Origin of the sequence: Actinotalea solisilvae, from assembly GCF_016464425.1 — a bacterium.
In the GTDB taxonomy this organism is placed as follows: domain Bacteria; phylum Actinomycetota; class Actinomycetes; order Actinomycetales; family Cellulomonadaceae; genus Actinotalea; species Actinotalea solisilvae.
On the sequence record NZ_JADDKQ010000001.1, the window covers coordinates 1 to 56961 of the forward strand.

Annotated in this window: 54 protein-coding genes and 1 pseudogene (1 of these 55 only partly in view); 24 read left to right on the plus strand and 31 right to left on the minus strand. The window is 75.7% G+C overall.

Annotation, left to right across the window (positions count from 1 at the left end):
* Both JIG38_RS00005 and JIG38_RS00010 read right to left on the minus strand, forming a co-directional pair.
* A pseudogene (locus tag JIG38_RS00005) lies at positions 1–1423 on the minus strand (hypothetical protein); the annotation flags it as partial.
* Positions 1424–2261: 838 nt separating this feature from the next.
* Positions 2262–3407, minus strand: coding sequence for a DUF3866 family protein (locus JIG38_RS00010; RefSeq protein ID WP_199421463.1), 1146 nt, complete (start codon positions 3405–3407; stop codon positions 2262–2264).
* An 85-nt stretch (positions 3408–3492) separates the two neighbouring features.
* On the opposite strand from JIG38_RS00010, the gene JIG38_RS00015 reads away from it, so the two are divergent.
* From JIG38_RS00015 to lnt, 10 genes are all read left to right on the plus strand, one after another.
* Positions 3493–4014: a GNAT family N-acetyltransferase gene (locus tag JIG38_RS00015; protein ID WP_199421464.1), complete on the plus strand. Its 522-nt coding sequence runs from the start codon at positions 3493–3495 to the stop codon at positions 4012–4014.
* Between the two features lie 116 nt (positions 4015–4130).
* Positions 4131–5192, plus strand: coding sequence for a helix-turn-helix transcriptional regulator (locus JIG38_RS00020; protein ID WP_199421465.1), 1062 nt, complete (start codon positions 4131–4133; stop codon positions 5190–5192).
* Entirely contained in the window at positions 5185–6162 is a 978-nt protein-coding gene (locus tag JIG38_RS20815; RefSeq protein ID WP_199421466.1) for a helix-turn-helix transcriptional regulator, read from the plus strand. The genes JIG38_RS00020 and JIG38_RS20815 overlap by 8 nt, the downstream gene beginning before the upstream one ends.
* A 9-nt stretch (positions 6163–6171) precedes the next feature.
* Positions 6172–6486 carry a hypothetical protein gene (locus tag JIG38_RS00030; protein ID WP_199421467.1) on the plus strand — a complete coding sequence of 105 codons (315 nt, stop codon included), beginning with the start codon at positions 6172–6174 and terminating at the stop codon, positions 6484–6486.
* A 44-nt stretch (positions 6487–6530) separates the two neighbouring features.
* Positions 6531–6803, plus strand: coding sequence for a Sec-independent protein translocase subunit TatA (gene tatA / locus JIG38_RS00035; protein WP_199421468.1), 273 nt, complete (start codon positions 6531–6533; stop codon positions 6801–6803).
* A gap of 46 nt (positions 6804–6849) precedes the next feature.
* Positions 6850–7620, plus strand: coding sequence for a twin-arginine translocase subunit TatC (tatC, locus tag JIG38_RS00040; RefSeq protein WP_199421469.1), 771 nt, complete (start codon positions 6850–6852; stop codon positions 7618–7620).
* Positions 7617–8534, plus strand: coding sequence for a diacylglycerol/lipid kinase family protein (locus JIG38_RS00045; protein WP_307844368.1), 918 nt, complete (start codon positions 7617–7619; stop codon positions 8532–8534). Before tatC ends, JIG38_RS00045 begins: the two co-directional genes overlap by 4 nt.
* Before the next feature lie 83 nt (positions 8535–8617).
* Positions 8618–11539: a DEAD/DEAH box helicase gene (locus JIG38_RS00050; protein ID WP_199421470.1), complete on the plus strand. Its 2922-nt coding sequence runs from the start codon at positions 8618–8620 to the stop codon at positions 11537–11539.
* Positions 11540–11582: 43 nt separating this feature from the next.
* The gene (locus JIG38_RS00055; protein WP_199421471.1) at positions 11583–13241 is read left to right on the plus strand and encodes an amidohydrolase; all 1659 of its coding nucleotides are present in this window, start codon (positions 11583–11585) and stop codon (positions 13239–13241) included.
* A gap of 373 nt (positions 13242–13614) precedes the next feature.
* The gene (lnt, locus tag JIG38_RS00060) at positions 13615–15201 is read left to right on the plus strand and encodes an apolipoprotein N-acyltransferase (protein ID WP_307844370.1); all 1587 of its coding nucleotides are present in this window, start codon (positions 13615–13617) and stop codon (positions 15199–15201) included.
* A 206-nt stretch (positions 15202–15407) separates the two neighbouring features.
* On the opposite strand, the gene JIG38_RS00065 is transcribed toward lnt, so the two are convergent.
* From JIG38_RS00065 to JIG38_RS00085, 5 genes are all read right to left on the minus strand, one after another.
* Entirely contained in the window at positions 15408–15752 is a 345-nt protein-coding gene (locus JIG38_RS00065; protein WP_199421472.1) for an RNA polymerase-binding protein RbpA, read from the minus strand.
* A gap of 301 nt (positions 15753–16053) precedes the next feature.
* Positions 16054–18165: an ABC transporter ATP-binding protein gene (locus JIG38_RS00070; RefSeq protein WP_233404101.1), complete on the minus strand. Its 2112-nt coding sequence runs from the start codon at positions 18163–18165 to the stop codon at positions 16054–16056.
* Positions 18165–18698, minus strand: a complete 534-nt coding sequence (locus JIG38_RS00075; RefSeq protein WP_199421473.1) for a heme-degrading domain-containing protein — start codon at positions 18696–18698, stop codon at positions 18165–18167. Before JIG38_RS00075 ends, JIG38_RS00070 begins: the two co-directional genes overlap by 1 nt.
* A 181-nt stretch (positions 18699–18879) precedes the next feature.
* Positions 18880–19233, minus strand: coding sequence for a hypothetical protein (locus JIG38_RS00080; protein ID WP_199421474.1), 354 nt, complete (start codon positions 19231–19233; stop codon positions 18880–18882).
* Positions 19234–19528: 295 nt separating this feature from the next.
* Positions 19529–19879, minus strand: coding sequence for an iron chaperone (locus JIG38_RS00085; protein ID WP_199421475.1), 351 nt, complete (start codon positions 19877–19879; stop codon positions 19529–19531).
* A 35-nt stretch (positions 19880–19914) separates the two neighbouring features.
* On the opposite strand from JIG38_RS00085, the gene JIG38_RS00090 reads away from it, so the two are divergent.
* From JIG38_RS00090 to JIG38_RS00105, 4 genes are all read left to right on the plus strand, one after another.
* Positions 19915–20484, plus strand: coding sequence for an MOSC domain-containing protein (locus JIG38_RS00090; RefSeq protein WP_199421476.1), 570 nt, complete (start codon positions 19915–19917; stop codon positions 20482–20484).
* A 78-nt stretch (positions 20485–20562) separates the two neighbouring features.
* The gene (locus tag JIG38_RS00095) at positions 20563–21027 is read left to right on the plus strand and encodes a helix-turn-helix transcriptional regulator (RefSeq protein ID WP_199421477.1); all 465 of its coding nucleotides are present in this window, start codon (positions 20563–20565) and stop codon (positions 21025–21027) included.
* Between the two features lie 5 nt (positions 21028–21032).
* Positions 21033–21440, plus strand: coding sequence for a VOC family protein (locus tag JIG38_RS00100; protein WP_199421478.1), 408 nt, complete (start codon positions 21033–21035; stop codon positions 21438–21440).
* Between the two features lie 60 nt (positions 21441–21500).
* On the plus strand, positions 21501–23894 hold the full coding sequence (locus JIG38_RS00105) for an ATP-binding cassette domain-containing protein (protein ID WP_199421479.1): 2394 nt from the start codon (positions 21501–21503) through the stop codon (positions 23892–23894).
* 9 nt (positions 23895–23903) lie between these two features.
* Here JIG38_RS00105 and JIG38_RS00110 read toward each other — a convergent pair whose 3' ends face one another.
* Together JIG38_RS00110 and JIG38_RS00115 are read right to left on the minus strand one after the other, a co-directional pair.
* Complete coding sequence (locus tag JIG38_RS00110; protein ID WP_307844373.1) at positions 23904–25049, minus strand: RNA polymerase sigma factor; 1146 nt, start codon at positions 25047–25049, stop codon at positions 23904–23906.
* Positions 25046–25456, minus strand: a complete 411-nt coding sequence (locus JIG38_RS00115) for a YciI family protein (protein ID WP_199421481.1) — start codon at positions 25454–25456, stop codon at positions 25046–25048. Before JIG38_RS00115 ends, JIG38_RS00110 begins: the two co-directional genes overlap by 4 nt.
* Positions 25457–25751: 295 nt before the next feature.
* On the opposite strand from JIG38_RS00115, the gene JIG38_RS00120 reads away from it, so the two are divergent.
* A complete protein-coding gene (locus JIG38_RS00120; RefSeq protein ID WP_199421482.1) occupies positions 25752–26384 on the plus strand; it encodes a GrpB family protein in 633 nt (210 codons plus the stop codon).
* A gap of 151 nt (positions 26385–26535) precedes the next feature.
* The gene (lgt, locus tag JIG38_RS00125) at positions 26536–27423 is read left to right on the plus strand and encodes a prolipoprotein diacylglyceryl transferase (protein ID WP_199421483.1); all 888 of its coding nucleotides are present in this window, start codon (positions 26536–26538) and stop codon (positions 27421–27423) included.
* 23 nt (positions 27424–27446) lie between these two features.
* Here the strand turns inward: lgt and JIG38_RS00130 are convergent, their stop codons facing one another.
* Both JIG38_RS00130 and JIG38_RS00135 read right to left on the minus strand, forming a co-directional pair.
* On the minus strand, positions 27447–27911 hold the full coding sequence (locus tag JIG38_RS00130) for a GNAT family N-acetyltransferase (RefSeq protein WP_307844375.1): 465 nt from the start codon (positions 27909–27911) through the stop codon (positions 27447–27449).
* A gap of 69 nt (positions 27912–27980) precedes the next feature.
* Positions 27981–28469, minus strand: coding sequence for a GNAT family N-acetyltransferase (locus tag JIG38_RS00135; protein ID WP_199421484.1), 489 nt, complete (start codon positions 28467–28469; stop codon positions 27981–27983).
* A 78-nt stretch (positions 28470–28547) separates the two neighbouring features.
* Here JIG38_RS00135 and JIG38_RS00140 point away from each other — a divergent pair, with 78 nt between their 5' ends.
* Complete coding sequence (locus JIG38_RS00140) at positions 28548–28823, plus strand: hypothetical protein (protein WP_199421485.1); 276 nt, start codon at positions 28548–28550, stop codon at positions 28821–28823.
* A gap of 38 nt (positions 28824–28861) precedes the next feature.
* Here JIG38_RS00140 and JIG38_RS00145 read toward each other — a convergent pair whose 3' ends face one another.
* From JIG38_RS00145 to JIG38_RS00200, 12 genes are all read right to left on the minus strand, one after another.
* Positions 28862–29455 carry a hypothetical protein gene (locus JIG38_RS00145; RefSeq protein WP_199421486.1) on the minus strand — a complete coding sequence of 198 codons (594 nt, stop codon included), beginning with the start codon at positions 29453–29455 and terminating at the stop codon, positions 28862–28864.
* A gap of 85 nt (positions 29456–29540) precedes the next feature.
* Positions 29541–29711, minus strand: coding sequence for a hypothetical protein (locus tag JIG38_RS00150; RefSeq protein WP_199421487.1), 171 nt, complete (start codon positions 29709–29711; stop codon positions 29541–29543).
* A 98-nt stretch (positions 29712–29809) separates the two neighbouring features.
* Positions 29810–33208 carry a pyruvate carboxylase gene (locus JIG38_RS00155; RefSeq protein ID WP_199421488.1) on the minus strand — a complete coding sequence of 1133 codons (3399 nt, stop codon included), beginning with the start codon at positions 33206–33208 and terminating at the stop codon, positions 29810–29812.
* A 134-nt stretch (positions 33209–33342) separates the two neighbouring features.
* On the minus strand, positions 33343–33924 hold the full coding sequence (locus tag JIG38_RS00160; protein ID WP_199421489.1) for a MerR family transcriptional regulator: 582 nt from the start codon (positions 33922–33924) through the stop codon (positions 33343–33345).
* A 204-nt stretch (positions 33925–34128) separates the two neighbouring features.
* On the minus strand, positions 34129–34701 hold the full coding sequence (locus tag JIG38_RS00165) for a bifunctional nuclease family protein (RefSeq protein ID WP_199421490.1): 573 nt from the start codon (positions 34699–34701) through the stop codon (positions 34129–34131).
* Between the two features lie 79 nt (positions 34702–34780).
* On the minus strand, positions 34781–35563 hold the full coding sequence (ftsR, locus tag JIG38_RS00170; protein ID WP_307844376.1) for a transcriptional regulator FtsR: 783 nt from the start codon (positions 35561–35563) through the stop codon (positions 34781–34783).
* Complete coding sequence (locus JIG38_RS00175) at positions 35560–36042, minus strand: FHA domain-containing protein (protein ID WP_199421491.1); 483 nt, start codon at positions 36040–36042, stop codon at positions 35560–35562. The genes ftsR and JIG38_RS00175 overlap by 4 nt, the downstream gene beginning before the upstream one ends.
* A 147-nt stretch (positions 36043–36189) precedes the next feature.
* Complete coding sequence (locus JIG38_RS20820) at positions 36190–37317, minus strand: DUF881 domain-containing protein (RefSeq protein WP_199421492.1); 1128 nt, start codon at positions 37315–37317, stop codon at positions 36190–36192.
* 1 nt (position 37318) lies between these two features.
* The gene (locus tag JIG38_RS00185) at positions 37319–37651 is read right to left on the minus strand and encodes a small basic family protein (protein ID WP_199421493.1); all 333 of its coding nucleotides are present in this window, start codon (positions 37649–37651) and stop codon (positions 37319–37321) included.
* Positions 37648–38577 (minus strand): DUF881 domain-containing protein, encoded by a 930-nt coding sequence (locus JIG38_RS00190; RefSeq protein ID WP_199421494.1) that lies wholly within the window; start codon positions 38575–38577, stop codon positions 37648–37650. The genes JIG38_RS00185 and JIG38_RS00190 overlap by 4 nt, the downstream gene beginning before the upstream one ends.
* A complete protein-coding gene (locus JIG38_RS00195) occupies positions 38574–39194 on the minus strand; it encodes a CDP-alcohol phosphatidyltransferase family protein (protein ID WP_199421495.1) in 621 nt (206 codons plus the stop codon). Before JIG38_RS00195 ends, JIG38_RS00190 begins: the two co-directional genes overlap by 4 nt.
* Before the next feature lie 90 nt (positions 39195–39284).
* Entirely contained in the window at positions 39285–40715 is a 1431-nt protein-coding gene (locus tag JIG38_RS00200) for an RNB domain-containing ribonuclease (RefSeq protein WP_199421496.1), read from the minus strand.
* A gap of 92 nt (positions 40716–40807) precedes the next feature.
* On the opposite strand from JIG38_RS00200, the gene JIG38_RS00205 reads away from it, so the two are divergent.
* Together JIG38_RS00205 and JIG38_RS00210 are read left to right on the plus strand one after the other, a co-directional pair.
* A complete protein-coding gene (locus JIG38_RS00205) occupies positions 40808–41419 on the plus strand; it encodes a DUF4126 domain-containing protein (RefSeq protein WP_199421497.1) in 612 nt (203 codons plus the stop codon).
* On the plus strand, positions 41419–42447 hold the full coding sequence (locus JIG38_RS00210) for an LLM class F420-dependent oxidoreductase (protein WP_199421498.1): 1029 nt from the start codon (positions 41419–41421) through the stop codon (positions 42445–42447). Before JIG38_RS00205 ends, JIG38_RS00210 begins: the two co-directional genes overlap by 1 nt.
* Positions 42448–42475: 28 nt before the next feature.
* Here the strand turns inward: JIG38_RS00210 and JIG38_RS00215 are convergent, their stop codons facing one another.
* Together JIG38_RS00215 and JIG38_RS00220 are read right to left on the minus strand one after the other, a co-directional pair.
* Positions 42476–44155 (minus strand): alpha-amylase family protein, encoded by a 1680-nt coding sequence (locus JIG38_RS00215; protein ID WP_199421499.1) that lies wholly within the window; start codon positions 44153–44155, stop codon positions 42476–42478.
* Complete coding sequence (locus JIG38_RS00220) at positions 44152–45117, minus strand: TIGR03885 family FMN-dependent LLM class oxidoreductase (protein ID WP_199421500.1); 966 nt, start codon at positions 45115–45117, stop codon at positions 44152–44154. Before JIG38_RS00220 ends, JIG38_RS00215 begins: the two co-directional genes overlap by 4 nt.
* A gap of 86 nt (positions 45118–45203) precedes the next feature.
* Between JIG38_RS00220 and JIG38_RS00225 the strand changes: the two genes are divergently transcribed.
* Positions 45204–46268: an App1 family protein phosphatidate phosphatase gene (locus JIG38_RS00225; protein WP_307844379.1), complete on the plus strand. Its 1065-nt coding sequence runs from the start codon at positions 45204–45206 to the stop codon at positions 46266–46268.
* 6 nt (positions 46269–46274) lie between these two features.
* On the opposite strand, the gene JIG38_RS00230 is transcribed toward JIG38_RS00225, so the two are convergent.
* Together JIG38_RS00230 and JIG38_RS00235 are read right to left on the minus strand one after the other, a co-directional pair.
* Positions 46275–47333 carry a threonine aldolase family protein gene (locus tag JIG38_RS00230; RefSeq protein ID WP_307844380.1) on the minus strand — a complete coding sequence of 353 codons (1059 nt, stop codon included), beginning with the start codon at positions 47331–47333 and terminating at the stop codon, positions 46275–46277.
* 64 nt (positions 47334–47397) lie between these two features.
* Positions 47398–48774 (minus strand): DUF6421 family protein, encoded by a 1377-nt coding sequence (locus tag JIG38_RS00235; protein ID WP_372419695.1) that lies wholly within the window; start codon positions 48772–48774, stop codon positions 47398–47400.
* A 627-nt stretch (positions 48775–49401) separates the two neighbouring features.
* Here JIG38_RS00235 and JIG38_RS00240 point away from each other — a divergent pair.
* Positions 49402–50943 (plus strand): SDR family NAD(P)-dependent oxidoreductase, encoded by a 1542-nt coding sequence (locus JIG38_RS00240; protein WP_372419696.1) that lies wholly within the window; start codon positions 49402–49404, stop codon positions 50941–50943.
* Between the two features lie 272 nt (positions 50944–51215).
* Positions 51216–53024 (plus strand): DEAD/DEAH box helicase, encoded by a 1809-nt coding sequence (locus JIG38_RS00245; protein ID WP_199421503.1) that lies wholly within the window; start codon positions 51216–51218, stop codon positions 53022–53024.
* 25 nt (positions 53025–53049) lie between these two features.
* Here the strand turns inward: JIG38_RS00245 and JIG38_RS00250 are convergent, their stop codons facing one another.
* From JIG38_RS00250 to JIG38_RS00265, 4 genes are all read right to left on the minus strand, one after another.
* Entirely contained in the window at positions 53050–53781 is a 732-nt protein-coding gene (locus JIG38_RS00250) for a DUF305 domain-containing protein (RefSeq protein WP_307844381.1), read from the minus strand.
* Positions 53778–54410: a thioredoxin-like domain-containing protein gene (locus JIG38_RS00255; protein WP_199421504.1), complete on the minus strand. Its 633-nt coding sequence runs from the start codon at positions 54408–54410 to the stop codon at positions 53778–53780. Before JIG38_RS00255 ends, JIG38_RS00250 begins: the two co-directional genes overlap by 4 nt.
* An 87-nt stretch (positions 54411–54497) precedes the next feature.
* Positions 54498–55124: a flagellar brake protein gene (locus tag JIG38_RS20825; protein ID WP_199421505.1), complete on the minus strand. Its 627-nt coding sequence runs from the start codon at positions 55122–55124 to the stop codon at positions 54498–54500.
* Between the two features lie 142 nt (positions 55125–55266).
* Entirely contained in the window at positions 55267–55815 is a 549-nt protein-coding gene (locus tag JIG38_RS00265; RefSeq protein WP_199421506.1) for a cob(I)yrinic acid a,c-diamide adenosyltransferase, read from the minus strand.
* A 272-nt stretch (positions 55816–56087) separates the two neighbouring features.
* Between JIG38_RS00265 and JIG38_RS00270 the strand changes: the two genes are divergently transcribed.
* Together JIG38_RS00270 and JIG38_RS00275 are read left to right on the plus strand one after the other, a co-directional pair.
* Positions 56088–56825, plus strand: coding sequence for an SCO2322-related protein (locus JIG38_RS00270; RefSeq protein WP_199421507.1), 738 nt, complete (start codon positions 56088–56090; stop codon positions 56823–56825).
* Positions 56826–56837: 12 nt separating this feature from the next.
* A protein-coding gene (locus tag JIG38_RS00275; RefSeq protein ID WP_199421508.1) for a CbiQ family ECF transporter T component crosses the window boundary here: on the plus strand, positions 56838–56961 show its 5' portion. The gene runs 938 nt beyond the window's last position; only the first 124 of its 1062 coding nucleotides appear in the window; the start codon lies at positions 56838–56840; its stop codon lies beyond the right edge, outside the window.

Consider the following 56961-nt stretch of genomic DNA (forward strand, 5'->3'; position numbering starts at 1 on the left):
GGGCCTTGACCCGGACGTAGCCGCGGATGTCCATGCCGTCGATGACGGTGCCGGCGGTGGTGATGGTGAGGTCGCCCTCGTGCACGCGCAGCGCGGTGCCCGCGGGGACGCCCGTGTTGGTCGGGCCCGGGACGGTCGGCGCCGGGGCGGCGACGGTCACGGACGTGCAGCCCAGGGCCTTGTCGGCGCCGAAGCCGACGTTGACGAGCGTCGTGCAGACCTGGTGGGTGCCGGGCGCGGCCGCGACGACGCCGGTCCAGCCGAGCCGGCCGTCGGCGCGGGCCGTGCCGGCCGTGAGCGTGGCCGCCGTCGTGCCCACGGTGACGCGCACCGCGACGGGCGCCGTGGTGTCGGGGTCGTCGGCCCAGCCGGAGACCTGGACGCCCGTGCTCGTCGGCGTCGACGCGTCGGCCGCGCCGACGGGGGAGTGGTCGAGCGCGGTGCCGTCGACGCAGCCGAGCGCCCGGTCGGCGCCCGCACCGACGTTGAGCGCCGTCCCGCAGACCTCGTAGGCGCCGGGCGCCAGGGCCAGGACGGTGGTGAAGCCGCGCGTGCCGTCGCTGCGCGCCGTGCCCGCGGCGACGTCGGCCGTCGTGGTCGTGCCCGTCACGGCGAGGCGCACGGTGACGGGGGACGTCGTGTCGATGTCGCCGGCCCAGCCGCTGACCCGCAGGCCCGTGCCGGCGTCGGTCGCCGGGTCCAGGGCACCGGTCGGGCTGTGGTCACGCACCGTGACGCTGCGGCAGCCGAGCGCGGTGTCCGTGCCGTGCGCGACGTTCACCGCGGTCGCGCACGCCTCGTACGTGCCCGGGGCGGTCGGGACCTCGCCCGCGAAACCCGCGGTGGCCGTGGCGCCCAGCGTGCGCGCCGTCGCGCCGACGGTGACGCGGACGTCGACCGCTCCCGTCGTGTCCGGGTCCGTGGCGCGGCCCGCGACGCGGACGCCGGTGGTCGTCGCCTCGACGAGGTCGAGGGTGCCGACCGGCGAGCGGTCCTGCACCGTGACCGTCCGGCAGCTCCAGACGCGGTCGCTGCCGGCGCCGACGTTCTTCACGACCGGGCAGACCGTCTGGGTCCCGCTCGCGGTGGGCACCGTGATCGACCAGCCGCGGTAGGACCCCGCGGAGGGGTAGACCCTGGCGACGTCGCCGCGCAGCTGGTTGGCGACCGTCGTCACCGTGCCCGCGGAGGACGTGATCTCGACCGTCACGGAGGCGGTCGTGTCCGGGTCCCAGGCCCAGCCCTTGAGCTGGACGCCGCCCGGGACGGCGACGACGACGTCGACGTTGCCGATCGGGCTGCCCGTGGTGGGCGCCGTCGCGGCCTGGGCCGTCGTGGTCGTCAGGCCGACGAGGCCTGCGGCGAGGGCGGTGGCGGTGGCGAGCAGTCGCCTGGCGCGGCGGTGCGGTTGCAGAGCGGACACGGAGGACCCCTTGTCGGTCGGGTGGCACATCGATGCGCGACGCCGTCGTCGGCGCGCGGCCACGGTGCTGATCGACCGAACGGGTGGTGACGCGAGGGATTCACCCGCGGTGTGACCTGTTTCTCATTTCTGTTCGGTCGAATTCCGGCAGAGCGGTCCGAAATGATTCGGGATCTAGGTCCCGCCCCCCAGCGAGAAATGCCTGCGTGCCCCATCCCGCCCCAATTCCGCGCATTTCCGGGAAGGCGCCGTCCTGTCCAGTTCTGCACCGTCCGGCCGGCGAGGGCCGCTGCGAACACCCAGGTCGCCGGGGTAAGCGGCCCCGACGGTCGTCCGCGCGGCCGGACGTGCGGGCCTTGACGGTCCGGCGGCAGCTCTGGTGCCGCGACGTGCCTGCCCGAGCCTCGCGACGTTCCCAGGAGCGCCACGAGGACAATTCCTTGATCGGGGGCGGGCGCCTTTCCCATGATCGTCGGGCGCCAGGAGGCGACGGCTTCCGGGAGAATTCAAGATCACCAGGAATTCATGATCGGCGATGCCTGGAAATCATGATCGGAGGCGGGCGACGCGCGTCGACCCGCGCCGCCCGCGCGACCCCGGATGCGATCCGCGGAGCGCCGTGCCGTCCGCGGAGCGCCGTGCCCCTCCGCGGAGCGGCGTGCCGCGTGCGTGGAGCCGGGTGCCGCGACACGACGGCGCGTCGTGGCACGGGGCTCCGCGGACGGGGTGGCACGGGGCTCCGCGGACGGGGTGGCACGGGGCTCCGCGGACGGGCTGGCACGGGGCTCCGCGGACGGGGTGGCACGGCTCCGCACGCGGTGGTGCGGGACCGGTCGGGTCAGGGCGCGGCGTCGGCGCCGGGCACGAGCGACGCGGCGTGCACCCCGGCGGCCGCGGCCGCGAGGAACGCCTCGGGGTCCGCGTCGAGCCCGCGCCCCATCGTCGACAGCCGCACGGGGGAGGAGACCAGTGCGTCCCGCAGGAGCGCGCCGGCCGGCACCTCCACCAGCCGGTGGCGCCCCGACGGGGCGACGAGGGCGCGCGCCTGCTCGTGCACACGTGCGAGCAGCGTCGCACGCGCGGGGTCCGACCCGTCCTCGGGTGCGGCCACCGGGACGACGACGTCGGCGGGCGCGAGCGCGACCCGGCCGTACGCCGTGAGCGAGTGGTGCGAGACGCCGCGGTGCCGCTCGCGCGGGTCGGCGCCCGAGACGCGCAGCGACGCGACCGCGCGACCGCCGAGCGTCGCCGCGGCGTTGACGGCCTCGCCTGCCGCGACCCCCGAGAACCCCCAGCGGGTGCCCGTTCCCAGGTTGCCGGGGCCCTGCGCGACGACCACGAGGTCGGCGGCGAGCACGTGGCGCGCGGCGAGGAGCCCCGTGTGCACGGTGACGGCCTCGAGGTCGCCGCCGAAGGCCTGGCCCACGGTGACGCAGGCCTCGAGCCAGCCCGCGTCGCGCAGGCCTGCGACGGTGCGGGAGAACCAGGCCGGGAGGGCGCCGCCGTCCGTCATGACGTAGACGACGCGGGGCGCCGGGCGGCCCGCGGCCTCGGCCGCCGAGCGCGCACCCGCGACGACGGCCGGGAGGGCCGAGTGGAGGTCGGCCACGACGACGGGCATGCCCCCGAGGTCGTCCGCGTCCGCGAGGAGCGCGTGGTGCGCGGACTCCTGCTCGTCGACGCCCAGCACCATGGCCTGGAGCGGCGTGTAGCGCGCCTTGACGAGGTGTCCCGGCCCGGACGGCGGGTCGGGCGGCAGGCGGTCGGGCAGGGCGACGACGAGCGCGTAGCCGCCCGTGCCGAGGCCCCGCACCTGCGCCGAGACGTTGAGCAGGACGCGGTCGCCCGGCCGCGGGTCGCCCACGAGCGGGGGGTGCGCGAGGGCGCGGAGCTCGGCGCCGTCGTCGGTCCGCACCTGCAGCTCGACCGCGCCGGGCCACGTCGCCCCGCGGGACACGACCGTCGCCGCACGCCAGGAGATCACCCGTGCACGCTACCGGCACGCCTCCCTCGGGGGGCGTGCGGCGCCCGACGCGGCGGGCCGCGTCCGTCGTGGGTACGGTGCCGGGATGACCGACGTCGACCAGCCCGCCGACCGCACCGACGCGCTCGCCCCGCCCGGGACGACCGCGCCCGTCGAGGTCGTCCGGCTCGCGCCGGCCGACGTCGACGACGCCCTCCTCGCCGGGCTCGGCGCCCTCGTGCGCCAGCTGTCGCGCAGCGCCCCGGAGCCGACGCGCGCCGAGGTCGAGGCGATGACGGCGTCCTCCGCCACGCAGGTGCTCGTCGCGCGCACGGCGGACGGCGCGCTGCTCGGCACGCTCACCCTCGTCGTCTTCCGCATCCCGACCGGCGTCCGGGCGTGGGTCGAGGACGTCGTCGTCGACGAGGCCGCGCGCGGGCGGGGCGTCGCCCAGGCCCTCGTGGTGGACGCTCTCGAGCGGGCGCGGCGCGCGGGTGCGCGGACCGTCGACCTCACGTCCCGCCCGTCGCGGGAGGCCGCGAACCGGCTCTACCGACGGGTCGGCTTCGAGCTCCGCGAGACGAACGTCTACCGCTTCACCCACGAGGCCGGCCCCGCCGGCGCCTGAACCCGCCGGCGCCCGCCGACGCGCCGCCGAGGGGCAGCGGTCCTCGCGGACGCGACGACCGGCCGTACCGGCGTGGTCGGGCGCGTGCGGGCGCGCGTCCCACTAGCGTGGGAGCGATGCCTGACGTCCTGCCTCCCGCCGAGCGGCTGCTCAACCTCGTCATCGCGCTCGTGAACACGAGCCACCGCATGACGAAGGAGCAGATCCGCACGTCCGTCGCGGGCTACGACCAGGCGGCGTCCCAGGACGCCTTCGAGCGCATGTTCGAGCGCGACAAGGAGACGCTGCGCGAGCTCGGCATCCCCGTGCTCACGGTCGCCAACGCCGCGCACGGCGACGACCAGGGCTACCGCGTGGACCCGGACGCGTACGCGCTGCCCCCGATGGAGCTCAGCGCCGCCCAGCTCGGCGTCCTCGCCCTGGCCGCCGAGTTCTGGCAGGGCCAGGCGCTGCGACCCGACGCCGCCCGCGCCCTGACCAAGCTCCGCGTCGTCGGCGCGACGCCCTCGGAGACCGACATCGTCGCCGGCCTGGCGCCGCGCCTGCACCCGGCCGGCCCCGCCCTGCCGCCGCTGCTCGACGCCGCCCACGCACGCCAGGCGGTGACCTTCACCTACCGCACGGCGAGCACCGGCGAGGTGATGCGTCGGCACGTCGAGCCGTGGCGGCTCGTCGCGAGCGGCGGCGGCTGGTACCTCGTCGGCCACGACCGCGACCGCGGCGCCGCGCGCGTCTTCCGGCTCAGCCGGATCGACGGGCCGGTCCGGACCCTCGGCTCGCCCGGGGCGTTCGACGTGCCGGCGTCGGCCGACCCCCGCGCCCTCGTGGCGTCCGCGCAGCGCGGCGAGCGTCGCCTCGCCTGGCTCGCCGTCGCCCCGGAGCGCGCGGGCGCCCTCCGGGCGCGCGCCGAGCAGCACGCCGCCCAGCACGCGGCGCGCCACGGCGAGGGTGCGCTCGCCCGCGAACGGCCCGAGGACCTGCCCGACGCGCCGCCGGGGACCGACGTCGTCGCGGTGCCCTACGCGCGCACCGACGAGCTCGCGGACGAGGTGACGGGCTACACCGACGCCGTCGTCGTGCTCGGCCCCGCGCCGCTGCGCGAGGCCGTCGTGCGCCGGCTGCGCGCGGCCGTCGCGATGGGGGAGCGGCTCGCGCCCGCGGGGGGCGACCGTGGCTGAGCGCACGCCCGAACGGCTCGTGCGGCTGCTGGGCATCGTCGCGTACCTCGACCGGACGCCCGACGTGCCGGTCGAGCAGGTCGCCCAGCACTTCGGCGTGACGCCCGACCAGGTGCTCGCCGACGTCGACACGCTCTGGATGTCCGGCACGCCGGGCTACTGGCCCGACGACCTCATCGACTTCGACGCGGGCTCGCTCGAGTCGGGGGTGCTGCGCCTCACGCAGTCGCGCGGCATGGCGCACGCGCTGCGCCTGGGCACGCGTGAGGCGGTCGCGCTGGTCGCGGCCCTGCGCGCGCTCCAGGAGGCCGTCGGCCCCGCGCTCGCCCCGGAGCAGCAGGAGGTGCTCACGAGCACCCTGGCGACGCTCACGGCGGCGACCGGCGAGGCGGCGGCGACCGTCGACGTGCAGCTGTCGGTCGAGGCGCCGCCGGCGGTGCTCGCGGCCGTCCGGCGCGCCCTGGCCGAGCGCCGGCGCGTGCACCTGCGCTACGTCAACGCGGCCGACGCGACGAGCGAGCGCGACGTCGACCCCTGGCAGCTGCTCACGGGCGACGAGCACTCCTACCTCCAGGGCTGGGACCACAGCGTCGGCGCCGAGCGCCTCTTCCGGCTCGACCGGATCCTCGACGCGCGCGTGCTCGACGTGGCGTCCTCGGAGCCGCCGCGCCGCCTGCCCGAGGCGACGTTCCGCCCGCGGGAGGACCACCCCACGGTCGTGCTCGAGCTCGCGGGCTCGGCGCGGTGGGTCGCCGAGCAGGCGCCCGTCGACGCCATCGAGGACCTGCCCGACGGCGGCGTGCGGGTCACGCTGCGGGTCGGCTCCGCCGCCTGGCTCCAGCGCACGCTCCTGCGGCTCGCGAGCCGCGTGCGCGACGTCGACCCGGTGGACCTCGCGACCGCGACGGCCGACGCCGCCCGGCGCGCCCTCGCGGCCTACGACGACGAGCCGGGCGCGACCGACCGCTAGCCTGGGCCCGTGCTCTGGTTCAGCGTGTGGACGCTCCTCGTGGTGGGCACGCTCGTCGGCGCGTTCTTCCTGTTCCGGCGCCTCTACCGCTCGGGCAAGGCCCTCGTCGTCGAGCTCGGCCGCGCGTCGGACGTGCTCGCCGAGGTCGCCGCGCGCGCCGAGGAGATCGAGGGCCTGACCGTCCCGGCGCCCGTCGACCTGCACGACCTCGACGCGGCCCGTGCGCGGCGCGCCGCCGCACGCGTGGGCACCGAGCGCCGGCGTGCGGCACGCGCCGCGCGCCACGAGGCGGCCTACCGGCGCTGGCGCGCGCTCTCCCGCTGAGGGACGCGCGCCGACGACCTGGCCGGCGCCGCGCCGGGGCTAGCATGAGGCCACTCGACACGGAAGGCGTCAACGTGAACTTGCGGGGCTGGGAGTGGGTCATCCTTCTGGCGATCGTCCTGCTGCTGTTCGGCGCGCGACGGCTGCCGGACCTCGCGCGCAGCGTGGGTCGCTCCATGAAGATCTTCCGGTCCGAGGTCAAGGACCTGAAGCAGGACGACTCGGCGTCGCCCGCGAGCACGCCCGGCGCCACGGGCACGTACGAGCCCGGGCAGCCCAGGACGACCGACGACGACGGTGAGCGTCCGCGGCCCTGAGGCGGCGCGCCGGCGGCGCGGCCCGCGTCGCAGCCCGGACGGTCGGATGCCGCTCCGCGAGCACGTCCGCGAGCTGCGGACGCGCGCGCTCCTGGCGACCGCGGGTCTCCTCGTCGGCGCCGTCGTCGGCTGGATCGCCTACCCGTGGCTCTTCGAGGTGCTCCAGGAGCCCGTCGTCGCGCTCGCGGAGCAGCGCGACGACCTCATCTCCCTGAACTTCGGGGGCGTCGCGACGCCGCTCGACCTGCAGATCAAGGTCGCGCTGTTCGCGGGCGCCATCCTGTCGAGCCCCTGGTGGATCTACCAGCTCTGGGCGTTCGTCACCCCCGGGCTCACCCGGCGCGAGCGCTGGACGACCCTCGGCTTCCTCGGCGCCGGCGTCCCGCTGTTCCTCGCGGGCGGCGCGGTCGCGTGGTGGCTCCTGCCCAAGGCGGTCGGGCTGCTGTCCGGGCTCACGCCCGCGGACACCGCGAACCTCATCGACGCCCAGTCCTACCTCGAGTTCATCATGCGCATGGTGCTCGCGTTCGGCCTCGCGTTCCTGCTCCCGGTCGTCATGGTCGGGCTCAACCTCGCCGGGCTCGTGCGCGGGTCCACGTGGGCCCACGGCTGGCGCTGGGCCGTCCTCCTCTGCTTCGTGTTCGCCGCCGTGGCGACGCCCACGGCGGACGCGATCTCGATGTTCTCGCTGGCCCTGCCGATGTGCCTGCTCTACGGGCTGGCCGTCGGCCTGTGCCTGCTCCACGACCGCCGCGCGGACCGCCGGGACCCCTTCGCGGGGACCCCCGACGACGGCGCGGGCGGCGCCCTCGCGTGACCGGGCTGCGCCTCGGCGTCGTCGTCAACCCGACGGCCGGGAGCGGGCGCGGCTCGGCCGAGGGGCACGCCGTGGTGGACGCGCTGACCCGCCGCGGGCACGACGTCCGCGACCTCACGGCCCACGACCTGCCGTCCGCGACGCAGCACGCGCGCCAGGCCGTCGTCGACGGGCTCGACGCGCTCGTCGTCGTGGGCGGGGACGGCATGGTCAACCTCGGCGCGAACGTCGTCGCGGAGACGGACCTGCCGCTGGGCATCGTCGCCGCGGGCAGCGGCAACGACATCGCCCGCGGCCTGGGCCTGCCCCGGCACGACGTCGACGCGGCGGTCGCGCGGATCGAGGCCGGCCTCGAGCGCGGGCCGCTCGCGATGGACGCCGCGGTCGCCGGGCCACCCGGCTACGGCGTGCGGCAGTGGTACCTCGCCGTGCTCTCGGCGGGCTTCGACGCCGCCGTCAACGCGCGGGCCAACACCCTGCGCCGCCCCCGCGGGACGCTGCGCTACGTGCGCGCGCTCGCCCTCGAGCTGCGGTCCTTCGCCCCCTACGGCTACCGGATCACGCTCGACGACGGCACCTGGGAGTCCCTGGGCACGCTCGTCGCGGTCGCGAACGGCCCCTCGTTCGGCGGGGGCATGCGCATCGCGCCCGACGCCGACACGCACGACGGGCTGCTCGACGTCGTCGTCGCCGGGCCGCTCACGCGTGCCGGCCTCGTCGCGGTGTTCCCGCGCGTCTTCTCGGGCCGCCACGTCGACCACCCGGCGGTCCAGGTCCTGCGGTCGCGCCGCGTGCTGGTCGAGCCGAGCGTGCTCGGCCCGCCGCCGCCCGTCGCGTTCGTCGACGGCGAGCGCCTGGGGCCCGCGCCGTTGCTGATCGAGTCCCGGCCGGGGGCCGTGCGCGTGCTCGCCTGACGCCGGCCGCGCCCGCGCGCAGGACCGCCCGGCCCGCGGGGCGTCGTCGGGTGCCGTCGTGCGTCCGTGCCTAGGGTGGAGCCATGTCCTCCCCGGCCGAGCGGTACGCGGCGTCCCGCCGCCGGGCCGCCTTCGAACGCAGCGAGCTGTCGACCTTCGCCGCGGGCTACGCGTTCGGTCTCGACCCCTTCCAGCTCGAGGCGTGCGCCGCGCTCGAGGGCGGCCGTGGGGTCCTCGTCGCCGCCCCGACCGGCGCCGGCAAGACGGTGGTCGGCGAGTTCGCCGTGCACCTCGCCCTGAGCCAGGGCCGCAAGGCGTTCTACACGACGCCCATCAAGGCGCTGAGCAACCAGAAGTACGGCGACCTCGCGCGCCGCCACGGCGCGGAGAACGTCGGCCTGCTCACGGGGGACACGACGGTCAACGGGGACGCGCCCGTGGTCGTCATGACCACCGAGGTGCTCCGGAACATGCTCTACTCCGGCTCCGCGACGCTCGACGGCCTCGGCTACGTGGTCATGGACGAGGTGCACTACCTCGCCGACCGCTTCCGCGGTCCCGTGTGGGAGGAGGTGATCATCCACCTGCCCGACGACGTCCAGCTGGTCTCGCTGTCGGCCACCGTCTCCAACGCCGAGGAGTTCGGCGACTGGCTGACGATGGTGCGGGGGGACACGGCCGTCGTCGTGAGCGAGACGCGCCCCGTGCCGCTGTGGCAGCACGTGCTGGCGACCGACGCGCTGTTCGACCTCTACGCGGGCCACGTCGACCCGACGGCGCCCGGCGTCGACCCGCCCATCAACCCGGACCTCGCCGTCGCCCTGCGTCGCGGGGACCGCGCCGAGGGCTGGCGCGGCCCGGGGGACCGCGGATACCGCGGCGGGGGTCGCGCCCGCGCCCAGACCCGCGGCGCCGCACGGCTCGGCTCGCGGCGGCCCGCGCCGCGCTTCGCCGTCGTCGACCTGCTCGACCAGGGCGGGCTGCTCCCGGCGATCTTCTTCATCTTCTCCCGCGCGGGGTGCGACGCGGCCGTGCAGCAGTGCCTGCGGGCCGGGCTGCGGCTGACGACGGCCGAGCAGGAGGCGACGATCCGCGCCGTGGTCGAGGAGCGGTGCGCCTCGATCCCGCGTCAGGACCTCGCGGTGCTCGGCTTCTGGGAGTGGAGCCAGGCGCTCGAGCGCGGCATCGCCGCCCACCACGCCGGCCTCCTGCCGCTGTTCAAGGAGACGGTCGAGGAGCTGTTCTCGCGCGGGCTCGTCAAGGTCGTCTTCGCGACGGAGACCCTCGCCCTCGGGATCAACATGCCCGCGCGGTCGGTGGTCCTCGAGAAGCTCACCAAGTGGGACGGCTCGGCCCACGTCGACATCACGCCGGGCGAGTACACCCAGCTCACCGGGCGCGCCGGGCGACGCGGGATCGACGTCGAGGGGCACGCCGTCGTCGTGGACCACGGCGGGCTGGACCCCGTCGCGCTCGCGGGGCTCGCCTCGCGGCGCACCTACCCGCTCCGGTCGAGCTTCCGGCCGACGTACAACATGGCGGTCAACCTCGTCGCCCAGGTGGGGCGCGACCGTGCACGCGAGGTGCTCGAGACGAGCTTCGCGCAGTTCCAGGCGGACCGTGCCGTCGTCGGGCTCGCCCGCCAGGCGCAGTCGCACGCCGAGGCGCTCGAGGGCTACGCGGCGGCGATGCGCTGCCACCTCGGCGACTTCGCCGAGTACGCGGACCTGCGGCGCAAGGTCACCGACCGGGAGCAGGACCTCTCGCGCGAGGCCGCCCGGTCGCGCCGGTCGGAGGCGCTCGCGAGCCTGCGGGACCTGCGGATCGGCGACGTCGTCGAGATCCCGGTGGGCCGGCGCGCGGGCTACGCCGTGGTGCTCGACCCGGGCCGCGACGCGGGCCTCGACGGCCCGCGGCCCACGGTCCTCACGGCCGAGCGCCAGGTCCGCACGCTCAGCGCGGCCGAGCTCTCGGGCGGCGTCCGGCCGGTGACCCGCGTGCGCGTGCCCAAGTCGTTCGCCCCGCGCAACCCGGGCGCGCGCCGCGACCTCGTGTCGGCGATGAACACCGCCCTGTCCGAGCCGGACCGGTCCGGCCGGTCCGCGTCGGCCCGGACCGCCGCGGACGACGGCGACCGCGCGCGCACCCGCCACGACCGCGCCGACGGGCGGGAGCAGCCCGGGCGGGGGCGCGCGGCGGCGGCCGACGACGCGACGCTCGCCGAGCTGCGCCGCCGGATGCGCAACCACCCGTGCCACGGCTGCTCGGAGCGCGAGGACCACGCCCGCTGGGGCGAGCGGTACCACCGCCTGCGCAAGGAGCACGACGCGCTCGTGCGGCGGATCGACGGACGCACGAGCTCGATCGCGCGCGTGTTCGACCGGATCTGCGACGTCCTGACCGAGCGCGGGTACCTCGAGCTCGTGGAGGGCGAGGACCGCACCGACGCCGAGGCCGCGGCGGGTCCGGTGCAGGGCCCCGCGCGCACGCGCGTCACCGCCGCCGGGCAGGTCCTGCGGCGCCTCTACGCCGAGAGCGACCTCCTCGTCGCGGAGTGCCTGCGCACGGGCCTCTGGGACGGTCTCGACGGCCCTGCCCTCGCCGCGGCGGTGTCGGCCGTGGTGTTCGAGGCGCGGCGCGAGGAGCGCGAGGCGGCGCCGCCGCTCCCGGGCGGGCCGCAGGGCCGGCTCGCGCGAGCGCTCGACGAGACGCAGCGCACGTGGTCGCGGCTCGAGGACCTCGAGCTCGCGCACGGGCTCAGCGCGACGCGCCCGCTGGACCTGGGGCTCGTCGAGCCCGTGCACCGCTGGGCCAGCGGCCGCGGGCTCGCGTCGGTGCTCCAGGGCACCGACCTGGCGGCGGGCGACTTCGTCCGGTGGTGCAAGCAGGTGGTGGACCTGCTCGACCAGGTCGCGCAGGTGGCGCCCAACCCCCAGACCCGGGCGGCAGCGCGGCGCGGGGTCGACCAGGTGCGGCGCGGCGTCGTCGCCTACAGCTCGGTCTGACGGCGGGGTCGGGCCGCGGCGCGCGCTGCGCTAGTTTCGGCCCGTGGCCAGCACCCTCTACCGCAACGCCGTCGTCCACTCGTCCGCCGACCCGTTCGCGGAGGCGCTCGTCGTCTCCGACGGGCAGGTCGCCTGGATGGGGAGCGACAGCACGGTCCACACGGTCGCCGACGGCGTGGACGAGGTCGTCGACCTCGACGGCGCGCTCGTCACGCCCGCGTTCGTCGACGCGCACGCCCACGTGCTCCAGACCGGGGCCGCGCTCGAGGGCGTCGACCTCTCGCCCGCCGCCGGCGTGACCAGCCTGCGCGCCGCGCTCGACGCCGTCGCGGCCGCCGCCCGCCGCGCGCGCGACCTGGGCGCCTCGACGCCCCTCGTCGGCCACGGCTGGGACGAGACGGGGTGGCCCGAGGGGCGCCCGCCGACGCGCGAGGAGCTCGACCGCGTCACGGGTGGCGCGCCCGTGCACCTGTCGAGGGCCGACGTGCACTCCGCTGTCGTCTCGTCGTCGTTCGCGCGCGTGACGGGCTGCGACGCGCTCCCCGGCTGGCACGAGGACGGCCGCGTCACGGGCGCCGCGCACCAGCGTGCGCTCGACGTGGTGACCGCCGTGGCCCGCGAGGACCGCGACCGCCTCCACGGGACGGCGCTCCGGGCCGCCGCGGCGCAGGGCATCGCGTCCGTGCACGAGCACAGCCGGCCCGGCGTGGACGACGTCGACGGGCTCGCGGCGCTGCTCGCGGGCACGCGCGACGCCGCGAGCGGGCTCCCGCTCGTGATCGGCTACCGCGCCGCCCTGTGCGCGACCGAGGAGGACGTGCGGGCCCTGCTCGCGGCGGTGCCCGGCCTCACCGGCGTCGGCGGCGACCTCTGCGTCGACGGGTCGCTCGGGTCGCGCACCGCGGCCCTCCGGGCGCCCTACGCCGACGCGCCCGCGGGGTGGGCGCCGGAGGCGGCGCGGGGCGTGCTCGAGCTCACGGCCGAGCAGGTCGCCGCGCACGTCGTCGCGGTCTCGCGCGCGCGCACCCAGGCCGCCTTCCACGTCATCGGCGACCGGGCGACCGACGAGGTCGTCGCCGGCCTGCGGCTCGCGGCGGACCAGGAGGGCGTGGCCGCGGTCGGCGCGGGCCGGCACCGGCTCGAGCACGCCGAGATGATCGACGCGCCCGCCCTCGCGGCGATGGTGCTGCTCGGCCTCGTCGCGAGCGTCCAGCCCGCGTTCGACGCGCGCTGGGGCGGCCCCGACGGCATGTACGCGCAGCGCCTCGGGCCCGGCCGTGCGGCCGCGATGAACCCGCTCGCCGACCTCGCCGCCGCGGGCGTGCCCCTCGCGCTGGGGTCGGACGCGCCCGTCACGCCCTTCGACCCGTGGGGCGCCGTGCTCGCCGCGATGACGCACCACGACGCGGGGCAGCGGATCTCGGCGCGCGCGGCGTTCCGCGCGCACACGCGCGGCGGCTGGCGGGCCGCGGGCCTCGACCACACCGGCGCCGGGGAGATCCGGCTGGGCGCGCCCGCGACGCTCGCGTTCTGGCGGACCGAGAGCCTCGCCGTCCAGGCGCCCGACGGACGGCTCGCGGCGTGGAGCACCGACCCCCGCGCGGGGACCCCGCTGCTGCCCGAGCTCGGACCGGAGCTCCCGCGGCCGGTCTGCCTGCGCACGCTGCGCGACGGGGTCGTGCTCCACGACGCGCTGGGCTGAGGCACCGGCGCGACACGCCGAGCAGACACGCCGCGAATCAGCGCATCACCCGTTCGGATCACGGTCCCGGTGACCTGCGGCTATGGCGCTGACCAGGACTTCCGGCCGCTTGACGGAGCGCGACGAACGAGTAGGTTTCCGATGTTCCTCCCCGCGGTCGACGCGGAGCTGGGCCGCCTCGGCGGCCCCGGCAGCGCCCCCGGGTGAGGGCACCGGCTTGGCCCGCATGTTCAGTAGACAACGGACGACGACGCACCCCCAGGTCGCCGCCGTCCGGTCCGAAGGACATGCGGGCCAGTCGGTCGGTGCCTGCGCTCCAGCGGTGCCCCGACGCCGTTCGGGTGCACGCCGAGCGCGCGACTACCCTGGGTCCGTGCCGTTCACCCCTCCGCGCCGGGCGACGACCCTGCTCCTGGCCGTGGTCGGGGGCCTCCTCGTGGACGCCGGCTTCCCCGGCCTGTCCTGGTGGCCGCTGACGTTCGTCGGCGTCGCGCTGCTCTTCCTGGCCCTCGGCCGCGACAGCGCGCGCTGGAACGCCCTCGTCGGGCTTGTGCACGGCCTCGCCTTCTTCCTGCCGCACCTCACCTGGGTGCAGGGTTCGGTCGGCATGATCCCGTGGGTCGGGCTCTCGGTCGTCGAGGCGGCGTTCGTCGCGGCCGTCGGCGCCGCGTGGGCATGGGCACGGCGCGGCGCCGTCATCTGGTCGGCCGCGCGCTACCAGGTGCCCGTGTTCGCGCTCCTGTGGGTCGCCGCGGAGGAGGCGCGCCAGGTGTTCCCGTTCGGCGGGTTCCCCTGGGGCCGGCTGGCGTTCTCGCAGGCCGACTCGCCGCTGGGCCGGTTCGCCTGGGCCGGCGGTGCGCCCCTGGTCTCGCTGCTCGTCGTCGTCCTCGGCGTGCTGCTGGCGATCGCCCTGCTGTCGCTGCGCCGGGTCGACGTCGGCGCGGCGAGCGGGCACGTCCTGCTGGGCGCGGCCGTGGTCGGCGCCGGGTGGCTCCTGCCGCTCGACACCGCGGCCCAGGAGGGCCACCTGGAGGTGGGCGCGGTCCAGGGCAACGTCCCCGACCGCGGGCTCGACGCGTTCCAGCAGCAGCGCGAGGTGCTCGAGAACCACGTGGCCGGCAGCTACGCCCTGCTCGACCGGGTCGCGCCCGGCGAGCTGGACCTGGTCGTGTGGCCCGAGAACGGCTCGGACATCGACCCGCGGGTCGACCCCGCCGCGGGCGAGGCCGTCCTGGGCGCGGCGCGCGCGCTCGACGCGCCCCTGCTGGTCGGCACCCAGGAGTTCCCCGAGACGGGGGGCCGGCTCAACGTCGCGCAGCTGTGGGACCCCGAGCTCGGCCCGGTCGACTCGTACGCCAAGCAGCACCCGGCGCCCTTCGCCGAGTACGTCCCGTTCCGGGACCTGGCCCGGCGCTTCTCGGACGCCGTGGACCGCGTGAGCACCGACATGCTCCCCGGCGACGAGGTCGGGCTCGTCGAGCTCGAGTCCGGCCGCCTCGGGCGGACGGTCGGGCTGGGCGACGTCATCTGCTTCGAGGTCGCCTACGACGACCTGGTCCGGGACGCGGTGCAGGCCGGGGGAGAGGTGCTGCTCGTCCAGACCAACAACGCGACGTTCGGGCGCTCGGACGAGTCGACGCAGCAGCTCGCGATGAGCCGCCTGCGGGCGATCGAGCACGGCCGGGCCACCGTCCAGATCTCGACCGTGGGCGTGAGCGCCGTCATCACGCCGAGCGGCGTGACGACCCAGCGCACGGGCCTGTTCACGGCCGAGCAGATGGTGGCCTCGCTGCCGCTGCGCTCGGAGCTCACGCCCGCGACCCGCTACGGCGACGCCGTCGCGTGGGTGCTGCGCGTCCTCGGCCCGCTCACCGTCGTGGCTGGCGTCGCCGGCGCGCGACGCACGCCGCGGTCCGCTCGTGTCGCACCCGCCGAGCGCGCCACCGAGCGCGTGCGCTGACCCGCACGCGCGTGCGCTGACTGGCGCTGACCTGGCCCCCGCCGCGCGCTGCCCCGCCGCGTGTGAAGACCGCGACGTCGCGCGCGAAGACCGGGACGACAACGGCCGCCGCCCCGAGGGGCGACGGCCGTGGGTCGTCCGTGCGTCTGGCGTCCCGCCCGAGCTGGTTCCCTGCGGGTCAGGCGGTGCCGGTCAGGCGGTGCCGGTCAGGCGGAGCGCCGCAGCTTGCCGGCGCGGAGCAGCTCGAGCCGCTCGGCGAGCAGCTCCTCGAGCTCGCCCACCGTGCGCCGCTCCAGGAGCATGTCCCAGTGCGTGCGCGGGGCCTTGCCGGCCTTGGGCTCGGGCTTGCTCGCGTCGCGGAGCAGGGCCTCCTCGCCGCAGCGGCACTCCCACACGACGGGGACGTCGGCCTCCGCGGAGAACGGCAGGATGATGGTGTGCCCGTTGGGGCAGTCGTAGAACGCCTGGAACCGCGGGGCGAACTCGACGCCCTCGTCGGACTCCATGCTGTGTGCGCCGATGCGCATGCCGCGCAGTGATCGGTCAGCCATCGCGTGACCTCCTAGGCCGCTGGGCGGGCGGAGGGTCGCTCCCCACCCGTGAACTCGTCTGTGTCGTCCTCTGCGTCAACGTGCCCGACCGGGACGATGTTCCGGCCGGTGGTGAAGGTCCGGTGAACGTGCCGGGCCGACCTCAGCCCGCCGGCACCGCGCGGCCCCTCCCGCTCCGTCCGGGCCGCGTCGGGTGTCCGGACCCACCGTCCCCCGCCCGGGCCACCCCTGCAACTCGACCGCCGCGCGCGACCGTGGCGCCGCACGGGACGCGCCCGAGGCGCCGCGCGGGGCGGTGTGCTCAGGCGTCGCGCCGGCCCGGCTGGGCCAGGACCACCCCGTCGGTGAACATCACGCCGTCGGCGAAGCGGGCCTCGACCCGGCCGCCACCGAACTGCTCGGCGTGCAGGCGAGCGTAGAGACCGCCCCGCTCGAGGAGCTCGTCGTGCGTGCCCTGCTCGACGATCCGTCCCGCGTCGACGACGACGATGACGTCCGCGTGCCGGATGGTCGACAGGCGGTGCGCGATGGCGATCGTCGTGCGGCCCACCATGACGTCGGCGAGCGCCTGCTGGACGAGCCGCTCGGACGACGTGTCCAGCGCCGACGTCGCCTCGTCGAGGATGAGCACGCGCGGGTCCTTGAGGAGCACGCGGGCGATCGCGAGGCGCTGCTTCTCCCCGCCGGAGAGCCGGTAGCCGCGCTCGCCCACCGTGGTGGCGTAGCCGTCCGCGAAGGCCATGATCCGGTCGTGGATGTTCGCGGCCCGCGCGGCCTCGTGCAGCTCCTCGTCGGTCGCGTCGGGCCGCGCGTAGCGCAGGTTCTCCGCGATGCTCGCGTGGAACAGGTAGGGGTCCTGCGTCACCATCCCGACCGCGTCCGCGACGGTCGCGAGGGTGAGGTCGCGCACGTCGTGCCCGTCGAGCAGCACGGCGCCGGCGTCGACCTCGTAGAGCCGGGGCACGAGGTAGCTGAGCGTCGTCTTGCCCGCGCCCGAGGGACCGACGAAGGCGGCGAGCTGCCCGGCCTCGATGCGCAGCGAGACGCCCCGCACGGCCCACGTGCGTCCGCGGGGCAGCCCGGGATGACCCGGCGGGCCCTCGCGCGGGGCCTCGACGACGTCGTGGTCGGCCTCGGGCGGCTCGGTGACGGAGGCCGAGGCCGGGGCGGGGGCGGTGTGGGGGGAGCCGGGCGCGACCGGCGCGCCACCCATCGCCGCGAGGCCGAGCATCGCGCCGCGGCCGCCCCCGAGCCCCATGCCGCCGCCGCGCCCGTGGCCGCCGCCCGGCTCGGGCGCGGGCGCCACGAGCCGTGGGGGAGGCGGGTAGGAGAACCACACGTCGGCGAGCTCGACGCCGCCCCGCACGGCCGCGACGTCGAGGGACCGCGCGCCCGCGCGGTCCCGGATCGCGGGGACGAGGTCGAGGTACTCGAAGATGCGCCGGAAGAGCGCGAGCGAGGTCTGCACGTCGAGCGCGACGCGCATGAGGGAGACCATCGGCATGAGCAGCCGGGCCTGGAGCGTGGAGAAGGCGACCAGCGTGCCTGCCGAGACGTCGGCGCCGCCCGCCAGCATGAAGCCCGCCGCGAGGTAGACGAGGGCCGGCGTGATCGCCATGAACGCCGTGACGACGCCGAAGAACCCCTGGCCTGCCATCGCCTGGCGCACCTGGAGGTCGACCTGGCGCTCGTTCTCCTCGCGGTAGCGGGCGATCTCGGCATCCGCCCGGTTGAAGACCTTGGAGAGCAGCACGCCCGAGACGCTCAGCGCCTCCTCGGTGATCGCCGTCATGTCGGACAACGACTCCTGCGTGCGGCGCGCGAGCACCTGGCGCCGGGCGCCGACCCGGCGCTGGAGCACGAGGAACACGGGCATGAGCGCGACCGAGATCACGGTGAGCTGCCAGGACAGGAGCAGCATCGCGACCAGCGACGCGATGACGGTGACGGAGTTGGACAGGATGCTCGCGGCCGTCGTGGTGAGGACCGAGCGCACCCCGCCGACGTCGTTCGCGAGGCGGGACTGGATGGAGCCCGTCTTCGTGGCGGTGAAGAAGGCGAGCTCCATGCGCTCCAGGTGCTCGAAGAGCCGCCCGCGCAGGTCCGCCATCGCGCGGTTCCCGACGGACGTCGTGAGGTACGTCTGCCCGACGCCGATCGCGGCGCTGAGCAGGGGCACCGCGACCATCGCGGACACCAGCCAGCCGAGCAGGCGCAGGTCCACGGCGCCGTCGCCCGTGCCGTCGACCGGGAACAGCGCCCGGTCGAAGACGGCCTGGGTGAGGAACGGCGTGATGATGCCGAGCCCCGCACCGACGACGATCGTCACCGCGACGAGCACCAGCTGGCCGCGGTAGGGACTGAGCAGGCCGCCGATGCGGCGCAGCAGCGGGCCGGTGGCCGCCTCGACCATCAGCCCCGCGCCTCGCCGGCCGCGGAGGCCGTGCCGTCCAGCCGGGCGCACAGCCAGCCGAGCGCCTCGACCGCGAGGTCGTGGTCGTCCGCCTGGGCGAGGCCCGAGACCGTCACGGTGCCCACCGGGCCGACGTCGCGGACGGTCAGCGGAACGCTGCCGCCGTGCGCGGCGTACTCCTGGACGGACAGCCCCGACTGCTCCGCGAACGTGCGCCCGGCGCGACGCGCGCGCAGGCCGACGAGGAACGACGGCGCCCCGAACCGGTCGACCACGCGCACCTTGCGCTCGACCCAGGTGTCGTTGTCCGGCGAGGTGCCCGGGCGGGAGGCGTGGAAGAGCACGTGCCCGTGGCGCCGCACGTCCACCGTGATCGGGAGATCGCGCTCGCGCGCGAGCTCGACGAGCCGGCAGCCCAGGTCCCAGGCGTCGTCGTTGGTGAACCGCGGCAGGACGAGCCGGCGCTGCTGGTCCACGACCTCGGCGATGCGGCGGTCGAGCTCGGCGGTGTCCTGCGGGGTGGCGTCGGCCATGGGTCCTCCTGGGGGCGGTGCCGCGCCGTCGAGGGGCGGGCACCGTCCATCCTGCCCCGCCGCACCGACACCCGCCGCCACCGGGCCACCCGCGGGCCGGGACGCAGTACGGGCGGTGGCCGACGTCGTCGGCGCACCGCCCGCACGGCGTGCCCGGGCCTCGGCCGGGCAGGCCACCCGCTCAGCTGGGCGGCGTGACGATGCCCGTGTCGGTGCAGACGATGACGTGGCTGAGGTCCTTGCCCGTGCCGTGGTCGTAGGCGACCCCGGCCTCCGGGTCCTCGATCACGACGTTGGCGCCGTCGCCGCTGCCGGCCTTGAGGACGAGCAGCGTGTAGACGGTCCCGGCGGGCAGGGCGTCGAGCGTGATCGAGCCGACGCCGTCGGGGAGCTCGGTCTTCGAGCAGTCCCCGTAGCCGAGGTTCTCCCAGTAGGCGACCTGGTTGGGGCCGACCATCGGCGCGGCGAGGGCGGGGCCGGCGGACCCGGCGAGCAGGGCGGCGGCGAGGCCGGCCGTGGCCAGTGACTTCTTCATCGCTGTTCCTTCGAGAGGAGTGCGGGCTCGTGGCCCAGGAAGGTCGTCCGCGGACCGCCCCCTCTGCGGCCTGCGTGATGCCCGACGTCTCCGCCGGACGTTCCCGGGAGGCCGCGCCGTCGTCGCCGCGGTGTCCCGGATGTCCCGTATGTCCGAAAACGTAACGCCGCGACGCCGCGCCGCGCCATGGGCTGGTCCCCCCGTCCGGGCGCGTTCACCCGCGCGGCGTAGCCGGACGCCGCGGACCGTCGCCCCGTGCGTGCCCGCGGTCGGGGGGCTTGGGCGGGCAGTCGCCTCAGCCGGTGGGCCGGATCTCGGCGAGGCGAGCGCGGACGAGCCGCTCGAGCACGGCGTCGGGCACGGGCCGGTCGGCCGTGAAGCGGACCATGCCCTTCGACACGGACCAGCCGTCGAGGTCGCCGCGCACCGCGTCGACCGCACCGGGGGAGAACGGGATGACCGCGAGGTGGCGCGTCGCGGCCTGCACCCCCACGAGCGGCTTGCCGTCGACCCGGAGCGCGGGGACGCCGTAGCTCACGCCGTCCTCCGCCTCGGGCACGACGCGACGTGCGACGTCGACCACGTGCGCGAGCGCCTCGCGGGCGGGGGAGGGGAGGCCCGCGAGCGCGTCGTCGATCGATCCCATGCGCCCATCGTGCACCCGTGGCCCAGACTGGCGGCATGACGAGGTACGCCTACGACGTCGAGCTGCTCCACCTGCTCGTGTCCCCGCAGCACGCGTACTTCGGCCGCGCGCGCGACGGCGCCGCCGACGTGCCGACCACGGACGCCGACCGCGTCGACGTCGTGGCGGGCAAGGGCATCGTCGGCGACCGCTTCTTCGGCAAGGCGGCGCACATGGACGCGGCGGTCACGCTGCTGGCCGTGGAAGGGCTCGAGGCGATCGCCGCCGAGCTCGGGGCGTCCCCGTTCGACCCGATGCTCGCGCGACGCAACGTCGTGCTGCGGGGTGCGGAGCTCGCGCCCCTGCTCGGTGAGGAGCTGGAGATCGAGTCGCGCGGCGACGTCGTCCGCCTGCGCGCGGGACGTGCCGCGCACCCGTGCGCGTGGATGGACCGCGTGCTCGCCCCGGGCGCCCACCACGCGATGCGCGGCCGCGGCGGGCTGCGGTGCGTCCCGCTCACCGACGGCGTCCTGCACCGAGGGCCTGCCGTGCTCCGCAGCCCGGTGCCGCTCGACCCCGCGCGAGCGGGCGAGGCGGTCGTGCGCCGGGCCTCCCGGCTGCCCTGAGCGCCGGCGTCGAGCGCCTGCCCCGAGCGCGCCCGGCCGTGCTGGGCACGTCGCGCGCGACGTGGCACGATCACGACCGTGGGCACCGCGGCGACCGACCAGCACCTGCGCGACCTCGCCCTGCTGCGGCGGGTGCGGGACCGCATCGACCGCGAGTACGCGCAGCCGCTCGACGTCGAGGCGCTCGCGCGCGGAGTGCACCTCTCGGCGGGGCACCTGAGCCGCGAGTTCCGGCGCGCGTACGGCGAGCCGCCCTACCAGTACCTCATGACGCGGCGGATCGAGCGGGCGATGGCCCTGCTGCGCCGGGGCGACCTCAGCGTCACCGAGGTCTGCTTCGCCGTCGGGTGCTCCTCGCTGGGATCCTTCAGCACGCGCTTCGCCGAGCTCGTCGGTGTGCCGCCGAGCACCTACCGGGAGCGCGCGGCACAGGCGGCCGAGGCGGCCCGGACGCCACCGGAGATGCCGTCGTGCGTCACGCGCCAGGTCACCAGACCGGTCAGGAATCGAGAAGCCCGCGCGGTCGGGGCGCGCCTAGCGTGAGCGCCATGGACATCACCATCCACTACACCTTCCTCCCGCAGACGGACCCCGAGGCCGCGCTCGCGTTCTACCGCGACGCCCTCGGCTTCGAGGTCCGCAACGACGTGGGCTTCGACGGCCAGCGCTGGATCACCGTCGGCCCGCCCGGCAGCCCGACGTCGATCGTGCTGCACCCCCCGGCCGCCGACCCGGGCGTCACCGACGACGAGCGGCGCACGGTGCTCGAGATGATCGCCAAGGGCACGTTCGCGGCGGTCGCGCTGGGGACCGACGACCTCGACGGCCTCTTCGAGAAGCTCGTGGCCAGTGGCGCCGAGGTGGTGCAGGAGCCCACCGACCAGCCGTACGGTGTACGGGACTGCGCGTTCCGAGACCCGACGGGCAACATGGTCCGGATCAACGCCCTCACCTGAGCGCCCGGCGCCGCCGGCCCGCACAGCACCGTCCGTGTCCCGACCTGCAGGGGAGACCAGATGACCACGGTCGCGACGACCGGTACGACGGCGGCCGCGGTGCACCCCGCGGACACCCACGACCTCATCCGGGTGCAGGGGGCGCGCGAGAACAACCTCAAGGACGTCAGCGTCGAGATCCCGAAGCGCCGGCTGACGGTGTTCACCGGCGTCTCGGGGTCCGGCAAGAGCTCGCTCGTGTTCGACACGATCGCCGCGGACTCCCAGCGGCTCATCAACGAGACCTACAGCGCGTTCGTCCAGGGGTTCATGCCGACGCTCGCCCGCCCCGACGTCGACCTGCTCGACGGCCTCACGACCGCGATCATCGTCGACCAGGAGCGCATGGGGGCGAACCCGCGCTCGACGGTCGGCACCGCGACCGATGCGAACGCCATGCTGCGCATCCTGTTCAGCCGGCTCGGCGACCCGCACATCGGGTCGCCGAACGCCTTCTCGTTCAACATGCCCTCCGTGCGCGCGAGCGGCGCGATCACGGTCGAGAAGGGCCCGGGCAAGGCGAAGGCCGAGAAGGTGACGTTCACGCGCCTGGGCGGCATGTGCCCGCGGTGCGAGGGCATGGGCTCGGTCAACGACATCGACCGGCACGCGCTCTACGACGACACCAAGTCGCTCAACGAGGGTGCCATCACGATCCCGGGCTACTCGATGGACGGCTGGTACGGCCGGATCTTCCGCGAGTCGGGATTCTTCGACCCCGACAAGCCGATCCGCGACTTCAGCGCGTCGGAGCTCGACGACCTCCTGCACAAGGAGCCGACGAAGATCAAGGTCAGCGGCATCAACATCACGTACACGGGGCTGGTGCCGGCGATCCAGAAGTCCTTCCTGTCCAAGGACGTCGACGCGATGCAGCCGCACATCCGCGCCTTCGTCGAGCGTGCCGTGACCTTCACGACCTGCCCGGACTGCGACGGGACGCGACTGGGGCCCGAGGCGCGGTCCTCGAAGATCGCGGGCAAGAGCATCGCGGACGTCTGCGCGATGCAGATCAGCGACCTCGCCGCGTGGGTCGCCGAGCTCGACGAGCCGTCGGTCGCCCCGCTGCTCGCGGGCCTGCGGCACCTGCTCGAGTCGTTCGTGGAGATCGGCCTGGGCTACCTGTCGCTCGACCGCCCCGCCGGCACGCTGTCCGGGGGAGAGGCGCAGCGGACCAAGATGATCCGCCACCTCGGCTCGTCCCTCACCGACGTCACCTACGTCTTCGACGAGCCGACGATCGGGCTGCACCCGCACGACATCCAGCGCATGAACGGGCTCCTGCTCCAGCTGCGCGACAAGGGCAACACCGTGCTCGTCGTCGAGCACAAGCCCGAGACGATCGTCATCGCCGACCACGTCGTCGACCTCGGCCCGGGCGCCGGGACCGCGGGCGGCACGGTCTGCTACGAGGGCACGGTGGACGGGCTGCGGGGGAGCGGCACCACGACCGGCCGCCACCTCGACGACCGCGCGTCCCTCAAGCCGTCCGTGCGGACGCCGTCGGGCGCGCTCGAGGTGCGGGGCGCGTCCTCGCACAACCTGCGCGACGTCGACGTCGACATCCCGCTCGGCGTGCTGTGCGTGCTCACGGGCGTGGCCGGGTCCGGCAAGAGCTCGCTGGTCATGGGCTCGGTCGCGGGGCGCGACGGCGTCGTGGTCGTCGACCAGGGTGCGATCCGCGGGTCGCGGCGCAGCAACCCGGCGACCTACACGGGGCTGCTCGAGCCGATCCGCAAGGCGTTCGCCAAAGCCAACGGCGTCAAGCCCGCGCTGTTCAGCGCGAACTCCGAGGGCGCGTGCCCCGTGTGCAACGGCGCGGGCGTGATCTACACCGACCTCGGCATGATGGCCGGCGTATCGACCACGTGCGAGGAGTGCGAGGGCAGGCGCTTCCAGGCGGCCGTCCTCGAGTACCGCCTCGGCGGACGGGACATCAGCCAGGTCCTCGAGATGCCCGTCACGGAGGCCACGGCGTTCTTCGCCGAGGGTGAGGCGAAGCTGCCGGCCGCGCACGCGATCCTCGAGCGCCTCGTCGGCGTCGGCCTCGGCTACCTCAGCCTGGGCCAGCCGCTGACGACGTTGTCGGGGGGCGAGCGCCAGCGCCTCAAGCTCGCGTCGCGCATGGGCGAGAAGGGCGGCGTCTACGTGCTCGACGAGCCGACGACGGGCCTGCACCTGGCCGACGTCGAGCAGCTCCTGGGCCTGCTGGACCGGCTCGTGGACTCGGGGCGCTCGGTCATCGTCATCGAGCACCACCAGGCCGTCATGGCGCACGCCGACTGGATCATCGACCTCGGCCCGGGCGCGGGGCACGACGGCGGCCGCGTCATCTTCGAGGGCACGCCCGCGGACCTCGTCGCGCAGCGGTCGACGCTCACGGGCCAGCACCTCGCCGCCTACGTCGGCGCGTGAGCGGGCAGGTCAGGGCCGCAGCAGCGCGTGGACCCGGGCGGCCTGCCGGGTGAGGTGGTCGCGCTCGGCGACGTCCCGGGCGGCGCGCGCGGCGTCCGCGTAGAGCCGCGCCGCGGCCGCGAGCTCGCCCGCGCGCTCGCGCAGGTGCGCCTCGACGGCGGCGTACCGGGGGAGCGCCGGGTCGAGGTCGGCGAGGGCGGCGAGCCCGGCCCGCGCGCCGTCCGCCTCACCGACGGCCACGGCCCGGTTGAGCCGGACCACGGGGCTGGCGGTGAGCCGCCAGAGCTCGTCGTACCACTCGACGACCTGGACCCAGTCGGTCTCCTCGAACGTCCGGGCGTCGGCGTGCAGGGCGGCGATCGCGGCCTGCGCCTGGTACTCGCCGAGCCGGTCGCGCGCAAGCGCCGCCTGGAGGACCGCGACGCCCTCCGCGATCCTGGTGCGGTCCCACCGGGACCGGTCCTGCTCGGCCAGGGGCACGAGGACGCCGTCGGGCGTGGTGCGGGCCTCGCGCCGCGCCCGGTGCAGCAGGAGGAGGGCGAGCAGGCCGGAGACCTCGGCGTCGTCGGTGAGGTCACGCAGCCGGCGGGTGAGCCGGATCGCCTCGTCCGCCAGGTCGACGTCGCCGCTGTAGCCCTCGTTGAAGATCAGGTAGAGGACGCGCAGGACGGTCGCGAGGTCGCCCGGCTCGCCGAGGCGCACCCCGGCGAGGGTCCGCTTGGCGCGGCTGATGCGCTGGGCCATCGTCGCCTCGGGGACGAGGTACGCCTCGGCGACCTGCCGCGTGGTGAGGCCGCCCACGGCGCGCAGCGTGAGCGCGACCGCCGAGGCGGGGGTCAGCGACGGGTGGGCGCACAGCGCGTAGAGCGCGAGGGTGTCGTCGGACTCCGGCGGGGCGCCCGGCGGCGGCTCGGTCGCGACGCGCAGCTCGCGCGCGCGCCGCGCGCCGTCGGCCTTCATGAGGTCCAGGACCTTGCGCCACGCGGCCGTGACGAGCCAGCCCTTCGGGTCGGCGGGCGGGTCGGCGGGCCAGGTCGCGAGCGCGCGGAGCAGCGCCTCCTGCACGGCGTCCTCGGCCGTCGCGAAGTCGGCCCCGCGACGGACGAGGACACCGGTCACCGCGGGGACGATGTCCCGCAGCAGGGCCTCGTTCACGCCTCGACGGTCGTCGGCGACCCCATGAAGGGCCGCAGCTCGAGCCATTCGTGGATGGGCTCGCCGTCCGGTCCGGGCGCGGCCGAGTAGGCGCCCGCGATCTCGACGGCGCGCTCGTAGGAGTCGACGTCGATGATCATCCACCCGGCGACGAGGTCCTTGGTCTCGGCGAAGGGTCCGTCGGTGACGGGCGGCCTGCCGTCGCCGCCGTACCGCACGAACGCGCCCTCGGGTGAGAGCGCCTGGTGGCTGACGAACTCGCCGGACTCCTCGAGGCGCCGCGCGAAGTCGACCATCCACTGGATGTGGGCGTCCACGGCCGCCGGCGGCCACTGGTCCATGGGCGGCACGTCGACGACGGGCTCGGGGTTGCCGCGGTAGTGCTTGAGGATGAGGTACTTGGCCATGCGTGTCTCCGTCCGGTCCGGCGTGACCAGTATGGCCACGCACGTCTCTGGGACGACGCCGGGCCGCGGTTCTCGACATCGGCGCGGGCACGACGTCGTGGGAGGCGTAGCGGCACCGCCGCTCCGCGGGGTCCCGGCGGCATGGCCATGTCTGGTGTCGCTACGCCGATAAGGGACATTATGTCACTCGGGCTGGATATCGCCCCGTCTGCAGCGGGGCATCCCCTCCCTCGGCCTGCCGGTCGAGGTCGCGCCTGGGGCGTGGGGTCGACTGGGCGTGGGGTTGACTGGGACCGTGCCGTCCACTGCAGAGATCCTGAGCTTCGAGGAGCCGCCCGTGCCGGCGGGCGCGAGCCCGTGGGTCGTCGAGCCCGCCCCGTCGGCGATCGAGATCGTCGCGTACGACCCCCGGTGGCCGGAGCATGCAGACGCACTCCGTCATCGCATCACGGACGCGCTGGGGACGCGTGCGATCCGTGTCGAGCACGTCGGTTCGACGTCCGTGCCAGGTCTTGCGGCGAAGCCGGTCATCGACCTCGACCTGACCGTCGCCGATCCGGCGGACGAGCGGGTCTGGTTGCCGCGCCTGGAGGCGCTGGGCTTCGTCCTCACGGTGCGCGAGCCGTGGTGGCACGAGCACCGGCTCCTCCAAGCCGGGAAGGCCCCGGGGCATCGAAAGGGTGCGTCCCCGGTGTCCGGGGTGGCGGCGAACCTGCACGTCTTCGGTCCGGACAGTCCCGAGCTCGTGAAGCACGTCGTCTTCCGGGACTGGCTCCGGGTGGATGCTGCCGACCGTGAGCGGTACGGGGACATGAAGCGTGAGGCGGCACAGCACCCCGGGCAGCTGGTCATGGACTACAACGCGCGCAAGCAGGCGGTGATCCTCGAGATCTACCAGCGCGCGTTCGAGGCGGCCGGCTTCCGCTGACCACACGGGCCGTGATCCGGGCAGGCACCCCGCGCCTCCGCGCACACCGCGACATGGAGGACGGCGCCGCCGGCGGCACGGGGTGTGCTCGCCTGACCCCGACGCGGGGCGGCGGCTCCGTGCGGCACCCCGGCTGACCTAGGGTGCACGCATGCGCCTCGGCATCCCGAGCCCCGACCTCGCGTGGTCGGCGTTCTCCCTCGGTCCGCTGACGATCCGCACCTATGCCCTGTGCCTCCTGGCGGGCATCGCCGCGGCGACCTGGCTCACGTCGCGCCGCCTGACGGCGCGCGGCGGGCACGAGGGCGCCGTGCTCGACATCGTCATGTGGGCCGTCCCCTTCGGCGTCGTCGGCGCGCGGATCTACCACGTGCTCACGCACTACGGCGACTACTTCGGCGCCGGGCAGGACCCGCTGCGCGTCCTGTACGTCTGGGAGGGCGGCATCGCGATCCTCGGCTCGCTCCTCGGCGGCGCCGTGGGCGCGTGGATCGGCTGCCGGCGCACGGGTATCCGGTTCTGGTCGTTCGCGGACGCCCTCGCGCCCGCGATGCTCCTCGCCCAGGCGATCGGACGCCTCGGCAACTGGTTCAACCACGAGCTGTTCGGCCGCCCCACCACGCTGCCCTGGGGCCTCCAGATCCCCGCCTCCAACCCGGCGTTCCCGGACGACCTGCCGGACGGCACGCTCTTCCACCCGCTGTTCCTCTACGAGATGCTTTGGAACCTCCTGGGCGTCGCCGTGATCCTCGTGCTGGAGCGCCGGTTCAGGCTGCGCTGGGGCACCGCCTTCGGCGCGTACCTCGTCTGGTACGGCGCCGCGCGCGTGTGGCTCGAGCTGCTGCGCATCGACCCGACGAGCGTCACTCCCCTCGGCCTGCCCGCGAACGTGTGGGGCGCGATCGCCGCGATCGCCGTGGGCGCGGCGATCGTCGTCGTCCAGCGGCAACGCCACCCCGAGCCGGAGACGTCCGTCCACTCCCCCGGCCACGAGCCGCAGCCGACGGCTCCGGACGAGGCGCCCGCCGACCACGCGTAGCGGCGCGCCGGCGCAGGGACCGCTCAGAGCCCGCGCGTGAGGAACGTGCTCGCAGGGCTCGGCGCGTAGTCGCCGAACGGGCCGCACTCGACGAAGCCCGCCCGCGCGTAGAGGGTCCGGGCCGCGGCGAACCCGTCCTGCGTGCCGGTCTCGAGGCTGATCCGGCGGAACCCGGCCTTGCGCGCCGCGTCGAGCAGGTGCGCGAGGAGCGTCCGGGCGATGCCCTGGCCACGGGCCTCGGCCGCCGTGTGCATCGACTTGAGCTCGACGTGCTCGGCCGTGAGCCGCTTCAGCGCTCCCACCGCGAGGACGTCGCCCGCCCGTCGCACCACGTAGAACGTCACGGCGGGGTCCGCGAGCCCGTCGACGTCGAGCGCGTGGACGTCCTCGGGTGCGCTCTGCTCGAACATCAGCGCGAGGTGGCGCTCGAGCAGCGGCCGCACCGCGGGCCCGCGCGGGTCGTCGACGGTGATGAGGAGGTCGTCCACGCGCGGGACGCTACCGGCGCGGCAGCTCCCACCGGGAGCCGTGCCCAGGTCGCGGACGACGTCGCCGCGTCAGCGCGCGAGCCCGCGCGCCCAGCGTTCCTCCGTGCGCGACGGGTCGCGCGGGAGCGCCATGGTCTCCCCCGTCGGCGCGAAGCCCGCGGTACGGTAGACCGCGGCGGCGCCGTCGTTGCCGCGCACGAGCCAGAGCGTCAGGCGCGCCCCGCCGTCCGCCGCCGCCCACCGCGCCGCCTCGTCGAGCAGGGCACGCCCGGCGCCGCGCCGACGTGCGTCCGGCCGGACCCAGAACGACACGAGGTGCCGCTCGTCCTCCTGCGCGCCCGGCTCCTGGATGACGCACGCGAGGCCGACGTCGGCGCCGTCCTGCGCCGCGACGAACCACGCGCTCGACCGCAGGCGCATGCGCCAGTGCATCTCGCGGAAGCCCTCCTCGCGCGCGAGGCTCGACCCGAACGCGTCCTGGTCGGTGCGCAGCGCCTCGAGCCTCAGCGGCGCCAGGCGCTCCCAGGCGTCCTCGTCCAGCCGGTCGATCGTCGTCATCGGGCCATGATGGCCGCGGGAGCGCCGCCGGACCGGACGGCACACCGGTGGCTCACGGGCCCGTGGGACCCTGGTGCCATGACGACGCCCGACGACGACCGCACGACGTGGACCGGCCGGCCGGCCCTCGACACCCGGTGGTGGTGGTCCCCCGCCCTCATGGTCGTCGTCGGCGGCGTCGTCATCGCCTACCAGGTGGCCGCGTACACGGGTGGCGGCGGCATCTGGCTCAACGCCGTGATGATCGCGGTCGGCGCGGGCGTCGTCCTCACGGGTCTCGTCTCGCTGCGCCGCGCGTACCGCGCCCACCAGGCCGCGCAGGACCCCGACACGTCTGCTCCGCCGCAGGGCTGACCGCGGCGCAGCCGGCCGGTCCCCTGGGCGCCCCCGGGTCAGGGCGCGAGGAGCTCCAGGACGTCGTCCGGGCCCGGGAGCGCCGGGGCCGACGTCGGGCGCGCCCAGTACGACCACAGCACCCAGCCGCCACCGACGCGCTCCCAGCCGTCGCCGCGCGGGCGCGACAGGATGCCGGTGCGGGCGTGCTCCCACTGCACGTCGGAGCGCTCGACGACGTGGAACAGCGCCCCGTAGCCGACGGAGTGCCAGCCGTGCCGGCCCGCCCGGTCGAGCACGCGCATCTCGTTGACGGCGCTGAGCGGCGCGAGGGTCATGGTGCGCGGCCCGTCCGACGGCGGCACCGGGACGCTCAGCTCGTCCCGACGGCCGTACCGCTGCTGGGCGGCCTGCTTCGTCATGCCGAGCACTCCCCCGACCTGCTCCCACGTGCAGCCGGCGGCGCGCGCGGACGCGACGGCGGCGGCCAGGAGGACGTCCGTCTCCCCGCGGGCGTCCCGCGCCAGGGCGACGAGGTCGAGATGGGCGGCCGGGTCGTCCGCGAGCCGGGCGGCGAGCCCGGGCTCCGCGGCGTCGAGCGCGGCCGCGAGATGGTCGCGGAGCGACGGGCTGGCGCCGATGTCCAAGGGCATGCGTCAACGGTAGCTTGACGCGCGAGTCTCGTCAAGCAGGCCTTGACGTCGCGCCCTGGTGAACCCGTCCCCCAGGGGCGGCGCGCTAGCGCTCGGGCTCGAGCGCGCCGGGAGCGCGCCGCGGCGCCTGGCGCGCGACGTCGGCGATCTCCTCCTCGGGCCGGGGCGGCACCGTCTCGTCCGCCTCGAGGTGTGGGACCTCGACGTCGGGCCCCACGTGGCCGTGCGGGTCGGGTGTGATCGGCTGCTCGAGCACGTGCGCCTCCTCCGGGTCGAGACGCCCAACCTACGCGGCTCCGCCCGCGCGGGCACCCCGCCGGTGCGGTCCGGCGCTGGGACCCGACGCCGCGCGCGTCAGGCGATGACCATCACCAGGTCGCCGCCCTCGAGCTGCTGCACGCCGCCGATGGCGACCCGCTGGACGGTGCCGCCGATCGGCGTCGTGATCGCGGCCTCCATCTTCATGGCCTCGATCGTCGCGACGGACTGGCCGGCCTCGACCTTCTGGCCCTCGTGGACGAGGGGCGTCACGGCGCCGGCGAACGGCGCCGCGACCTGCCCGGGCGTGCCCGGGTCGGCCTTCTCGGCGACCGCCTGGTCGACCTCCACGCCGCGGTCCCGCACCTGCAGGGGGCGCAGCTGACCGTTGAGCGTGAACATCACCGTGCGCATGCCCCGCTCGTCCGGCTCGCCCACGGCCTCCATGCCCACGAGCAGCCGCACGCCGCGGCCCAGCTGGACCTCGACCTCCGTGGCGGGTCGCATGCCGTAGAGGTAGCGCGCCGTGTCGAGCACGCTCACGTCCCCGTAGGTCGTCCGGAACTGCTCGAGGTCCTTCGTCGGCCCGGGGAACAGCAGGTGGTTGAGCCGGTTGCGACGCGTCGCAGAGTCGGCCGCCAGGTCGCGGCGGTCCTGGTCCGTCAGCGGCGTCACGCCCCGGCGCGGGCTGCGGCCCTGGAGCGCCTTGGTGCGGAACGGCTCGGGCCACCCGCCCGGCGGGTCGCCCAGCTCGCCGCCGAGGAACCCGATGACCGAGTCGGGGATGTCGAACTCCTCGGGCGCCTCCGCGAAGTGCGCGGGGTCCGCGCCCCGCGCGACGAGGTGCAGGGCGAGGTCGCCGACCACCTTGCTCGACGGCGTGACCTTGACCAGCCGGCCGAGCAGGCGGTCCGCGGCGGCGTACATCGCCTCGATCTGCTCGAACCGGTCCCCCAGCCCGAGCGCGATCGCCTGCTGACGCAGGTTGGACAGCTGCCCGCCGGGGATCTCGTGGTCGTAGACGCGCCCCGTCGGCCCGGGCAGCCCCGACTCGAACGGCGCGTAGATGCGGCGCACCGCCTCCCAGTACGGCTCGAGGTCGCACACGGCGCGCAGGCTCAGGCCCGTGTCGCGCTCCGTGTGCTCGAGCGCGGCGACGAGTGCCGAGAGCGACGGCTGGCTCGTGGTGCCGGCCATGGCGGCGCTCGCCGCGTCGACCGCGTCGACGCCGGCGTCGACGGCCGCGAGGAGCGTCGCGAGCTGGCCGCCCGCCGTGTCGTGCGTGTGCAGGTGCACAGGCAGGTCGAACCGCTCGCGCAGGGCCGTCACGAGGCGGTGCGCGGCCGCGGGCCGCAGCAGCCCCGCCATGTCCTTGATCGCCAGCACGTGCGCGCCGGCCTCGACGATCCGGTCGGCGAGGTGCAGGTAGTAGTCGAGCGTGTAGAGGTCCTCGCGCGGGTCGAGGAGGTTGCCCGTGTAGCACAGGGCGACCTCGGCGACCGACGTCCCGACCTCGCGCACGGCCTCGATCGCGGGCCGCATCTGCTCGACGTCGTTGAGCGCGTCGAAGATCCGGAAGATGTCGATGCCGGTCGCGGTCGCCTCGCGCACGAACGCCGCGGTGACCTCGGTCGGGTACGGCGTGTAGCCGACCGTGTTGCGGCCGCGCAGCAGCATCTGCAGGGCGACGTTGGGCAGCGTCTCGCGCAGCGCCGCCAGGCGGTCCCACGGGTCCTCCCCGAGGAAGCGCAGCGCGACGTCGTACGTCGCGCCGCCCCAGGCCTCGACGCTCAGCAGCCCGGGCGTCGAGCGCGCGACGTACGGCGCGGCGGTCACCAGGTCGTACGTGCGCACCCGGGTCGCGAGCAGGGACTGGTGCGCGTCGCGGAACGTCGTGTCGGTCACCGCGACCGCCGTCTGCGCGCGGAGCGCGCTCGCGAAGCCCTCGGGGCCGAGCTCGAGCAGCCGCTGCCGGCTGCCCGCGGGCGCCGGCGCGGTGAGGTCGACGGCGGGCAGCTTGCGCTGGGGCTCGAGCACGTGGGCCGGCCGGCCGTGGGGCCGGTTCACCGTGACGTCGCCGAGGTAGGCGAGCAGGCGCGTGCCGCGGTCGGCGCTCTCCTTGGCCACGAGCAGCTCGGGCCGCTCGTCGATGAACGACGTCGACAGGTCCCCCGCGACGAACTCGGGGTCGGCCAGCACGGCCTGGAGGAAGGGGATGTTCGTCCGGATGCCGCGGATCCGGAACTCGGCCAGCGCGCGCCGGGCGCGGCGCACCGCGGTCGGGTAGTCGCGACCGCGGCACGTGAGCTTGACGAGCATCGAGTCGAAGTGCCCGCTGACCTCGGCGCCCGCGGACGCCGTCGCCCCGTCGAGGCGCACGCCCGCGCCGCCCGGCGAGCGGTAGGCGATGATCCGGCCCGTGTCCGGGCGGAACCCGTTGGCGGGGTCCTCCGTCGTGATGCGGGTCTGGATCGCGGCGCCGTTGACGCGGACCGTCTCCTGGCTGATGCCGAGGTCCGCCAGGGTCTCCCCCGCCGCGATGCGCAGCTGCGACTGCACGAGGTCGATGTCCGTGACCTCCTCGGTCACCGTGTGCTCGACCTGGATGCGCGGGTTCATCTCGATGAACACGTGCTGGCCCGCGCGCTCGCCCGCCGTGTCGACGAGGAACTCCACCGTCCCCGCGTTGACGTAGCCGATGCTGCGCGCGAAGGCGACCGCGTCACGGCACAGGGCGTCGCGCAGCGCGGGGTCGAGGTTCGGCGCGGGCGCGATCTCGATGACCTTCTGGTGGCGGCGCTGGAGCGAGCAGTCACGCTCGAAGAGGTGGACCACCTCGCCCGTCGCGTCGGCGAGGATCTGCACCTCGATGTGGCGCGGGCGCAGGACCGCCTGCTCGAGGAACACCGTCGGGTCGCCGAACGCGCTGTCCGCCTCGCGCATCGCCGCGGCCAGGGCCTCGGGCAGCTCCGCGGGCGTGTCGACGCGGCGCATGCCCCGGCCGCCACCGCCCGCCACGGCCTTGACGAAGACGGGGAACCCGATCTCGTCGGCGGCCGCGACGAGCGCCTCGGGGTCGGACGACGGCTCGGAGGACGCGAGCGTCGGGATGCCGGCCGCCTTCGCCGCGCGCAGCGCCGTGACCTTGTTGCCCGCCATCTCGAGCACCTCGGCCGGCGGACCGACGAACGCGATGCCGGCCGCGGCGCAGGCGCGCGCGAGGTCGGGGTTCTCGGACAGGAAGCCGTAGCCCGGGTAGACGGCGTCGGCGCCCGACTCCCGGGCGACGCGGATGATCTCCGCGACGTCGAGGTAGGCGCGCACCGGGTGCCCCGGCGTGCCGATGGGATAGGCCTCGTCGGCCTTGAGGCGGTGCTCGGAGCTGCGGTCCTCGTACGGGAACACCGCGACCGTGCGGGCACCGAGCTCGTAGGCCGCACGGAAGCCGCGGACGGCGATCTCAGCGCGGTTGGCGACGAGGACCTTGGAGAACACGACTCACCTCAGACGTAGCAGGGGGCAGCAGCACCGTAGCGGCAACCGACGCGCGGACGCCCGGCGTCCGGGAGACGGACGCCGGGCAGGGCGGCCCGAGGAGCCGGGCGGCGGGTGGAGGCAGCCGGAGGGCCTCAGCCGGCGTTGCGCGCGCGGCGGCGCTGGGCGAGCTCGTCCTCGCTCGACGTGGGCAGGTCGTCGCCCGCGCGCTCCGTGGGCAGGGAGGCGAGGGTGCCCTCGACCTCGCGCCACACGCGGCCGACGGCGATGCCGAAGACGCCCTGGCCGCCCTGGACCAGGTCGATGACCTCGTCGGCGGACGTGCACTCGTAGACGCTCGCACCGTCGCTCATGAGCGTGATCTGGGCGAGGTCCTCGACCCCGCGCTCACGCAGGTGGCCGACGGCGGTGCGGATCTGCTGGAGCGAGACGCCCGTGTCGAGGAGGCGCTTGACGACCTTGAGCACGAGGATGTCGCGGAAGCTGTAGAGGCGCTGGGTGCCCGACCCGCTCGCGGGACGGATCGTCGGCTCGACGAGGCCCGTGCGGGCCCAGTAGTCGAGCTGGCGGTACGTGATGCCGGCCGCGCGGCAGGCCGTCGGCCCGCGGTAGCCCGTCGTCGTGTCCAGGTCGGGCAGCTCGTCGCCGAAGAGGAGGCCCTGCGCTCGTTGGGGGACGCCGACGGCCTCCTCGGCCGTGTCTCCGGTGCCGCTCACGGGTCGCTCCCTCCGTCATCCTGCTGGTCCGTCCCAGCGCCCCAGGGCGGCGCTCCACAGGATGTCCACACGTCACGCTAGGCCCGGGGGGTGGGCCCGTCAACGACGCGGGCCGCGACGCGCCGCGGCGTGTCCCTCACGCGTGTCTCACCTTCGACCTCAGGTTGAGACAGGCCCCCCGACGTGCGGTTCCGCCGCGTCCGCTCACGCCCGTCGCCCGGCGTCGTCGTCCTCCCCCGCGTCCTCCGGACCCTCGTCCGGGACGCCCGGACCGCCGCCCGCCTGGGCCGCCTCGGGGCCGGTCACGAAGTCGTCGGCGCTGACCGTGTCGAGGAACGCGCGGAACTCCTCGACCTCGTCCTCGGCCGTGTGCTCCTCGACCTCGAGGCCCGACTCGTCGAGGATCTCGGGAGCGCACAGCACGGGGCAGCCGACGCGGACGGCCACGGCGATCGCGTCGGACGCGCGCGAGTCCACCCGGCTCTCGTCGGCCAGCACGAGCTCGGCGTGGAACACGCCGTCGAGCAGCGCGACGATCTCCACCCGGTCCAGGCCCGCCGAGCACTCCTGGATGACCGAGGCGAGCAGGTCGTGCGTCATGGGCCGGGGCGGCACGACCCCCTGCTGCGCCGTGGCGATCGCCGAGCCCTCGGTCACCCCGACGACGATCGGCAGCAGACGCCGGCCGCGCAGGTCGAGCAGCAGGACGACCACCTGGTCCAACGGGGCCTGCCGCCGCACCCCGAGGACCTCCACGGGCACCAGGTCCTCTCGCATGGAGCCACGCTACGTCGCGCGGCCGCCCCCTGGCACCTGGTCGGGCAGCGGGTCGAGCACCCGGCGCGCGAGCCGACCGTCAGGGCGTGAGGCCCGAGACGCCCGAGCGCACGAGCGTCGTGTGCAGGCGACCGCAGAGCTCGCCCACCTCGGCCGCGACGGACGCGGCGTGCGCCTGCGCGGCGACCGCGCGCTGGCCCCGCAGGGGCGCGACGATCTGCTCGACGACCGACACCTGGCGGTCGGCCGCGAGCCGGAACGCGCGCAGGTGCCGCGGCTCGACGCCGTGCTCCGCGAGGGCGGCCGCGAGCTGGACCACCTCGCGCGCGTACGCGTCGAGCCGGCCGGACGCGCTCACGGTCAGCACCCCCGCCTCGACGAGCTGCTCGACGAGCGAGGGGTCGACGCCGGTCTCCGCGGCCAGCGAGGCCGTCGTGGCGCGGCCCGCGCCGCCGGTGGCCGTGCGCTCGCCGCCCGAGGCGGCGAGGCGGGGGGTGAGCGGCTCGTCGTCCTGCCCGGCGTCGAGGGCCGCGAGCTGCTCGCCGATGACCTTGAGCGGCAGGTAGCGGTCGCGCTGCTGGCGCAGCACGTACCGGACGCGCTCGACGTCGGCCGGGCTGTACTGCCGGTAGCCGCCCGCGGTGCGGCGCGGCTCCACGAGGCCCTGCTCCTCGAGGAAGCGCAGCTTGGACGGCGTGAGCGTCGGGAAGTCCCCGCCCAGGTCGGCCAGGACGTCGGAGATCCGCATCGTCGGCTCGGTCGACACGCCGTGCGGCCAGCGCTCGACGAGGTGCGGGCGCGACGTCGGGGGCGCCTGCTCGGCGCGCTCGCGCTCCTCGGTGCGGCGAGGAGCGGGTGTCACTGCGCCGGGCCCGGCGAGCCCGCGTGGCCGGCGCGCGCCGGGCTCGGGTGGAACGTCATGCGGAACTTGCCGATCTGGACCTCGTCACCCGCGCGGAGCAGCGCCTGCTCGATCCGCGTCCGGTTGACGTACGTCCCGTTGAGCGAGCCGACGTCGCGCACGACGAAGCCGTCCCGCTCCCGCACGAACTCGACGTGCTTGCGCGAGACCGTGACGTCGTCGAGGAAGATGTCCGCGTTCGGGCTGCGCCCGGCGACCGTCCGGTCCGCGTCGAGCAGGAAGCGCGCGCCGGCGCTGGGGCCGCGCTGCATGATGAGGAGGGCCGACGTCGGCGGCAGCGCGGCGACCGCGGTGTGCTCCTCGGCCGTGAGCCCCGTGCTCGGCGCGTCCACGTCGACGGAGCCGATGACGCCCTCGCCGAAGCTCATCGTGGTGTCGGCCGACGCCCACTGCGGCTCCGACGCGTCGCGTTCGGTCATCGTCACTCCTTCGCCCCGGCGGTCACGGCCCCGTCCTCGTCGAGGACACCCTATGCACAGGCGGCGTCCCTCCGCAGTCCCTCGTCCGGCCCACGGCCGCCGCGCGGGCGGCCCGCGGCCGGCGGACGGCAGTCGTCGGCCCAGACCTCACCCGGCGTCCGTCGCCGGCGCGGGCGTCGCGAACCGCGGGGGCTCGACGTCCCGGACCGCCGTGACCTCGACCAGGTCGCGCGCCTCGACCTCGCTCGAGCCGTCGGAGCCGCGGACGACGGCGAGCGCTCCGCCGGGCATGTTGAGCGCGGGGATGATGACGTCCGGGTCGCCGATCGCGACCCACCGGTAGGGCGGCTCGAGGAGCGTGCCGTCCACCGACACCCCGTCGGCGGTGTCCACGACGTAGGTCGAGGCGGTGACGCGCAGGTCGTTGACCTGCACGGCCTCGGCGCCCGCGTTCCGGAGCTCCTCGAGCACGTTGTAGAGCACGAGCGCGGGGACCCGGCGGTCCGGGTCCCGCACGGTGAGCACGACGCCCGGACCCTGCGCGGGCAGCCGACCCGCGAGGATCCCCTGCTGCGCGGCGCGCTCGGTGGCGGCCTCGCGCGCCGCGCGCCGGGTGTCGGAGCCCGTCGCGAGCTCGGCCCGCTGCGCGCGGAGCTCGGCGGCCTGGTCCTCGAGCTCCTCGGTGCGCTGCGTGACCTCGTCGAGGATCCGCACGAGCTCGTCCTGGCGCAGCGAGGACAGGCCGTCGCTGCGGTTCTGCTGGACCTGGACCACGAACGCGAAGCCGAGGAGCGCGCACAGGAGGCCGGCGAGGACCTGGGCGCGCGTCGCGCGCGGCGCGAGGGCCCGCGCGATGGTCCGCCACGACCGGGACACCGACGACGTCCCCGGGGCGACCGGGACCGGCGGCGTCACGGGCGCGGCTGCGTCGTCGCCGGGCGGGGCGGCGGCGCGCGCGCTCTCCTGCGGCGCGGCCACGGTGGGCGCGTCGGTGGGCCCAGGGTCCACGGCCTCGGCCTCGGCCGGCGCAGCCTCCGTGGGCGCCTCCTCCGTGGGCGCAGCCTCAGTGGGCGCCTCCTCGGTCGGCGCAGTCTCGGCGGGCGCCTCCTCGGCACGGTCAGTGGCGCTCGGCTCGACGTCCGCGGGCTCGTCGCGGGCGGGGTCGACGTGGTCCGCAGCGACCTCAGCCGGCTCGTCCACGTGGGGCTCGCGCGGGCCGACGCCCCCGGCCTGCGGGTCCGCGGGGTCGTCCGGGGCGCGGTGCTCGGCCGTCACGTCACGCCTTGAACAGGTGGCGGCGGATCGCCGCGGCGTTCGAGAAGATCCGGATGCCGAGCACGACGACGACGGCGGTCGAGAGCTGCGTGCCGACGCCGAGCTGGTCGCCCAGGAACACGATGAGCGCGGCGACCACGACGTTCGACAGGAAGGAGACGAGGAACACCCGGTCGTTGAAGTTGCCGTCGAGCAGCGCGCGCAGGCCGCCGAACAGGGCGTCCAGCGCGGCGACCACCGCGATCGGCAGGTACGGCTGGAGCACCGTCGGCACGGTCGGCTCGAGGACGAGGCCCACGACCGCCCCGATGATGAGGCCGATCACCGCGATCACGGCGTCCCTCCCTCGCTGGTCGTCGTCTCGTCCGCCGACCCGGAGCCCGACCCGGCTCCGGTCGCCCCAGACTGTGCCACATCGGCACCCGGCACCGTCGCATGGCGCAGCGGCGCCGGCGTCCCGCCCGGGAGCTCGACCTCGGTGGCGCGCAGCGACATCCCGATCTCGAACGTGCCGGTCAGCGTCGTGAGGTGGTTGGCGGCCGTGGTCCGGGCGAACGCCGTCTGCACCGCCTGCGCGTCGCCGACGACCTCGACCCGGTAGGGCGAGACGAGGGGCACGAGGTCGACCAGGACGGCAGGCCCGACGCTGCGGATCGCGCTCTGCCCGGTGAGGCGCTGGCCGTTGATCGCGATGCCCTCGGCGCCGGCGGCCCACAGCCCGTTGGTGACGATCTGGAGGTCGATGTCCTGCACGCGGCGCCGGGGGTCGATGTCGTCGGGGTCCTCGACCGGGGCGTCGCTCAGCTCGAGCACGAGCCCGTCCCCGCGCAGCGGCGTCGTCCCGCTGAGCACCTCGAGCTCGGCCAGCTCGGCGAAGAGCTCGGGGTCCGCGGACGCGAGCGCCTCGCTCTGGCGCTGCGCCACCTCGGCCGCGAGCTCGGCGTTGGCCTCCGCGAGCGCGTCGGCCTCCGCGGTGCGTGCCGCGATCTGCTCCTGCAGGAGCGCGCGCGCGCCCGTCCCGCCCGGCTCGGGCGTGCGCAGCTGCACGACGGCGACCGCCGTCACGAGGCCCAGCGCGAGCGCGACCGCGAGGTGGACGACCGAGCGCCCGGCGCTCCGGCCGGGCGTCGTCGGCGCCGCGGGCCGCGCCGCGGCCTCGGCGTAGCCCGCGTCGACGGGCCGGTACATGACGTCGTTGAGCAGGCTCATCGACGCGTCGGGACGCTGCGCGACGCGCGGCTTGCGTCGGGTCCCGCTCACGGCGTCACCACGCCCCGGTCCCGTCGCAGCTCCTGCCACGCCTGGCGCAGGTAGACGCCCGCGGCGAGCCAGTACAGGCCCATGCCCCACCAGGCGAACGCCCAGCCGGCGACGCCGGCCACGACCCCGACGGCGCCGTGGGTCTGCGCGAGGAGCAGCAGCGGGAAGGCGTAGAGGAGCGCGAACGTCCCCGCCTTGCCGACGAAGTGGACGGGCAGCGGGCCGATCCCCCGCACGACGAGCACGAGCAGGACGACGGCGAGCAGCACGTCGCGCCCGATCACCGCCGCCACGAGCCAGCCGGGGACGACGTCGCGCGCCGCGAGGGCGACGAGGGTCACGAGGATGAAGAGCCGGTCGGCGGCCGGGTCGAGGAGCTCCCCCAGGCGCGAGTACTGGTCCAGGGCGCGTGCGAGCACGCCGTCGAGCCAGTCGCTCGCACCCGCGACGGCGAGCACGACGAGGGCCCAGCCGTCGTGCCCCTGCGCGAGCAGCACGGCGAAGACCGGGACCAGGAGCAGGCGCGCGCCGCTGATGACGTTGGGCAGCGTGACGACGCCGTGGCGGCCCGACCCGGGCCACCGCCGCCCCGCCGGTGCGCGACCGAGGTCAGTCACTTCCCGACCGCCCCCTGCCTGCCCGCCGACGTCACCGCTGGCGATCCTACGGGGCGCGTGCGCCCGCGCGGGGCAGGCGCCACCGGCCGGTCAGGTGACGCGCTCGAGCACGACCGACCGGGTCGCGACGTCGGCCCGGACGACCCGCACGCGCACGTGCTCGCCGGCCGGCAGCTCGCCCTCCGCTGTCCGGGCGACGACCGCCGGGTCCGCCAGCGCGACGGTGCGCGCGTCGAGCGCGACACCCTCGTGCTCGGTCCCGACGAGGGGGGCGAGCAGGGCGGCCTCGACGAGGTCGGTGCAGGCGCGGTCGACCGCGTTGGCGCGCGCGCTGCCCGCGGCCATCTCCTCGCCGAGGCGGGGCAGGGCCTCGAGCACCCAGTCCGGCACGGGGCGCCCGGCGCGCACCGCGAGGCTCACCTCGAGCCCGTAGCGGTCGACCAGCCGGCGCAGCGGCGCCGTCACGTGCGCGTACGGGGCCCCGACCGCGCCGTGCGCGGGCGCCTCGGGCGGAGCGCCCTGGAACGGGGTCCAGGCCGCGCCACGGAAGAGGCCGGTCGCGGCGTCGAGGAACGCGGCCGACGCGGGCAGCTCGCGGTCCAGGCCCGCCAGCACGTCGCCGTAGGACGCGCCGTCCGGCCACGGCACCCCGAGCGCGCGCGCCGTGCGCCGCAGCGCCGCGACGGCGTCGTCGCCGGCCGGGGGCATGGTGCGCAGCACGCCGACGCCCGCGTCGAGCATGAGGGCCGCCGCGGCCATGCCCGTCATGAGGGAGATCTGGGCGTTGTGGTCCTCGATCGGCAGCGGTGCGCGCCGGACGAGCTCCCAGCCCTGCTCGCCCCGACGGACCTCCTGCTCGGGCAGGCCGAGCTGGACGCCGCCCCGCGCGCGCTCGAGGGACGCGCGGCGCTCGCCCACCTCGACGAGCAGCGCGAGCGGGTCGTCGCGGTCGACGCCGGCCTCGAGGCGTGCCTGCTCCGACGCGTAGTCGAGCTGGACCCGGCTGCGCACGGTCGCGCGCTCGACGTCGACCGCGGTGACGTCGCCGTCGGCGGCGAGGTCGAGCGTCCACACGACCGCGGGACGGTCCTGCTCGGGGAGGAGCGACGCGGCTCCCTCGCTGAGCACCGGCGGGTGCAGCGGGACGCGCGTGTCGGGGCAGTAGACGGTCTGCACGCGCTCGTGGGCCGCGCGGTCGAGGGCGCCGCCCGGCACCACGAACGCCGCGACGTCCGCGATCGCGTAGCGCACGCGGTACCCGTCGCCCCGGCGCTCGAGGTGCATGGCCTGGTCGAGGTCGGTCGAGCCCGCGGGGTCGAGCGTGCGGAACGGGACGTCGCGCAGGTCCCGCCGCTCCCCCTCGACGGCTCGCCCGGCGCCCGCCGGCGCCTGGGCCGCGGCCTGCGCCTCGGCCGTCGCGGCGGGGTCGAACTCGACGGGCACCTCGAGCTCACGCCGGACGGCCGCGAAGCCGTCCGCCAGTCCGTCGGGGGTCGCGAGACGTCGTCGAGGTCGGGGCACGCGACCACCCTACGGAAACGCGCGCGAGGCGCACGGGCACGCGGGGCACGGTCGGCGGGCCGGGACGCGTGCCGCGATGCCATGCTGCTCCCATGCTCGAGCTGCTCACCGGCGCCGGCCTGGCCACCGCCTCGGGGCTCAACGCCGCCCTGCCGCTGCTGGTCCTCGGCGCCCTGGACCGCTGGACGACGCTCGTGACGCTCCCCGCGAGCTGGGCCTGGCTGTCGGACGGGTGGGTCCTGCTCATCCTCGGCCTGCTGCTCGTGCTCGAGGTCGTCGCGGACAAGATCCCGGGCGTCGACAGCGTCAACGACGTCGTCCAGACCGTGATCCGTCCGACCGCGGGCGGGCTCGCCTTCGGTGCCGGATCGGGCTCGGAGACGGTGGCCGTGACGGACCCGGCGTCCTTCTTCACGTCGGGGTCCTGGGTCCCGGTCGCGGTCGGCGTCGTGCTCGCGCTCACCGTGCACACCGGCAAGGCGCTCGGCCGGCCGGTCGTCAACGCGACGACCGTCGGCGCCGGCGGGCCCGTGGTGAGCGCGGCGGAGGACGTCACGAGCCTCGCGCTCACCGCGGCCGCGCTGCTCGTGCCCGTGCTCGTCCTCGTCGGCCTCGCGCTGCTGGTCTGGGCCGGCGTGCGCGTGGTCCGGCGCCGCGCCGCGCGCCGCCGCCGGCGTGCCGTCACACCCCTGGAGGGAACCTGATGCGCTTCGGCTACCACGTCGGCTACTGGGCGGCCGGACCGCCACCGGGTGCGCTCGAGGCCGTCGTGGCCGCCGACCGGCTCGGGTTCGACTCCGTGTGGACCGCCGAGGCCTACGGCTCGGACGCGCTGACCCCGCTCGCGTGGTGGGGCAGCCGGACCGAACGGATCCGCCTCGGCACCGCGATCGCCCAGATCTCCGCGCGCACGCCGACCGCGGCGGCGATGGCCGCCCTCACCCTCGACCACCTCAGCGGCGGCAGGTTCGTGCTGGGCCTCGGCGCGTCCGGCCCCCAGGTCGTCGAGGGCTGGTACGGCGCCCCCTACCCGCGCCCCCTCGCCCGCACGCGCGAGTACGTCGGCGTCGTGCGCCAGGTGCTGCGCCGGGAGGAGCCCGTGGTGGCCGACGGCGAGTTCTACCAGCTCCCGCACCGTGGCGGCACGGGCCTCGGGCGGCCCCTGCGCTCGACCGTGCACCCGCTGCGGGCGCACCTGCCGGTGCACCTCGCCGCGGAGGGCCCCAAGAACGTCGCCCTCGCCGCCGAGGTCGCCGACGGCTGGCTGCCGCTCTTCTACGCCCCGAGCGTCGACGCGTTCTACCGGGAGGCCCTCGCCGAGGGCTTCGCGCGGCGCTCCCCCGACCTGCCCGCGCCGGACGCGTTCGAGGTGAGCGCGACCGTGCCCGTCGTCGTGGACGACGACGTCGAGCGCGCCGCCGACGTCGTCCGCCCCTTCGTCGCGCTCTACGTGGGCGGGATGGGCGCGTCGAGCGCGAACTTCCACCGCGACATGGTGGAGCGGCTCGGCTACGTGCGGGAGTGCGAGACCGTCGCCTCGCTCTTCGCCGAGGGCCGGCGGGCCGAGGCCGCGGCCGCGGTCCCGACCGCGCTCGTCCAGGACATCGCGCTGGTCGGGCCCCCGGCCGCGATCCGCGACCGGCTCGCGGCGTGGGACGACACGGTCGTGACGTCGATCCTGGTGCAGGGCGACGCGGCGGCACTGCGCGCCGTCGCGGACCTGCTCTCCTGACGGCGTCGCCGCCGCCGCGGCCGTCGGCTCAGGCGAGCTGCCGGCTGCCCGGGCCCAGCAGGCGGTACCAGCGGTACCCGTAGCCCTCGAGCGGCACCTCCGTGCGCGCACGCTCGTCGAGCTCGTGCTCGCCGTCCTGCAGCAGCTCGACGAGGCGGTGCCCCGCCCGCTCACGGTCGAGCCGGACGGGCACGGTCACGGGGTCGGCCGAGAGGTTGTGCAGCGTCAGGACGGCGCCGACGTCACCCTCGCTGAGGAGGGCGACGACGGTCGTGTGCGGCTGGTCGAGGACCCGCACCGGCGCCCAGCCGAGCTCGGGGCACTCGCGGTAGCGCCGGACGAGCAGGGAGATGAAGCTCAGGAGCGAGTCGGGGTCGCGGCGCTGGGCCCGCACGTTGACGTGCGCCGGGCCGTACCCGTCGCCGGTCACCGCTGCGGGCAGACGTGACGCGCGGGCGGGCGAGAAGCCGCCGTTGACGTCGTCGGACCACTGCATGGGGGTCCGCACCGCGAGCCGTCCGGGGACCTCGAGGTTCTCCCCCATCCCGATCTCCTCGCCGTAGAACAGGGTCGGGGTCCCGGGCAGGGAGAACAGCAGCGAGTACACGAGCCGGACCCGCCGGGGGTCCCCGTCGACCATCGGGGGCAGCCTCCGGCGCAGGCCGCGCCCGTAGAGCTGCATGTCGGGGTCGGGACCGAACGCCGCGAACACCTCCTGACGCTCGTCCTCGGACAGCTTGTCGAGCGTCAGCTCGTCGTGGTTGCGCACGAACGTCGCCCACTGGCAGTCCGCCGGGATCTCGGGGCGGTCCAGCAGCGCCTGGACCAGCGGCCCGGCGTCCTGGCGGGCGAGCGACAGGTACATCGTCTGCATCGCGATGAAGTCGAACATCATCGTCAGCTCGTCCCCGTCGCCCTCGCCGAAGAACAGGCGCTGCTGCTCGTGCGGCAGGTTGACCTCGCCGAGCAGGATGCCGCTGCCGTTGCGCCGGCCGAGGAAGGACCGGAGCGAGCGCAGGTAGTCGTGCGGGTCGCCGAGCGCCTCGACCTGCTCGTCCCCCGCCCCGATCGTCTCGAGGAAGAACGGCACGGCGTCGACCCGGAACCCGTCGAGCCCCAGCTCGAGCCAGTAGCCCATGACCTTGGCGATCTCGTCGCGCACCTTCGGGTTGGCGACGTTGAGGTCGGGCTGGTGCTTGTAGAAGCGGTGCAGGTAGTACTCGCCCGTCTTCTCGTCGAGCTCCCAGATGCTCTGCTCCTGGTCCGGGAAGACGACCTCCTTCGACGTGTCGGGCGGCGGGTCGCTGCGCCAGACGTAGAAGTCGCGGTACGGGCTGTCGGTGCTCGACCGTGCGGAGCGGAACCACGGGTGCTGGTCGGAGGTGTGGTTGACCACGATGTCGGCGATGACGCGCATGCCGCGGTCCTTGGCGGTGCGGATCAGCTCGACCAGGTCGCCGGGCGTGCCCAGCCGCGGGTCGACGCCGTAGAGGTCGGTGACGTCGTAGCCGTCGTCACGGTCGGTGGTCGGGTAGAACGGCATGAGCCACAGGCACGTCACGCCCAGCTCCGCCAGGTGGTCGATGCGCTGGGCGAGCCCCTGGAAGTCGCCGGTCCCGTCGCCGTCCCAGTCGAGGTACGTCTCGACGTCGAGGCAGTAGATGACCGCGTTCTTCCACCACAGGTCGCTCGTGTCGGTGATCCTCATCGCGCGGCCCTGAGCTGCGGCAGCACGCGCTCGCCGAAGGCGTCGACGAACGCCTCCTGCTCGGTGCCGACGTGGTGGAGGTAGACCTCGTCGAACCCGATCGCGGCGAGCTCGGCGATCCACGCGGTCTGCTGGCCGAGGTCGGACGAGACGAGCACGGCCCGGTGGACGTCCTCGGGACGCACGTGAGACGAGGCGACGTCGAAGTGCTCGGGCGTCGCGAGGTCCCAGCACACGGGCGGCGGGAAGACGTTGGAGCGCCACTGGTCGAACGCGATGCGCTCGGCCTCCGCCTGGTCCGGCGCCCAGGAGACGTGGACCTGCAGCGCGAGCGGGCCGCGCCCGCCCTCGGACCGGTAGGCGTCGACGATCTCGCGCAGCACGTCGTGGGGCTGGTTGATGGTGATGAGCCCGTCCGCCCAGGTGGCGGCGCGCCGCGCGGTCCCGACCGTCACGGCCGGGCCGATGAGGGCCGGCGGCTCCTCGGGCAGGGTCCAGATGCGCGCGCGGTCCACCGTGACGAGGCCGTGGTGGGTGACCTCCTCGCCCGCGAGCAGGCGCCGGATGACGCCCACGGTCTCGACGAGCCTGTCGTCGCGGACCTCCTTGACGGGCCACGGGTCCCCGGTGATGTGCTCGTTCGCGTTCTCCCCCGAGCCGAGCGCCGCCCAGAACCGTCCCGGGAACATCGCGGCGAGCGTGGCGGCCGCCTGCGCGACGATCGCGGGGTGGTAGCGCTGGCCGGGCGCGTTGACGACGCCGAACCGGAGGGACGTCGTCGCCAGCGCGGCGCCCAGCCAGGACCACGCGAAGCCCGAGTGGCCCTGCCGGGCGCTCCACGGCGCGAAGTGGTCCGAGCACATCGCGGCGTCGAACCCCGCCTGCTCGGCCTGCTGGACGGCGCGCAGCAGCGCGGCAGGGTGCACCTGCTCGTGGGACGCGTGGAATCCGATCGTGGTCACGCGTCGTGTCTACCGTCCCGCGCGCGGCCCCGCGCGTCGGCGGCCCGGACTGCGGGCCGTGCGGCCCGGTGCCAGACTCTCCAGGCGTGAGCACCCCGACGCAGAACGCGAGCAGCAGCCGCCCCCACCGCGCAGCGCGCCTCGAGGACCGCTTCAACCGGTTCCTCACGGCCCGCCTGTCCGACCGCGGCTGGGTCCCGCGCGTCGAGCCGTACACCGGCTACGGCGCCCCGGGATGGGTCCGCGTCATGGCCCGCACCCTGCTCGCACCGCCCGGGACGACGGAGGGCGAGGCCACCGAGCGCGACGCCGAGTCCCGCCAGCGGACCGTGCGGGGCTGGCGCTCGTTCGTCACCGCCCAGGTGCCGGACGCGCAGGTCGAGGTGCGCGCGGGGAGCCGGACGCACACCCTGCGGTCGGACCGCGGCGGCTACGTCGACGCGGTCGTCGAGTCCGACCTGCCGCCCGGCTGGCACCAGATCGAGGTGCGCATCGCCGACCGGTCGATCACGGCGCCGGTCCTCGTCGTCGGTCCCGAGCAGACCACCGCGATGGTGAGCGACATCGACGACACCGTCATGGTCACCGCGCTCCCGCGGCCGCTGCTCGCGGCGTACAACGCGATGGTGCTGCACGAGAACGCGCGCCGCGTGGTGCCGGGCATGGCCGCGCTCTACCGCCGCTGGGGAGCGGCGAACCCGGGCGCGCCGACGTTCTACCTCTCCACGGGGGCGTGGAACGTGGCGCCCGCGCTCCGCCGCTTCCTCGCGCGCCACGGCTACCCGGCCGGCCCGCTCCTGCTCACGGACTGGGGCCCGACCAACACCGGCTGGTTCCGCAGCGGGCAGCAGCACAAGCGCGACACCCTGCGGCGGCTGCTCACCGAGCTCCCCCAGATCCACTGGGTGCTCGTCGGCGACGACGGCCAGCACGACCCGCAGATCTACGGCGACCTCGCCGCCGAGCACCCGGACCGCGTCTCGCTCGTCGCGATCCGCCAGCTGACGCCCGCCGAGCAGGTGCTCGCGCACGGCACCCCGGCGCCCGCCGAGGACGACGCCGGTGCGCAGCGCGCGGTGTCGCCCCTCGTGGTGCACGGCGGGGACGGCAACGAGCTCGCCCTGCGCCTCATCGACGCGGGCGTGCTCTGAGCCCTCTCAGCGGTTGAGCTCCTCGGCGAGGGCCGCGGCGAACGCGTCGACGGCGGCCTCGGTCGTGTCGAACGCGCACATCCAGCGCACCTCGCCCGCGGCGGCGTCCCAGTCGTAGAAACGGAAGCGCGCGCGCAGCCGGTCGGCGACGCCGGCCGGGAGCGCCGCGAACACCGCGTTGGCCTGGACCTCCTGGACGACGCGCACCCCGGGCAGGGGCGCGACGGCGTCGCGCAGGCGCAGCGCCATGGCGTTCGCGTGCCGCGCCGAGCGCAGCCACAGGTCCCCCTCGAGCAGGGCGAGGAGCTGCACCGACAGGAAGCGCATCTTCGACCCGAGCTGCATGTTCATCTTGCGCAGGTAGGGCAGGCCCTCGGACGCGCCGGGGTCGAGCACGATAACGGCCTCCGCCCCGAGCAGGCCGTTCTTCGTCCCCCCGAACGAGAGCACGTCGACGCCCGCGTCGGACGTGAAGGCGCGCAGCGGGACGTCCAGCGTCGCGGCCGCGTTCGCGAGGCGCGCGCCGTCCATGTGCAGCCGCATGCCGCGTGCGTGCGCGTGGTCGGCGAGGGCCCGGACCTCGTCGGGCGTGTAGCAGGTGCCGAGCTCGGTGGTCTGGGTGATCGACACGACGAGCGGCTGCGCGCGGTGCTCGTCGCCCCAGCCCCACGCCTGGTGGTCGACGAGGTCGGGCGTGAGCTTGGCGTCGGGGGTCGGCACGGTGAGGAGCTTGATCCCCGCGACGCGCTCGGGCGCGCCGTTCTCGTCGGTGTGGATGTGGGCGTTCTCGGTGCACACGACGGCGCCCCACGGCGGGAGCATCGACTGCAGCGAGAGCACGTTGGCGCCCGTGCCGTTGAACACGGGGAACACCGCGACCTCGCGGCCGAACTGCTCGGCGAGCACCTCGTGCAGGCGGGCGGTGTAGACGTCCTCGCCGTAGGAGACCTGGTGCCCCCCGTTCGCGGCCGCGAGGGCCTCGAGGACCTCGGGGTGGACGCCCGCGTAGTTGTCGGACGCGAAGCTGGTGCGGGCAGGGTCGTGCAGGCGGTACGGGCTGGTCACGCGGAGGATCCTCTCATCGCGGCGCGCGGGTCGACGGGCGGCGGTGGCGGCGGGGCGGGGTGGCTCAGGTCTGGGTGGGCGTGCGGCCCGTGATGCCGGCCGTCGAGGCGACGACGTCGCCGATCCGCCGCGTCAGGGCCTCGTAGAACATCGACAGCGGGAACTCGTCCGGCAGCACCGCGTCCGTCAGCCCCTTGAGCGGGCCGTCGAGCGGCAGCGCGTCCGGGCCCTTCGCCCAGGTCGACGCCGGGTGGGGCGTGAGCGTGCCCGAGACGAGCGCGTACGCCGCGAGCCAGTGCGCGATCTTCGGCCGGTCGATGGAGCGCCAGTAGAGGTCCTCGATCTGCCGCCCGAGCGCGAGCACCGCCTCGGGGAGGGCCTCCCAGTCGATCGTCAGCCGGTTGTCCGTCCAGTGGAGGACGTGGTGCTGGTGCAGCCACGCGAACAGCAGCTGGCCGCCGAGCCCGTCGTAGTTGCGCACCCGGCTGCCCGTGATCGCGAACCGGAAGACGCGGTCGAAGACGACGGCGTACTGGACGAGCCGCGCGTGCGGCACCGTGTCCTCGAGCGCGACGGCCTCGCGGAACGCCACGAGGTCGCAGCGCAGCTCCTCGAGCGCGTAGAGGAAGTACGGCATGCGCTGCTTGATCATGAACGGGTCGAACGGCAGGTCGCCGCGCATGTGCGTCCGGTCGTGGATGAGGTCCCACATGACGAACGTCTCCTCGGCGAGCCGCTGGTCGTCGAGCAGGCGCGCGGCGTCCGGCGGGAGGGCGAGCCGTGTGGTGCCGGCCGCCGCCCGCACCACACGCCGGAAGCGCGCCGCCTCGCGGTCCGCGAAGATGGCGCCCCACGTGAACGTGGGCAGCGCGCGCATCGCGACCGTCTCGGGGAAGAGCACCGCCGAGTTGGTGTCGTACCCCGCCGTGAAGTCCACGAACCGGATGGGGACGAACATCGCGTTCGAGTACGCGCCGGCCTGGAGCTCGGCGACGAAGTCGGGCCACACGACCTCGACGAGCACCGCCTCGAGGTGCCGGTCCGGGCTGCCGTTCTGCGTGTACATCGGGAAGACGACGAGGTGCTGGAGCCCGTCGACCCGGTCGCGCTGCGGCTGGAACGCCACGAGGGAGTCGAGGAAGTCGGGCACGCCGAGGCCGCCGTCGGCCCAGCGCGCCAGGTCCGTGTCGAGCGCCGCGAGGTACGCGTCGTCGTGGGGGAACAGGGGGCGCAGCTCGGCCACCGCCGCGCGCACGTCGGCGACCGCGTCCCGCGCCGGCGCGCGGTCCGCCTCTTCCGGGACCGAGCCGTCGGCCGCCTGGAGCGGCTGGAGGCGCCCGACGGCGTCCTTGAGCCGCGACCAGGCCGGGTGGCCGACCGCGTCGCCGGCGGGGCCGGCGGACGCCGCGTCGGGGGCGACCGCGGGCGTGCACCACGCCACGAGGTTGCGGCGCAGCTCGGACGCGGCCCGGCCGGGCGTGAGGTCGACGGCCACCACCGCGACGCGGCCCGCGGTACCCGCGCCGAGCGCCCCGACCACCGCGCCCGACGCCGTCCGGACCAGCGGGGCCGCACCGTCGCGGACGTCCAGCCGGGCGCCGGCGGTGCCCTCGAGGTCGCTGACGCGCGCGCCCAGGTCCTCGTCGGTGAGGGCCGCGGGGCCGGACGGGTCGACCGCGAGCGGGCCCGGCTCCGTCTCGGCGGGGACGACGTCGATGCCGCGCGTGCGCAGGAGCTCCGTCACACCGGTGTCCCACGGCCCGGCCCCGAGGACCACCAGACCCGTGCCCGGGCGGAGCGCGGCCAGCCGCTCCGCGGCTCCCGCCTCCCCCGGCACCAGCACGACCACGCCCGGGTCCTCGCCCACCGGCGGCGGCACGGGGACGGTGCTGACCTGGGCGGACGGGCTCGACATGGGGCTCCTTCACCGTGGGACGGAAGTTACTGCACGGTACGGTTCGCCCTCGGACCCGGTCAACGACCCGGCGCGGTGCGTACAGTTCTCCGGGCGCAGCGCGCGCCCCCTGCCGACCGAGGACCGCCTGTGCCCCCCACCCTGCCCACGCCCGTGCCCCGCGACGTCGCGCCGGACGTCCCCGAGGGCGAGCCCACCGCCGTCCCCGGGGACGCGGCCGCGTCCGACGTCGCCGGCGCCCGCATCGACCCGGACGCGCTCGCCGCGTGCCTCGACGTGCTCGCGCAGGCCGAGCGCCTGCCCGAGGACCACCCCGACGCGCTCACGCTGCGCCGCGCGACCGCGAGGCTCTTCAAGGCCGTGAAGAAGCAGCGGCGGCTCGACCGGCGCGCCACGGTGAGCGCGGCCGACGCGGCCGTCGTCGCCGCGACGGCCACCGGGAGCCCGCGGCGCATCGACGACGAGACCGCGGGCCTCCCGCTCGTCTCGACCGTGCGCGGCGCGAGCGCGGGTGACCTGCTGCGTCCCCGCGCGTGCTACATCTGCAAGGACCTGTACACCCGGGTCGACGCCTTCTACCACCAGCTGTGCCCCGCGTGCGCCGAGCTCAACCACGCCAAGCGGGACGCCCGCACGGACCTCACCGGCCGGCGCGCGCTCCTCACCGGGGGCCGCGCGAAGATCGGCATGTACATCGCGCTGCGCCTGCTGCGCGACGGCGCGCACACGACCGTGACGACGCGCTTCCCGCGCGACGCCGTGCGCCGCTTCACGTCGATGCCGGACTCGGCCGACTGGCTCGACCGCCTCACGGTCGTGGGCATCGACCTGCGCGACCCGGCGCAGGTCGTCGCGCTCGCCGACGAGGTCGCCGCGGCGGGCCCCCTCGACGTGCTCATCAACAACGCGGCCCAGACGGTCCGCCGCTCGCCGGGTGCCTACGCCCCGCTCGCCGAGGCCGAGAGCGCCCCGCTGCCCGACGGCCCGCTCCCCCACCTCGTGACGTTCGAGCACGCGAGCGACGCCCACCCCGCCGCGCTGGTCAGCTCGGTCGGCACGACGGCGGTCGCCCACCACGACGACGACGTCGCGGGCGTCCTCTCCGCCGCCGGCCGCCTCACCGCCGAGGCGCTGCGCGGCGGCTCGACCTCGCTCGCGCGGCTCGCGCGGGGGGACGCCATCGACGCGGGCGGCCTGCTCCCCGACCTCCACGAGACCAACAGCTGGGTCGCGACCGTGGACCAGGTCGACCCGCTCGAGATGCTCGAGGTCCAGCTCTGCAACGAGACCGCGCCCTTCATCCTCATCAGCCGCCTGCGCGCGTCGCTCGCGGCGTCCCCCGCGCGGCGGACCTACGTGGTCAACGTCTCCGCCATGGAGGGCGTCTTCTCGCGCGGGTACAAGGGGCCCGGCCACCCGCACACCAACATGGCCAAGGCCGCCGTCAACATGCTCACCCGGACCAGCTCGGCCGAGCTGCTGCGCGACGGCATCCTCATGACCAGCGTCGACACGGGGTGGATCACGGACGAGCGGCCCCACCCCACCAAGGTGCGGCTCGCCGAGGAGGGCTTCCACGCGCCGCTGGACCTGGTCGACGGCGCCGCGCGCGTGTACGACCCGATCGTCCGGGGCGAGGCGGGCGAGGACGTCCACGGCGTGTTCCTCAAGGACTACAAGCCCGCGGGCTGGTGACCGAGCGCACCAGTCGCAGACCTTGTCCCGCCTCGGGTCCCGGGGGTGGCGAGCGTCACGCCCGCCTCCCGGGACGCGTCCGGCGGGCGCCCGGTAGGCTGGAGGGCATTCCCCAGGAGCACGTCGCCCTTCCCTGTGTGTGACCGCCGGACGCCGGCGGCTGTGTGCAGCCGGTCTCGCAGGCCGGCCGATCGAGAGTTCGGGACAGCGACGCACGGCAGCACCGACCCCGGTCCTGCCCCGCCTGGCCCACCTCGACCGATGCGGACACCGTGACCACGACTGCCTCCTCCCTGCCCTCTGCCCCCACCTCGACCGAGCGCGAGCTCGACCTCGTCGACCTGGGGCTCCCCGAGCCGATCCTTCGCGCCGTGCTCGACCTCGGCTTCACGCGCCCGACGCCGATCCAGCAGGCCGCCATCCCGGCGCTGCTGGGCGGCCGCGACATCACGGGTGTCGCCCAGACGGGCACCGGCAAGACGGCCGCCTTCGGCCTCCCGCTGCTCGCCGCCGTCGACCCGGGCCTCGGCCAGGTCCAGGCGGTCGTCCTCACCCCGACGCGCGAGCTCGCGATGCAGGTGGCCGAGGCGCTCGAGTCGTTCGCCCGGCACCTGGCGGGAGTGAGCGTCGTCGCGGTCTACGGCGGCTCGCCCTTCCTGCCGCAGCAGCGCGCGCTGGCACGCGGCGCGCAGATCGTCGTCGGCACGCCCGGCCGCGTCATCGACCACCTCGAGCGGCGCACCCTGCGCCTCGACGCCGTGCGGTTCCTCGTCCTCGACGAGGCGGACGAGATGCTCCGCATGGGCTTCGCCGAGGACGTCGAGAAGATCTTCTCCTTCGCCCCCGCGCAGCGTCAGGTCGCCCTGTTCTCCGCGACCATGCCGCCGCCGATCGTGCGCGTCGCGAACGAGCACCTCAAGGACCCCGTGCAGATCGCGACGTCGCGCCAGGCGTCGACGGTCGCGAACGTGCGGCAGACCTTCGCCGTCGTGCCCTTCCGGCACAAGATCGGTGCGCTCGCGCGGGTCCTCGCGACGTCCGACGCCGACGCCGCGATCGTCTTCACGCGCACGCGCGGCGCCGCCGAGGAGGTCGGGGTCGCGCTCGCCGAGCGCGGGATCTCCGCCGCGACCATCTCGGGCGACGTCGCGCAGAAGGACCGCGAGAAGCTCGTCGAGCGCCTGCGCGCGGGGACGCTCGACGTGCTCGTCGCGACCGACGTCGCGGCGCGCGGCCTCGACGTCGAGCGGATCGGCCTCGTCGTCAACTTCGACGTGCCCACCGAGCCCGAGGCCTACGTCCACCGCATCGGCCGGACGGGCCGCGCGGGCCGCACCGGCACCGCGCTCACCTTCGTCACGCCCAACGAGCAGGGCCGCCTGCGGGCGATCGAGCGCACGACGCGCCAGCGCCTCGAGGAGATCACCGTCCCCTCGCCGGCTGACGTGTCGGCGCACCGCGTCACGGCGCTGCTCGCGCGCACGGACCTCCGCCGCGAGGCGGGTCGCCTCGACATGTACCGCGCGGCGGTCGCCGAGTTCCTCGCGACGTCCCCGATGGACGCCGCCGAGCTCGCGGCCGTGCTCGCGTCGCTCGCCGTGGGCGACGAGGGCCCGCAGCCGAGCGACGAGGTCGAGGTGACGCCGCTGCAGCGCGCCCGCGGTGCCGCGTCGGACGACGACGGCCGCATCTCCTTCACCAGCGAGGAGCGCGCCCGCACGGCGGCGCGGCGTCCGACGCGCGGCACCCGCTACCGCGTCGCCGTCGGCCACACGCACGGCGCGCGCCCGGAGGCCATCGTCGGCGCCCTCACGGGCGAGGGCGGGCTGAGCGGGAAGGACCTCGGCAAGATCGACATCTTCGCGAGCTTCAGCCTCGTCGAGATCGACGCCGAGCTCTCGCCCGAGGCGTTCCGCCGGATCGGTGGCGCCCGCGTCGCGGGCCGTCCCCTGCGCATCAGCGTCGACGAGGGCCCGCGCGGGCACTCGGCGGCACGGGCGACGGCGCACCCCGGCACGCGCCACCCCGCCCCCAAGCGCGACGGCGCGCGCCGCCCGGCAGCCCGGGCGCCGCGCCCCTGACGGGTCGGCGTCGGCCGCGTCGGCCTCAGAGGCCGGCGGGGGCTCCTCCGCGCTCGGCGAGCATCTGCTCGAGGAGCTGGATCTCGGCCTGCTGCGACGCGACGACCGCCTCGGCGAGCCGGCGCACCTGCGGCTGGTCGGCGTCGCCCACAGCGAGCTCAGCCATCTCCACGCCGCCCTCGTGGTGCGGGATCATGAGTGCGAGGTAGAGCCGGTCGGCCTCCTCGCCCTCGGCGGTCGCCAGGCGCTGCATCTGCGCCTCGGTCGCGAGGCCCGGCATCGTGTGCGGGTGCTCCTCGTCGGTCGCCGCCGCGCCGGCGTCTCCGTGCCCGTGCTCGGCCCACGCCATGGGCTCGGCCGACGACGTCGGGGTCAGTCCCCACGTGGCGAGCCAGCCGAACATCTGGCCGGCCTGGTGCTGCTGGGTGAGCAGGATGTCGAGCGCGAGCTGGCGCACGGCCGGGTCCTCGCTGCGGTCGCGCACGAGCACCGACATCTCGACCGCCTGCCCGTGGTGCACGGCCATGTCGCGCGCGAAGCCGGCGTCGACGGAGCCCTCCGCCGCGACCGCCGGGCGCAGCACGGTGCCGCCCGCGATGAGGCCGAGCGCGGCCCCGGCGGCCAGGGCCACGACGGCGACCGCGACGAGCACGGCGCGCGGTGCGGCGCGGCCGCGGAGCGGGGGCTCCGTGTCGGGCGGCGCCGCGACCGTGGTGCGCTCGCCGTCCTCGGCGAGGCCCGGCGCGCCGGTGCTCACGCGCCGATGCCGCCCGAGCAGGGCGCGCCCGGCTCGAGGGTCTGCGGACCCTGGAGGTACTTGAGCAGGAAGACGTCGAGCCGCTCGTCGTCGGCGGAGTCGAGCTCGAGCTGCACGCCCCACGCCGAGAGCGTCAGGGGCGCCGAGAGGTCGTCCCGGGGGCTCACCAGGAGGTAGCCCTCGCGCTCGGCGAGCTCCTGGAGCCGCGCGACGTCGGCCTCGGGAAGGTCGGGGCCGTAGGTCGCCCAGACCGCGCCGTGCTCGAGCGAGTGCACCGCGTACTCGTCGGTGACGGGCGCCGAGTAGAAGCCGCAGTTCTGCCAGGTCGGGTGGTGGTCCCCGCCGACGGGCGGCGTCTGCTCGTACTCGACGTCGGTCTCGACGTGCACGGCCGAGGCGACCTCCGTCTCGACCGCGCCGGCGATGGGCGCGTCGGCCGCGGCCTCGAGGGCGGACGTGCGGCGCTGCTCGCCGACGAGGAGCACCGCGGCGGGGACGATGAGCGCGAGGGCCACGACGACCGAGATGCCGATGATGAGCCACGTGCGGCGCTGGTCGGCGCGGCGCTGCTGCTCCTGGAGGGCGGCGAGCTGGGCGCGCCGGTCGTCCTTCGTCGATGCCTTGCTCACGTCACTCCTCGTCGCCGCGCGGTCGCGCGCGGGGGCTCCGGCGGCGCGCCGACGGCCGGCGCGCACCGCGGTCAGGGTACGTGACGCTCAGGCCGAGCCGGCGGCGCGGACCGCCAGCTGGCGCCGCTGCTCCTCGAGCACGAACCGGAAGAGCTCGTCGGTCTGGCGCTCGCTCGTGCCCACCAGGCGGCAGCCGAGCAGGGCGTCGCCGCCGAGCTCCTGCGCGCGGACGACCTCGAGCTCGAGGTCGAGCGGCGTGCGGGTCGCCTCGAACCGCACGGCGAGGTGCGCGCCCGGCTCGACGTCGGCGTGGCACCGCACGCGCATCCCGTGCGCGCTCACGTCGAGGACGACGGCGTCGATCGTCACCTCGGCCGGCTCGCCGTCCTCGTCCTGCCCGGCCGCGCGCAGCACCACCGCGATCGACGTCGGGACGCGCACGGCCGAGCGCAGCTGCACGGCGGCCTGGAGCGTGAGGCCCTCGAGCACGACGCGCCGTGCGACGACGGCACGGACACCGGCGTCGTACGTCAGCGTGCCGCGGCTCGGGCTGAGGATCTCGACCACGACGCGGTCGCCCTCGTCGAGCCACCCGCCCGCCTCGTGCTCGACGTCGATCGCGACGACGTCGCCGTCGTGCTCGCGCACGAAGCCCTGGGCGAGCAGCTCACCGCCGGGTGCGCGCACACGGCACGGGTCCAGCTCGAACGCCACCGGCCCTGCCTCTCGTGCACGCGCCGGGAGGCGCGCCAGCCGCGCCGCCCGTGTGGCCGTGATGCTAACCCGCGGCCGAGCCCGGCGGCCGTCGGCGCGGCACGTTCACCCCGCGGTTCACCCGGGGCCGCGCGGCGCGCCGTCAGTCGTGGCTGGCCTCCTCCGTGACGTCGCCCGCGGCGTGCCGTGCGAGCACGAACGCGAGGTCCGAGAGGCGGTTGAGGTACCGCAGCACGAGCGGGCTCACCCCGTGCCCCGCGTCCTGGGCCTGGACGACGTGCCGCTCGGCCCGGCGCACGACCGTGCGCGCGTGGTCGATCGCGGCCGACGTCGCCGTCGCGCCCGGCACGACGAAGACCGGCCGCAGCGGGCGCTCGCGCACCAGCTCGTCGATGAGCCGCTCGAGGAGGTCGAGGGTGTCCTGCGTCATCAGCGAGATGCCGGGCTTGAGGCGGTCCCGGTGCGCAGGGTTCGTGGCGAGGTCGGCCGCGGCGACGAACAGCTCGCGCTGACGGTCCAGCAGGAGGCGGGCGAGCCGCGGGTCGGCGCACGACGCGCGCGCGACGCCGAGCAGCGACACGGCCTCGTCGATGTCGCCGTAGGCGTCGACCAGCACGTCCGCCTTCGAGACCCGGCTGCCGAGGAAGAGCCCCGTGGTGCCGTCGTCGCCCGTCCTGGTGTAGATCCGCATCGCCCGAGGCTAGCGGCGACGCCGGGAGGGCGCCGAGGCGGTACGTTGTCCGCGCCGCCACCGGCGGCACGCATCACGTCCTGCAGCCAGGGGAAGCCGGTCCGAGTCCGGCGCTGACCCGCAACCGTAGGTCCGACGCTCCCGCGTCGGACGAGCCGGAGCACCTGGTGCAGGCCGAGCGGCTCCACCCGTCGAGGCCTACGGGACGGAGCCCGGTCGCCCACCGCGTGGGCGGTGCCGGGTCCGTCACGGACCACTCAGGAAGAGGCACCATGACCAGCGTCACCGACGCCACCGCCGTCCCCCGCCCGCACACGTCCGGCCGCGCGGTGCGCGCGCTCGGCGTCCTCGCCCTCACCCTCGGCGCCGCGTCCGCGCCGGCGGTCGCCCACGCGAGCGTCGGCGTCCCCGCTCCCGCCACGGTGCTCGCGGCGCCGTCGGGCCCGTGCACCGACCCCGAGGGCGTCACCGTGATCGTCGACAAGACGGACCTGGGCGGCGAGGTCGAGATGGGCTGCGCGACCGACGCGAGCACCGGGACCGCGGCGCTCCAGACGGCGGGCTTCGCCGACACGCGCGACGACGCGAACATGATCTGCGCGATCGACGCGCTGCCCGACCCCTGCCCCACCGAGTTCACGGGCTCCTACTGGTCCTACTGGACGGCCGAGCCGGGCGGCGCCTGGGAGATGGCGATGCTCGGCTCCGACGAGGCCGTCCCCGCGCCGGGCGGCGTCGAGGGCTGGCGCTACTCCGACGGGTCCGCCGGCCCGACGGTCGACGCACCCGCGGCACCCACCGAGGAGGCCGCCGACCAGGCGGCGACCTCGGGCGAGGCGGAGGACGTCGACGACGGCACGTCCGTCACGACCGCCGAGGAGGAGCCGCAGGCCGCCGCCGGGCCCTCGCCCGTGCTGCTCGCGGGCGTCGGCGTCGTCGCGGTCCTCGCGGTCGCCGCGGTCCTCGTCCAGCGTCGCCGCTCCGCGCACGGCCCCGCCGGCCAGGACTGACCGGGCCCGACGATGCACCCGCTCGCGTGGTGGGCGTGGGCCCTCGGGCTCGCGGTCGCCGCGACGCGTACGACGAACCCGGTCGTGGTCGGCCTCGTGCTGGCCGCGACCGTGCTCGTCGTCGTGGCCCGGCGCG

What these genes read in the sequence shown, in the direction of transcription:
- JIG38_RS00015 (WP_199421464.1), top strand. Translation starts at nt 3,493, where the DNA reads ATGACCGACGTCGACCAGCCCGCCGACCGCACCGACGCGCTCGCCCCG.
- JIG38_RS00020 (WP_199421465.1), top strand. Translation starts at nt 4,131, where the DNA reads ATGCCTGACGTCCTGCCTCCCGCCGAGCGGCTGCTCAACCTCGTCATC.
- tatA (WP_199421468.1), top strand. Translation starts at nt 6,531, where the DNA reads ATGAGGCCACTCGACACGGAAGGCGTCAACGTGAACTTGCGGGGCTGG.
- tatC (WP_199421469.1), top strand. Translation starts at nt 6,850, where the DNA reads ATGCCGCTCCGCGAGCACGTCCGCGAGCTGCGGACGCGCGCGCTCCTG.
- JIG38_RS00050 (WP_199421470.1), top strand. Translation starts at nt 8,618, where the DNA reads ATGTCCTCCCCGGCCGAGCGGTACGCGGCGTCCCGCCGCCGGGCCGCC.
- JIG38_RS00065 (WP_199421472.1), bottom strand. Translation starts at nt 15,752, where the DNA reads ATGGCTGACCGATCACTGCGCGGCATGCGCATCGGCGCACACAGCATG.
- JIG38_RS00070 (WP_233404101.1), bottom strand. Translation starts at nt 18,165, where the DNA reads ATGGTCGAGGCGGCCACCGGCCCGCTGCTGCGCCGCATCGGCGGCCTG.
- JIG38_RS00075 (WP_199421473.1), bottom strand. Translation starts at nt 18,698, where the DNA reads ATGGCCGACGCCACCCCGCAGGACACCGCCGAGCTCGACCGCCGCATC.
- JIG38_RS00080 (WP_199421474.1), bottom strand. Translation starts at nt 19,233, where the DNA reads ATGAAGAAGTCACTGGCCACGGCCGGCCTCGCCGCCGCCCTGCTCGCC.
- JIG38_RS00085 (WP_199421475.1), bottom strand. Translation starts at nt 19,879, where the DNA reads ATGGGATCGATCGACGACGCGCTCGCGGGCCTCCCCTCCCCCGCCCGC.
- JIG38_RS00090 (WP_199421476.1), top strand. Translation starts at nt 19,915, where the DNA reads ATGACGAGGTACGCCTACGACGTCGAGCTGCTCCACCTGCTCGTGTCC.
- JIG38_RS00100 (WP_199421478.1), top strand. Translation starts at nt 21,033, where the DNA reads ATGGACATCACCATCCACTACACCTTCCTCCCGCAGACGGACCCCGAG.
- JIG38_RS00105 (WP_199421479.1), top strand. Translation starts at nt 21,501, where the DNA reads ATGACCACGGTCGCGACGACCGGTACGACGGCGGCCGCGGTGCACCCC.
- JIG38_RS00115 (WP_199421481.1), bottom strand. Translation starts at nt 25,456, where the DNA reads ATGGCCAAGTACCTCATCCTCAAGCACTACCGCGGCAACCCCGAGCCC.
- lgt (WP_199421483.1), top strand. Translation starts at nt 26,536, where the DNA reads ATGCGCCTCGGCATCCCGAGCCCCGACCTCGCGTGGTCGGCGTTCTCC.
- JIG38_RS00135 (WP_199421484.1), bottom strand. Translation starts at nt 28,469, where the DNA reads ATGACGACGATCGACCGGCTGGACGAGGACGCCTGGGAGCGCCTGGCG.
- JIG38_RS00140 (WP_199421485.1), top strand. Translation starts at nt 28,548, where the DNA reads ATGACGACGCCCGACGACGACCGCACGACGTGGACCGGCCGGCCGGCC.
- JIG38_RS00145 (WP_199421486.1), bottom strand. Translation starts at nt 29,455, where the DNA reads ATGCCCTTGGACATCGGCGCCAGCCCGTCGCTCCGCGACCATCTCGCG.
- JIG38_RS00165 (WP_199421490.1), bottom strand. Translation starts at nt 34,701, where the DNA reads ATGCGAGAGGACCTGGTGCCCGTGGAGGTCCTCGGGGTGCGGCGGCAG.
- JIG38_RS00175 (WP_199421491.1), bottom strand. Translation starts at nt 36,042, where the DNA reads ATGACCGAACGCGACGCGTCGGAGCCGCAGTGGGCGTCGGCCGACACC.
- JIG38_RS00205 (WP_199421497.1), top strand. Translation starts at nt 40,808, where the DNA reads ATGCTCGAGCTGCTCACCGGCGCCGGCCTGGCCACCGCCTCGGGGCTC.
- JIG38_RS00210 (WP_199421498.1), top strand. Translation starts at nt 41,419, where the DNA reads ATGCGCTTCGGCTACCACGTCGGCTACTGGGCGGCCGGACCGCCACCG.
- JIG38_RS00215 (WP_199421499.1), bottom strand. Translation starts at nt 44,155, where the DNA reads ATGAGGATCACCGACACGAGCGACCTGTGGTGGAAGAACGCGGTCATC.
- JIG38_RS00265 (WP_199421506.1), bottom strand. Translation starts at nt 55,815, where the DNA reads ATGCGGATCTACACCAGGACGGGCGACGACGGCACCACGGGGCTCTTC.
- JIG38_RS00270 (WP_199421507.1), top strand. Translation starts at nt 56,088, where the DNA reads ATGACCAGCGTCACCGACGCCACCGCCGTCCCCCGCCCGCACACGTCC.